Origin of the sequence: Pedobacter polysacchareus (genome assembly GCF_019802255.1) — a bacterium.
GTDB classification, from domain to species: Bacteria; Bacteroidota; Bacteroidia; order Sphingobacteriales; family Sphingobacteriaceae; genus Pedobacter; species Pedobacter polysacchareus.
In genome coordinates this window covers 230,686-288,356 of record NZ_JAHYSS010000006.1, presented here as the reverse complement: position 1 = coordinate 288,356, position 57,671 = coordinate 230,686, and the positions used below count along the sequence as shown (strand labels likewise).

General features: G+C 40.7%; 57 protein-coding genes (2 of these 57 only partly in view). 41 read left to right on the top strand and 16 right to left on the bottom strand.

The window, feature by feature from the left end:
* On the top strand, positions 1–77 hold the end of the coding sequence (locus tag K7X70_RS18765) for a FecR family protein (RefSeq protein WP_222538518.1). Its footprint begins 859 nt before the window's first position; only the last 77 of its 936 coding nucleotides appear in the window; the start codon falls outside the window, past its left edge; the stop codon is at positions 75–77.
* A gap of 50 nt (positions 78–127) precedes the next feature.
* Here the strand turns inward: K7X70_RS18765 and K7X70_RS18760 are convergent, their stop codons facing one another.
* A complete protein-coding gene (locus K7X70_RS18760) occupies positions 128–376 on the bottom strand; it encodes a FixH family protein (RefSeq protein WP_222538517.1) in 249 nt (82 codons plus the stop codon).
* Positions 377–777: 401 nt separating this feature from the next.
* On the opposite strand from K7X70_RS18760, the gene K7X70_RS18755 reads away from it, so the two are divergent.
* From K7X70_RS18755 to K7X70_RS18695, 13 genes are all read left to right on the top strand, one after another.
* Entirely contained in the window at positions 778–3,006 is a 2,229-nt protein-coding gene (locus tag K7X70_RS18755; RefSeq protein WP_222538516.1) for a heavy metal translocating P-type ATPase, read from the top strand.
* 79 nt (positions 3,007–3,085) lie between these two features.
* Positions 3,086–3,298, top strand: coding sequence for a heavy-metal-associated domain-containing protein (locus K7X70_RS18750; protein WP_222538515.1), 213 nt, complete (start codon positions 3,086–3,088; stop codon positions 3,296–3,298).
* Between the two features lie 76 nt (positions 3,299–3,374).
* Positions 3,375–3,773 (top strand): HYC_CC_PP family protein, encoded by a 399-nt coding sequence (locus K7X70_RS18745; protein ID WP_222538514.1) that lies wholly within the window; start codon positions 3,375–3,377, stop codon positions 3,771–3,773.
* Between the two features lie 91 nt (positions 3,774–3,864).
* The gene (locus K7X70_RS18740; protein ID WP_222538513.1) at positions 3,865–4,434 is read left to right on the top strand and encodes a helix-turn-helix domain-containing protein; all 570 of its coding nucleotides are present in this window, start codon (positions 3,865–3,867) and stop codon (positions 4,432–4,434) included.
* Positions 4,435–4,544: 110 nt separating this feature from the next.
* A complete protein-coding gene (locus K7X70_RS18735; protein ID WP_222538512.1) occupies positions 4,545–4,943 on the top strand; it encodes an HYC_CC_PP family protein in 399 nt (132 codons plus the stop codon).
* Positions 4,944–5,041: 98 nt separating this feature from the next.
* Positions 5,042–5,407: a heavy-metal-associated domain-containing protein gene (locus tag K7X70_RS18730; protein WP_222538511.1), complete on the top strand. Its 366-nt coding sequence runs from the start codon at positions 5,042–5,044 to the stop codon at positions 5,405–5,407.
* Positions 5,408–5,520: 113 nt separating this feature from the next.
* On the top strand, positions 5,521–6,819 hold the full coding sequence (locus tag K7X70_RS18725; RefSeq protein WP_222538510.1) for an efflux RND transporter permease subunit: 1,299 nt from the start codon (positions 5,521–5,523) through the stop codon (positions 6,817–6,819).
* Entirely contained in the window at positions 6,816–8,753 is a 1,938-nt protein-coding gene (locus K7X70_RS18720; RefSeq protein WP_222538509.1) for an efflux RND transporter permease subunit, read from the top strand. The genes K7X70_RS18725 and K7X70_RS18720 overlap by 4 nt, the downstream gene beginning before the upstream one ends.
* Positions 8,719–9,990, top strand: a complete 1,272-nt coding sequence (locus K7X70_RS18715; RefSeq protein WP_255607419.1) for a TolC family protein — start codon at positions 8,719–8,721, stop codon at positions 9,988–9,990. Before K7X70_RS18720 ends, K7X70_RS18715 begins: the two co-directional genes overlap by 35 nt.
* Complete coding sequence (locus tag K7X70_RS18710) at positions 9,968–11,209, top strand: efflux RND transporter periplasmic adaptor subunit (protein ID WP_222538508.1); 1,242 nt, start codon at positions 9,968–9,970, stop codon at positions 11,207–11,209. The genes K7X70_RS18715 and K7X70_RS18710 overlap by 23 nt, the downstream gene beginning before the upstream one ends.
* Before the next feature lie 3 nt (positions 11,210–11,212).
* A complete protein-coding gene (locus K7X70_RS18705; RefSeq protein WP_222538507.1) occupies positions 11,213–12,439 on the top strand; it encodes an efflux RND transporter periplasmic adaptor subunit in 1,227 nt (408 codons plus the stop codon).
* 7 nt (positions 12,440–12,446) lie between these two features.
* Positions 12,447–13,001: a DUF3347 domain-containing protein gene (locus K7X70_RS18700; RefSeq protein WP_222538506.1), complete on the top strand. Its 555-nt coding sequence runs from the start codon at positions 12,447–12,449 to the stop codon at positions 12,999–13,001.
* A gap of 88 nt (positions 13,002–13,089) precedes the next feature.
* Complete coding sequence (locus K7X70_RS18695) at positions 13,090–13,518, top strand: hypothetical protein (protein WP_222538505.1); 429 nt, start codon at positions 13,090–13,092, stop codon at positions 13,516–13,518.
* Between the two features lie 40 nt (positions 13,519–13,558).
* On the opposite strand, the gene K7X70_RS18690 is transcribed toward K7X70_RS18695, so the two are convergent.
* Positions 13,559–13,900, bottom strand: coding sequence for a winged helix-turn-helix transcriptional regulator (locus K7X70_RS18690; protein WP_222538504.1), 342 nt, complete (start codon positions 13,898–13,900; stop codon positions 13,559–13,561).
* Between the two features lie 72 nt (positions 13,901–13,972).
* Here K7X70_RS18690 and K7X70_RS18685 point away from each other — a divergent pair, with 72 nt between their 5' ends.
* The 4 genes from K7X70_RS18685 (at position 13,973) to K7X70_RS18670 (ending at position 19,234) form a co-directional block, all read left to right on the top strand.
* The gene (locus K7X70_RS18685) at positions 13,973–14,422 is read left to right on the top strand and encodes a VOC family protein (protein WP_222538503.1); all 450 of its coding nucleotides are present in this window, start codon (positions 13,973–13,975) and stop codon (positions 14,420–14,422) included.
* An 86-nt stretch (positions 14,423–14,508) separates the two neighbouring features.
* Positions 14,509–17,097, top strand: a complete 2,589-nt coding sequence (gene mprF, locus K7X70_RS18680; protein WP_222538502.1) for a bifunctional lysylphosphatidylglycerol flippase/synthetase MprF — start codon at positions 14,509–14,511, stop codon at positions 17,095–17,097.
* A 4-nt stretch (positions 17,098–17,101) separates the two neighbouring features.
* Positions 17,102–18,535 (top strand): AcvB/VirJ family lysyl-phosphatidylglycerol hydrolase, encoded by a 1,434-nt coding sequence (locus K7X70_RS18675; protein ID WP_222538501.1) that lies wholly within the window; start codon positions 17,102–17,104, stop codon positions 18,533–18,535.
* Between the two features lie 408 nt (positions 18,536–18,943).
* Positions 18,944–19,234 carry a hypothetical protein gene (locus K7X70_RS18670; protein WP_222538500.1) on the top strand — a complete coding sequence of 97 codons (291 nt, stop codon included), beginning with the start codon at positions 18,944–18,946 and terminating at the stop codon, positions 19,232–19,234.
* 68 nt (positions 19,235–19,302) lie between these two features.
* On the opposite strand, the gene K7X70_RS18665 is transcribed toward K7X70_RS18670, so the two are convergent.
* Positions 19,303–19,803 (bottom strand): DinB family protein, encoded by a 501-nt coding sequence (locus K7X70_RS18665; protein ID WP_222538499.1) that lies wholly within the window; start codon positions 19,801–19,803, stop codon positions 19,303–19,305.
* Between the two features lie 148 nt (positions 19,804–19,951).
* Complete coding sequence (locus K7X70_RS18660; RefSeq protein ID WP_222538498.1) at positions 19,952–20,578, bottom strand: YdcF family protein; 627 nt, start codon at positions 20,576–20,578, stop codon at positions 19,952–19,954.
* Between the two features lie 391 nt (positions 20,579–20,969).
* Here K7X70_RS18660 and K7X70_RS18655 point away from each other — a divergent pair, with 391 nt between their 5' ends.
* Positions 20,970–23,501 carry a BamA/TamA family outer membrane protein gene (locus K7X70_RS18655; RefSeq protein ID WP_222538497.1) on the top strand — a complete coding sequence of 844 codons (2,532 nt, stop codon included), beginning with the start codon at positions 20,970–20,972 and terminating at the stop codon, positions 23,499–23,501.
* Between the two features lie 79 nt (positions 23,502–23,580).
* Positions 23,581–23,772: a cold-shock protein gene (locus K7X70_RS18650; RefSeq protein WP_062549601.1), complete on the top strand. Its 192-nt coding sequence runs from the start codon at positions 23,581–23,583 to the stop codon at positions 23,770–23,772.
* A gap of 101 nt (positions 23,773–23,873) precedes the next feature.
* Here K7X70_RS18650 and K7X70_RS18645 read toward each other — a convergent pair whose 3' ends face one another.
* The gene (locus K7X70_RS18645) at positions 23,874–25,475 is read right to left on the bottom strand and encodes a L,D-transpeptidase family protein (protein ID WP_222538496.1); all 1,602 of its coding nucleotides are present in this window, start codon (positions 25,473–25,475) and stop codon (positions 23,874–23,876) included.
* A gap of 1 nt (position 25,476) precedes the next feature.
* Positions 25,477–25,860: a hypothetical protein gene (locus tag K7X70_RS18640; RefSeq protein ID WP_062549599.1), complete on the bottom strand. Its 384-nt coding sequence runs from the start codon at positions 25,858–25,860 to the stop codon at positions 25,477–25,479.
* Between the two features lie 173 nt (positions 25,861–26,033).
* Between K7X70_RS18640 and epsC the strand changes: the two genes are divergently transcribed.
* The 4 genes from epsC to K7X70_RS18620 all read left to right on the top strand — a co-directional run bounded on the left by epsC (position 26,034) and on the right by K7X70_RS18620 (position 30,953).
* Positions 26,034–26,846: a serine O-acetyltransferase EpsC gene (epsC, locus tag K7X70_RS18635; protein WP_222538495.1), complete on the top strand. Its 813-nt coding sequence runs from the start codon at positions 26,034–26,036 to the stop codon at positions 26,844–26,846.
* A 5-nt stretch (positions 26,847–26,851) separates the two neighbouring features.
* On the top strand, positions 26,852–27,724 hold the full coding sequence (cysM, locus tag K7X70_RS18630; RefSeq protein ID WP_222538494.1) for a cysteine synthase CysM: 873 nt from the start codon (positions 26,852–26,854) through the stop codon (positions 27,722–27,724).
* 51 nt (positions 27,725–27,775) lie between these two features.
* The gene (locus K7X70_RS18625; protein ID WP_222538493.1) at positions 27,776–28,630 is read left to right on the top strand and encodes an endonuclease/exonuclease/phosphatase family protein; all 855 of its coding nucleotides are present in this window, start codon (positions 27,776–27,778) and stop codon (positions 28,628–28,630) included.
* A gap of 100 nt (positions 28,631–28,730) precedes the next feature.
* Positions 28,731–30,953: a GH92 family glycosyl hydrolase gene (locus tag K7X70_RS18620; RefSeq protein ID WP_222538492.1), complete on the top strand. Its 2,223-nt coding sequence runs from the start codon at positions 28,731–28,733 to the stop codon at positions 30,951–30,953.
* A 77-nt stretch (positions 30,954–31,030) separates the two neighbouring features.
* Here K7X70_RS18620 and K7X70_RS18615 read toward each other — a convergent pair whose 3' ends face one another.
* Complete coding sequence (locus K7X70_RS18615; protein ID WP_222538491.1) at positions 31,031–34,120, bottom strand: AsmA family protein; 3,090 nt, start codon at positions 34,118–34,120, stop codon at positions 31,031–31,033.
* 202 nt (positions 34,121–34,322) lie between these two features.
* On the opposite strand from K7X70_RS18615, the gene K7X70_RS18610 reads away from it, so the two are divergent.
* The 5 genes from K7X70_RS18610 (at position 34,323) to K7X70_RS18590 (ending at position 37,474) form a co-directional block, all read left to right on the top strand.
* The gene (locus tag K7X70_RS18610) at positions 34,323–34,790 is read left to right on the top strand and encodes a tetratricopeptide repeat protein (protein WP_222538490.1); all 468 of its coding nucleotides are present in this window, start codon (positions 34,323–34,325) and stop codon (positions 34,788–34,790) included.
* Between the two features lie 274 nt (positions 34,791–35,064).
* On the top strand, positions 35,065–35,256 hold the full coding sequence (locus K7X70_RS18605; protein WP_222538489.1) for a hypothetical protein: 192 nt from the start codon (positions 35,065–35,067) through the stop codon (positions 35,254–35,256).
* A 149-nt stretch (positions 35,257–35,405) separates the two neighbouring features.
* A complete protein-coding gene (locus tag K7X70_RS18600; protein WP_222538488.1) occupies positions 35,406–35,996 on the top strand; it encodes a TetR/AcrR family transcriptional regulator in 591 nt (196 codons plus the stop codon).
* Between the two features lie 9 nt (positions 35,997–36,005).
* Positions 36,006–36,230: a hypothetical protein gene (locus tag K7X70_RS18595; protein WP_222538487.1), complete on the top strand. Its 225-nt coding sequence runs from the start codon at positions 36,006–36,008 to the stop codon at positions 36,228–36,230.
* Positions 36,230–37,474, top strand: a complete 1,245-nt coding sequence (locus tag K7X70_RS18590; protein WP_222538486.1) for an MFS transporter — start codon at positions 36,230–36,232, stop codon at positions 37,472–37,474. The genes K7X70_RS18595 and K7X70_RS18590 overlap by 1 nt, the downstream gene beginning before the upstream one ends.
* 15 nt (positions 37,475–37,489) lie before the next feature.
* Here the strand turns inward: K7X70_RS18590 and K7X70_RS18585 are convergent, their stop codons facing one another.
* Positions 37,490–39,406: an ATP-dependent DNA helicase gene (locus tag K7X70_RS18585; protein ID WP_222538485.1), complete on the bottom strand. Its 1,917-nt coding sequence runs from the start codon at positions 39,404–39,406 to the stop codon at positions 37,490–37,492.
* An 83-nt stretch (positions 39,407–39,489) separates the two neighbouring features.
* The gene (locus K7X70_RS18580) at positions 39,490–40,215 is read right to left on the bottom strand and encodes an AcvB/VirJ family lysyl-phosphatidylglycerol hydrolase (RefSeq protein WP_222538484.1); all 726 of its coding nucleotides are present in this window, start codon (positions 40,213–40,215) and stop codon (positions 39,490–39,492) included.
* 290 nt (positions 40,216–40,505) lie between these two features.
* Between K7X70_RS18580 and dnaA the strand changes: the two genes are divergently transcribed.
* Both dnaA and K7X70_RS18570 read left to right on the top strand, forming a co-directional pair.
* Positions 40,506–41,939 carry a chromosomal replication initiator protein DnaA gene (gene dnaA, locus K7X70_RS18575; RefSeq protein ID WP_062549583.1) on the top strand — a complete coding sequence of 478 codons (1,434 nt, stop codon included), beginning with the start codon at positions 40,506–40,508 and terminating at the stop codon, positions 41,937–41,939.
* 92 nt (positions 41,940–42,031) lie between these two features.
* Positions 42,032–42,724: an SMUG2 DNA glycosylase family protein gene (locus K7X70_RS18570; RefSeq protein WP_222538483.1), complete on the top strand. Its 693-nt coding sequence runs from the start codon at positions 42,032–42,034 to the stop codon at positions 42,722–42,724.
* Here K7X70_RS18570 and K7X70_RS18565 read toward each other — a convergent pair.
* Positions 42,711–43,433: a Crp/Fnr family transcriptional regulator gene (locus K7X70_RS18565; RefSeq protein ID WP_062549581.1), complete on the bottom strand. Its 723-nt coding sequence runs from the start codon at positions 43,431–43,433 to the stop codon at positions 42,711–42,713. The two genes, K7X70_RS18570 and K7X70_RS18565, sit on opposite strands and share 14 nt — an antisense overlap.
* Before the next feature lie 205 nt (positions 43,434–43,638).
* Here K7X70_RS18565 and K7X70_RS18560 point away from each other — a divergent pair, with 205 nt between their 5' ends.
* From K7X70_RS18560 to K7X70_RS18540, 5 genes are all read left to right on the top strand, one after another.
* Entirely contained in the window at positions 43,639–44,007 is a 369-nt protein-coding gene (locus K7X70_RS18560; RefSeq protein ID WP_222538482.1) for a DUF1508 domain-containing protein, read from the top strand.
* 108 nt (positions 44,008–44,115) lie between these two features.
* Positions 44,116–47,091, top strand: a complete 2,976-nt coding sequence (locus tag K7X70_RS18555) for a tetratricopeptide repeat protein (protein ID WP_222538481.1) — start codon at positions 44,116–44,118, stop codon at positions 47,089–47,091.
* 54 nt (positions 47,092–47,145) lie between these two features.
* On the top strand, positions 47,146–47,490 hold the full coding sequence (locus K7X70_RS18550; RefSeq protein WP_222538762.1) for an alpha/beta fold hydrolase: 345 nt from the start codon (positions 47,146–47,148) through the stop codon (positions 47,488–47,490).
* A gap of 39 nt (positions 47,491–47,529) precedes the next feature.
* Positions 47,530–47,868: a hypothetical protein gene (locus tag K7X70_RS18545; protein WP_222538480.1), complete on the top strand. Its 339-nt coding sequence runs from the start codon at positions 47,530–47,532 to the stop codon at positions 47,866–47,868.
* A 6-nt stretch (positions 47,869–47,874) separates the two neighbouring features.
* Positions 47,875–48,537, top strand: coding sequence for an ATP-binding cassette domain-containing protein (locus tag K7X70_RS18540; RefSeq protein ID WP_222538479.1), 663 nt, complete (start codon positions 47,875–47,877; stop codon positions 48,535–48,537).
* On the opposite strand, the gene K7X70_RS18535 is transcribed toward K7X70_RS18540, so the two are convergent.
* Positions 48,526–49,290, bottom strand: coding sequence for a DUF72 domain-containing protein (locus K7X70_RS18535; protein ID WP_222538478.1), 765 nt, complete (start codon positions 49,288–49,290; stop codon positions 48,526–48,528). The genes K7X70_RS18540 and K7X70_RS18535 overlap by 12 nt on opposite strands.
* Positions 49,291–49,391: 101 nt before the next feature.
* Between K7X70_RS18535 and K7X70_RS18530 the strand changes: the two genes are divergently transcribed.
* Entirely contained in the window at positions 49,392–50,309 is a 918-nt protein-coding gene (locus K7X70_RS18530; RefSeq protein ID WP_222538477.1) for a bestrophin family protein, read from the top strand.
* A gap of 76 nt (positions 50,310–50,385) precedes the next feature.
* Here K7X70_RS18530 and K7X70_RS18525 read toward each other — a convergent pair whose 3' ends face one another.
* Positions 50,386–51,285: a cation diffusion facilitator family transporter gene (locus K7X70_RS18525; protein ID WP_222538476.1), complete on the bottom strand. Its 900-nt coding sequence runs from the start codon at positions 51,283–51,285 to the stop codon at positions 50,386–50,388.
* Between the two features lie 138 nt (positions 51,286–51,423).
* Between K7X70_RS18525 and K7X70_RS18520 the strand changes: the two genes are divergently transcribed.
* Entirely contained in the window at positions 51,424–52,311 is an 888-nt protein-coding gene (locus K7X70_RS18520; protein WP_222538475.1) for a hypothetical protein, read from the top strand.
* Positions 52,312–52,394: 83 nt separating this feature from the next.
* Here the strand turns inward: K7X70_RS18520 and K7X70_RS18515 are convergent, their stop codons facing one another.
* Positions 52,395–53,063 carry a GIY-YIG nuclease family protein gene (locus K7X70_RS18515; protein ID WP_062549570.1) on the bottom strand — a complete coding sequence of 223 codons (669 nt, stop codon included), beginning with the start codon at positions 53,061–53,063 and terminating at the stop codon, positions 52,395–52,397.
* A 398-nt stretch (positions 53,064–53,461) separates the two neighbouring features.
* On the opposite strand from K7X70_RS18515, the gene K7X70_RS18510 reads away from it, so the two are divergent.
* Positions 53,462–54,010, top strand: coding sequence for a TerD family protein (locus K7X70_RS18510; protein ID WP_222538474.1), 549 nt, complete (start codon positions 53,462–53,464; stop codon positions 54,008–54,010).
* Positions 54,011–54,082: 72 nt separating this feature from the next.
* Here the strand turns inward: K7X70_RS18510 and K7X70_RS18505 are convergent, their stop codons facing one another.
* From K7X70_RS18505 to K7X70_RS18495, 3 genes are read right to left on the bottom strand one after another with little or no spacing between them, the layout of a single operon-like run.
* Complete coding sequence (locus tag K7X70_RS18505; RefSeq protein ID WP_222538473.1) at positions 54,083–54,472, bottom strand: DUF1634 domain-containing protein; 390 nt, start codon at positions 54,470–54,472, stop codon at positions 54,083–54,085.
* A gap of 4 nt (positions 54,473–54,476) precedes the next feature.
* Positions 54,477–55,310: a sulfite exporter TauE/SafE family protein gene (locus tag K7X70_RS18500; RefSeq protein ID WP_222538472.1), complete on the bottom strand. Its 834-nt coding sequence runs from the start codon at positions 55,308–55,310 to the stop codon at positions 54,477–54,479.
* A gap of 5 nt (positions 55,311–55,315) precedes the next feature.
* Positions 55,316–55,969: a FadR/GntR family transcriptional regulator gene (locus tag K7X70_RS18495; protein ID WP_222538471.1), complete on the bottom strand. Its 654-nt coding sequence runs from the start codon at positions 55,967–55,969 to the stop codon at positions 55,316–55,318.
* 293 nt (positions 55,970–56,262) lie between these two features.
* Between K7X70_RS18495 and K7X70_RS18490 the strand changes: the two genes are divergently transcribed.
* Together K7X70_RS18490 and K7X70_RS18485 are read left to right on the top strand one after the other, a co-directional pair.
* On the top strand, positions 56,263–57,036 hold the full coding sequence (locus K7X70_RS18490) for a class I SAM-dependent methyltransferase (RefSeq protein ID WP_222538470.1): 774 nt from the start codon (positions 56,263–56,265) through the stop codon (positions 57,034–57,036).
* Positions 57,037–57,247: 211 nt separating this feature from the next.
* Positions 57,248–57,671, top strand: the 5' end (the start) of a protein-coding gene (locus K7X70_RS18485; protein WP_222538469.1) for an aldehyde dehydrogenase family protein. The gene runs 995 nt beyond the window's last position; 424 of the gene's 1,419 nt are visible here — the first part of the coding sequence; its start codon is at positions 57,248–57,250; its stop codon lies beyond the right edge, outside the window.

Genomic DNA, 57,671 nt, shown 5'->3' with positions numbered 1-57,671 from the left:
TCCTCCAGATGTTCTGTTTTGCGGCCGACTGTAATTTCAAGATAGAAAAGGAGAAGGTCATTCTCCGATTCAATTGACCAAAGCTCAATCAGGTGGTAGTCCCCGGTATTTCCGATCGTAAAGCAGCTTAAGTACCTGCAGCTTCCAGGTAAGGAATTTCAATATCTTTAACCAGAGAGTATTCTTTGTCTTCATAATTCCACTCCAAAATGACTTTCCATCTTCCTTTTGTAATGTGATCCAGGGAAATCTCCAAAATTCCATCCGGATCACTGCGCAGGTATTTGATAATGGGGGTTTTTATGATTTTATCTTTATTAACAAAGAAGACTTTTACTGCAACCTGGTGATCAAAACACATATTAATCTTTGCCATAGTGCCTGGTATTTACTTAAATGAGTTTTAATAGTAAAGTTATTAGAAGAACGTTTGAAAGGAGGAAATGTTTTGCTGGTTTTTTATGTAAATGTAATTATGTGTCTGTAGATCAGTGTTTTTTGTGATTTGTGGTGGATGGACTTCTTAGGTGTTTGGAAGAGCGGAAGTGGTCTGGAGGAGACCTGCTTTCCTGAGGGGGCTGGAGGGGTTGTTCGATCTCTTCCCGAATACTACCAGACCTCTAACCGCTAAATTTTATCCTTGTATTTTATCCTGAAATGAATTGATCATCTTACAAAATCCCCTTTATAGGAGATTATATAAATCTTTCCCGAAATCCTATAAAACTCTTCCTGTTGTATTGAGGTACCTTTGTGAAAGAAATAAAGAGATACGTCATGAAACAAAATATAGAAACCCTTACGTTTCCCGTCTTAGGGATGACTTGTGCCTCCTGTGCCAGCAGTGTCGAATCCATGGTTGGCGCACAGGAAGGAGTAGCTCATGCGGAGGTGAATTATGCTACGCAGTCGGTAAAGGTGACTTATGATCAGCATAAAATTCAGCCTGCAGATTTGCAGAAAGTATTGCAATCTGTTGGTTACGACTTGATTCTGGAGGAAGAGGGTGCTAAAGAGAAACAGGAAGCAATACAGCAAAATAATTATGAGCAATTGAAAAAGAGGATGATTGCCTCTTCCATATTGGCTATACCTGTAGTGATTATTGGGATGTTCTTCATGGATATGCCCAATGGAAATTATTACATGATGGCTTTAACGGCGCCAATTCTATTCATTTTTGGAAAGAACTTTTTTGTGAATGCCTGGAAACAAGCACAGCATGGTGCTGCAAACATGGACACGTTGGTGGCTTTAAGTACGGGAATTGCCTTCATTTTTAGTGTTTTCAATACTTTTTATCCGGAATTCTGGTATTCCAGAGGATTACACCCCCACGTTTATTTTGAAGCAGCGGCAGTAGTCATTGTTTTCATCATGCTGGGGAAATTGCTGGAAGAAAAAGCAAAATCAAATACTTCCTCCGCCATTAAAAAACTAATGGGCTTACAGCCAAAAACAGTCATATTGGTAAATGAGCAAGGCGAAAAAGAAATTCCTATTGCTGATGTACGCATTGGCGATCAGTTAATGGTGCGTTCGGGAGAGAAAATTCCCGTGGATGGCGTCGTTTATCAGGGCAATTCCTATGTTGATGAAAGCATGATTACCGGAGAACCGGTGGCAGTAGCCAAAATGGAAGGTGATCAGGTATTTGCCGGAACGATCAACCAAAAAGGAACCTTCCGTTTTAAAGCAGAAAAAGTAGGTGGAGAAACCATGCTGGCACAGATCATTAAATTGGTTCAGGATGCACAGGGATCAAAGGCACCAGTACAAAAACTGGTGGATAAGATTGCTGGTATTTTCGTGCCGGTGGTGATGCTCATCGCGGTTATAACACTTGGCGCATGGCTGCTATTAGGTGGTGAACATGCTTTTACCCATGGTTTGCTGGCAATGGTCACGGTATTGGTGATCGCTTGTCCATGTGCTTTAGGATTAGCCACGCCAACCGCCATTATGGTGGGAATTGGTAAAGGAGCTGAGACTGGTGTCCTTATTAAAAATGCGGAAGCATTAGAGCTGGGTTATAAAGTAAATGCAGTCATCCTGGATAAAACAGGAACGATTACCGAGGGGAAACCTGAAGTCACGACTTTAGAATGGGCAACAAAGCTTCCTGAGGAAACAGAAAAGTTAGCTAAAGTCCTGATGGCTTTGGAATATGCTTCGGAACATCCATTGGCAGAAGCGATTGTACGTCATTTAAAAAATACAGGGACGGAAACGGTAGCATTGAGTCATTTTGAAAGTCTGACCGGCAAAGGGGTAGAAGGTGTAGTGGATGGCGTTAAATATTGGGCAGGAAGCCATAAGATCTTAAAGGATCAGGATATTCCGGTAACCACCGCAATGGCGGATAAAGTTTTAAGCCTACAGGAAAAGGCACAAACGGTCATTTACCTGGCGAATAAAACACAGGTATTGGCAATTGTAGCGATTGCGGATCAGGTAAAATCAGGATCGGCAAAAGCGGTTGCCGCATTGAAAGCACAAGGGATAGAAGTTTATATGCTGACTGGCGACAATGCGCATACTGCGGCATCAGTGGCAAAACAAGCTGGTATTGATCACTATACGGCAGATGTACTTCCTGCGGATAAAGCAGATTTTGTAAAAGAATTGCAGTCGCATGGAAAAGTAGTGGCGATGGTGGGTGATGGGATCAACGACAGTCAGGCATTGGCTCAGGCAGATGTTTCTATTGCCATGGGCAGAGGTTCTGATATTGCCATTGATGTGGCCAGTATCACCCTGGTTTCTTCCGATTTACAGCAAGTTCCAAAAGCATTGAAGCTCTCTAAACAAACAGTGCGTACGATTCGTCAGAATCTGTTTTGGGCCTTCATTTATAACCTGATCGGGATTCCGATTGCCGCAGGATTGCTGTATCCGATCAATGGGTTTTTATTGAATCCTATGATTGCCGGAGCCGCAATGGCCTTGAGTTCGGTCTCTGTTGTAAGTAACAGCTTACGATTGAAGCTCTCCAAATTAAGTTAATCAATAACAGGAGTTTATAATTAACAACCTGACTAAATATTAATCATTCAATATCAATTATTTTTAATCATAACATCAAATGGAAACTTTAAAATTTAAAACGAATATCAAATGCGGCGGATGTATTTCTACAGTTACTCCACACCTGAACGGAATGACAGCAGTGTCAAAATGGGACGTGGATACCAATAATCCAGACAAAATTCTAACTATTGAAAGTGATTTAGAGCTGGACGAGGAACTGATTAAAGAGACGCTGAAGAAAGCAGGATTTCAGGCAGAGCGAGTTTAATTTGCTTGCTTTCCTACCTTAAATCGTATATTTGCAGGCGGAAACCATGAAAAGGTTTCCGCTTTTGCTGTACCCAATGAAGAAAATCGGAGCCTTAAGTTTTGCTGCATTCTACCTGATGTTAACCACAGGGTTATTTGTATGCTTGCTCCATTGCGCGATGTCTTCCAGTTTTTCAGCCGAAAGTACAGCTGCTCATCAGGAACCAGAAGTGGTTTCCGGAACAGTAGTTTTAGACAAAGACTGTGATTGCTGTGAGCACCATGGGGAATATGCCGTAAAAGAAAACGCCAAAACTTCGGCCACAGCGGGGTTAAAAACCAGATCTGTATGGTCGGCGGTGAGCCAGCAGGTGTATGCTTACCTGATCAAAACAGAAAATGTTGCCAATACCTTAGGATGGACAGCTCATACCAGCAGTCCGGCTTTTCAGAAAACACCTATATACCTTTCCAACAGGGTCCTCATCATTTGATCAAGCGGAGGATCATTTCCTCCATTAACTTTAAATTTTATTGCGCAGTAGAAATCCACTGCAGTTTTAACTTAATTTAGCTTGAATACTCATGTTATTATATATAAAAAATATGGTTTGCGAACGCTGTATCACTGCTGTTCGCCATCAAATGGAAAACCTAAACTTTCTGGTCTCCGATATTACTTTAGGAACGGTGCAAATTCATCCTGATCCGGAAGACCGTCAATTACAAAATATTGCTTCCTCCCTGAAAATTCTGGGATTTGAGCTGATGGATAAAGAAAAAGACCAATTGGTAGAGCGGATCAAAACGGTAATCATTGAAATTGTTCATTATTCTGACCTGGCCAATTTAAACCAGAGTTTGATCAGTATTATCGCCATGCGCGTTAACCGTGATTATACTTTTTTAAGTCGCCTGTTTTCAGATTCAGAAGGGTTGACAATTGAAAAGTTTATCATTCACCAGAAAATTGAAAAGGTAAAAGAACTGATAGAATATGGGGAGTTGAACCTGAATGAGATTTCGATGAAAATGGGTTATAGCAGCAATGCACACCTTTCTTCCCAATTTAAGGCCATCACAGGTATTGCACCGAGCAAGTATAAAGCGGAGGGTAAATCCTTAAGAAACCCTTTGGACAAAATCAAAAATTAGTTAGCTTCAAGCTAACAGGAGAGGCTTTTGAGCCCTAACCGGTTTAATTGTATAAAATAATTTCAGAATTATATAAAATTAAGCCGGTTAAAATTATCAACTTTGAACTGATGAAGAAAACACTCCTTACCATCATTGCTTTGTTCTACCTGGGAATTTCCAGTGGGTCAACGCTACACTTCCATTATTGCATGGGAGAGTTGGTAAGCTGGGGTTTGGAGAAGCAAAGTGCAGCACTGTGTGAGCTTTGCGGTATGCCTAAGAGCCAATCGAAAGGCAAATCCTGCTGTCAGGATCAGCAGCAGGAAACAAAAGTAGACCAGAGCCAAACGGCCAGTCAACATGTTTTCCAGTTTAATCCACCAATTCAGGCCATTATTCCAGCGGTGTTTTTCCTGGATTATGCAGTAGAAGTTCCGGTAAAAATGACCAGAGAAGCATTAAGTAATGCACCTCCTGATGGGCTGAAAGTGCCTGTCTTCCTGAAAAACTGTACCTACAGAATATAATACCCTTCTTTTCTGATTAAGACACATCCGTGTCCTGGTTATGGCTTTGCTGTAGCCCATTTTTATTAAACCATTTTTTTACTATTTATATAATTATCATGAAATCATTAAGATTTGCTATGGTGGTCGGATTGACCTTCCTTGGTGGTGCTGTATTCGCACAATCAAAAACTGAAAGTATCAAAGTATTGGGTAACTGCTCGATGTGCAAAAAAACGATTGAAACCTCATTAAAGGTTCCAGGAGTGACTGCTGCAGATTGGAATACAGAAACAAAAATGCTGAAAGTAAGCTACGACAGTACGAAGATCAGCAATGATGAAGTACAGAAAAAAGTGGCGGCAGTAGGTTATGATACGCCTAAATACAAAGCTAAAAATGAGGTTTACGATGCATTGCATGGCTGTTGCCAGTACGATCGTGAAGCCGGCGACAAATTGCCAAAAGCACCTAAGAAACACTAATTATTAATCAGGAAAATCTGTAAATGCAATGTCTGAGGGGGCAGTTGTATTTACAGATGTTCTTCCTGACTGATCTGATTTTTTCATTGGTACATCATAATTTATAATATAAAATGGTACATAAAATTATAGAATGGTCCATGCGCAACCGGTTTATTGTGCTGGTATTGTCTTTGGGATTGTTCGTTTGGGGGATTTATGCCGTCAAGAAAAATCCAATTGATGCGATACCGGACCTGTCCGAAAACCAGGTGATCGTATTTACAGAGTGGATGGGCCGCTCACCACAGCTGATCGAAGATCAGGTTACCTATCCGCTGGTCACCAATTTGCAGGGAATCCCTAAGATTAAATACGTGCGTGGATCGTCCATGTTCGGAATGAGCTTTATCTATGTCATCTTTGAGGATGATGTGGATGTATATTGGGCAAGAGAACGTGTACTGGAACGAATCAGTACGATTTCGAAAACTTTGCCCGATGGGGTCGCGCCGCAGTTAGGTCCTGATGGAACAGGGGTAGGCCATGTGTTATGGTATACGCTGGATGCTCCGGATATGGATTTAGGTGAGCAGCGCGCCATTCAGGATTGGTATGTAAAGTTTGCCCTGCAAACTGTGCCAGGCGTGAGTGAGATTGCATCTTTTGGAGGCTTTCAGAAACAATATCAGATTTCGATAGATCCGAATAAACTGCTTTACTATAAACTAACTGCCCCGGAGGTGATTGCGGCGGTGCGTAGCAACAATAACGAATCCGGTGGCAGGAAGTTTGAAATGAGTGATATGGGGTATATCATTAAGACCTCAGGCTATTTGAAATCGATTAAAGAGATTGCAGATATTCCGGTGAAGAACCAAAATGGTACGCCAGTAAGGGTTTCTGATCTGGCAACAGTACAAATGACCGGAGAAACACGGCTGGGGATTTTTGACCAGAATGGTGAAGGAGAACGTGCCGGAGGAATTGTGGTGATGCGCTATGGGGAAAACGCTGCGGAAGTAATTGATAAGGTAAAAGCCAAGATGAAAGAAGTGTCTAAAGGTTTGCCTAAAGGTGTCAAATTCGACATTGTGTACGACCGTGGGGAGTTGATTAAAGAATCCGTGGATTCCATCACACATACCTTGATTGAGGAGATGATTGTCGTTTCAATTATTGTCATCATTTTCCTTTTCCATTGGCGCAGTGCGGTGAGTATCATCATTCAGATTCCAATCACCATTGCAGCCAGTTTTATTCTACTCAATGCTTTTGACATTTCTTCCAATATTATGTCGCTAACCGGGATTGCCCTGGCCATCGGCGTGATTGTCGACAATGGGATTATCATGAGTGAAAATGCTTATAAACACCTCTCAGAACGCTATCAGGTCTGGGAGCAGGAACAATCAAAAAACACACAATCATGATCAAATGGTTAAAAAATAGATTCCGTAAATCCCCGGATTGGATTACGGAAGAGGAGCGCCTGGCGATCATTACTAAATCCAGTAAGCAGGTGTCGAGGGGTGTATTCTTCGCTACAGTGATTATTATTACCTCTTTCCTGCCAGTATTTATGCTGACCGGCCAGGAAGGAAAACTGTTTCATCCACTGGCTTTCACCAAGACGTTCATTATGATCGTTGATGCCTTGCTGGTGATCACATTAGCACCGGTATTGATCTCTTTCTTTATGAAAGGAAAGTTCAGGCCAGACAGTGCCAATCCGGTAAACCGGGTCTTGGAACGTTTTTATGAGCCGGTGATCAGAACCGTATTGAACTGGAGAAAAACTACTTTAGCGATCAATATCATTGCTTTACTGATCACCATTCCATTGTTGAAAAACCTGGGAACGGAGTTCATTCCACCATTGGATGAGCAGAGTATTCTGTTTATGCCGGTGACCTTGCCAGATGTTTCCAATGCAGAGGCGAAGAGGATTTTACAGGTGCAGGACAAGATTATTAAATCGGTACCAGAAGTAGATAAGGTGCTGGGGAAAGCAGGCAGGGCCAATACGGCAACTGATAATTCACCGATCAGTATGATCGAAACGATCATTACGCTGAAACCGAAAAATGAATGGAGGAAAGGGATGACGAAGAAAGACATCATTACGGAACTGGATGCAAAACTGCAGATTCCAGGAGTGGTGAATGGCTGGACTCAACCCATCATTAACAGAATCAATATGCTGGCTACGGGGATCCGTACCGATGTGGGAATTAAGGTTTTCGGACAAAATCTGGATACGATTGCTTCCGTTTCAGAACGCGTAAAAGCAGCTTTGGAGGGGACAGCAGGGGTCAGCGATCTTTTTGTGGAACCGATTACAGGAGGTAAATACCTTTCTATCGATGTGAAACGTGAAGAATTGGCCCGTTATGGTTTGAATGTAGACGATGTAAACCAGATTGTAGAAACCGCATTGGGTGGTGCAACTATCGGAAATACCATTGAAGGGCGTCAGCGCTTTTCGATCAGTGTGCGTCTGGCTCAGGAATATAGAAATAGTGTAGCGCAGATCAAGCGGATTCCGGTTCAGTCGAAAGGATTTGGTGAGGTGCCTTTATCGGCTGTTGCCGACATTAAGTTTGAAGACGGTCCGCCGATGATCAGTTCTGATAATGCAATTCTTCGTGGAGCAGTCATGTTTAACGTAAGAGACCGCGATTTAGGAAGTACCGTTCAGGAAGCCATGGAGAAATTGAATAAAGAGAAAGGGATGCTTCCCGAAGGTTATTTCCTGGAATGGAGCGGTCAATATGAAAACCTGATCCGTGGTAAACAAACGCTGATGTGGATTGCACCAGTCGTATTGCTGATCATTTTCTTCTCTTTATACTTTGCTTTTAAATCGATCCGGGAGGCTTTCCTGAGTCTGATTACCGTGCCTTTCGCCTTAATAGGGGGGGCTTATATGATTTATTTCTGGGGAGTAAACCTTTCTGTAGGGGTAGCGGTGGGCTTTATTGCCTTATTCGGGATTGCGGTAGAAACGGGGATTGTGATGGTGATTTATCTGAATGATGCCATGGCACAGCTGATCAAATTAAAAGGGAATTCCAGTGAAACGATCACAAAAGAAGACCTGAGAGAATATGTGATTTTTGGTGCAGCCAGAAGATTAAGACCAAAACTGATGACGGTTTGTGTGTCGCTGTTTGGCCTGGTACCGGTATTATGGGCTACAGGAGTGGGAGTGGATGTAATGCAGCCGATTGTTTTGCCGATGATTGGTGGCGTATTGACTTCTTCTACGCACATTCTGCTGGTGACACCACTGATCTTTTTGATGTCAAAAGAATATGAATTGAGAAAATATGGAAAACTGGAGGTTCATGATGTACACCATTAAAATAATAGCAGCATGGGTATGTATGTTGCCTTTTGCTGCGTTAGCACAGGAGAAGCCGGTGCTTTCCCTGGACACAATTTTGAAAAGAATTGACAGAAACAACCTACTGCTGCAGTCTTATGGATTAAGGGCAGAAAGCTTTAAGCATACGGCCAATGCGGCCACAGCATGGATGGCACCTATGGTTGGTGTAGGAACGTTTATGACACCATATCCTGGTCAGATGATCATGGACGAGGGTGATAAAGGATCAATTATGGTACAGCTGGAGCAGGACATTCCTAATCCTGCAAAGCTAAAAGCCAACAGGAAATTCATTGAGTCCAAAGGAAAGGTTGAAAATGCGACCAGAGGGGTGACACTCAATGAATACAAAGCGCAGGCCAAACGCCTGTATTTTGGCTGGCTGATTTCTATGCAAAGAATTGCCGTATTGAAAGAAAATGAAAAGATCATGCAAACCATGAAAAAGGTGGAAGAGATCAGGTATCCTTTCAATCAGTCGAAATTGAGCAGCGTATATCGTGCTACCGCAAAAATAGAGGAGAATAGAAATATGATCCGGATGATGGAAGGGGATATGGCGAAATCTAAAGCCTGGTTAAATAGCCTGATGAACAACCCCGGTCATACGGATTTTGCAATTGATTCTACTTATCAGCCTACTTATGTGCCTGCTGCGGCAATTGATACGGGTACTCTGGCCATGGTGAGGAAAGATATTGAGAAAATGGATTTCAGCATTCAATCAATGAAACTGAATATTGAAGCGATGCAGAAACAGGCCAAGCCGGATTTCAAACTGCGTTTCGATCACATGTCGCCTTTAACGAAAATGATGCCTAAAGCCTATAGTATCATGGGAATGGTGAGTATTCCAATCGCCCCATGGTCTTCTAAAATGTATAAATCAGAAGCAAAAGGTATGGGATATGAAGTGCTGGCGATGGAAAAAGAAAAAGCGGCTATGCTTCAGGAAACACAGGGTATGCTGTATGGGATGCAGTATGAAATTCAGTCTATGGAAAAACGGATAGATGCGATGGAAAAGACCATTATTCCAACCTTAAAAAAGACCATGGATGTGAGTATGCTGAGCTACCGTGAAAACAAAATGGAATTGCCGGAAGTGATCGGTACCTGGGAGGCTTTAACCATGATGCAGGCCAATGTATTGGATGAGAAATTGAAACTTTATTTAATGATCGTAGATTATGAGAAAGAATTATATCGTTAAGCCCGGCATAAACACACGTGTTTTTATGGGATTGGCGGCGATCAGTATGCTTTGGTTGAGCGCTTGTAAAGAGAAAAAGAAATTAGATAGTCACCATGACCCTGCAACGGTAAATGTAGATAGCAATCTTTTTCATCTATTGAAGCCTTCTAATGAGCAGGTGGTGTCTTCACTTCCTGTGATTAAAGCGGAATATGGCAGCAGGATCTTTACGGAAGAGGTGCAGGGGATTGTCAATTATGACACTAGAAATCAACATAATATTTCGAGTAAAATCGGGGGAAGAATAGAACGGTTATGGATTAAATACAATTACCAGCCGGTGAAAAAAGGACAATTGATCATGGAGGTTTATTCGCCGGATCTGGCTGCTGCACAGCAGGAATTGCTGTTCATTTATCGCACTGGAAATGATCCGGTGATGCTGGAGAAAGGAAAACAGCGCCTGATGTTATTGGGCATGACTTCTTCCGGAATTACTGCTTTGTTAAAACGTGGTACACCGAGTTACCGTATTCCTGTGTACAGCAATGTTTCCGGATATATTCTGGAGAAATCTGCTGCTGCCGCGATTGCAAGTCCATCACCTTCCTCCTCTGCTCCTGCAGCTGGCGACGGTATGGGCAGTATGACTGGTGATGCGGCAGCTGCGGCGACGCCAACCAGCCCTGTAGCACCAGTTAATTCGCCGGTTTTATTAAGAGAAGGACAATATGTAAGTGCAGGTGCTTCTCTTTTTACCGTATACAGCTCGGATCAATTGGTGGCAGAGTTTTCATTGAAAGCTGCATTAGCCGCCCATTTGAAGGTCGGCAGTAAGTTTGTATTTTATAAAACTTCGGATAAATCAGGAAGTCAGACCGCCAGAATAGGTTTGATTCAGCCGACTTTCAAGAACGGGGAAAACTTCACGATTGCCAGGGCTTATTTGAACAATCCAAAGATTAAGGTCGGTCAGCTGGTGACGGCAAGGATTCCCGTACAAATAGCTGCGTCCTGGTGGCTGCCCGAAGAAGCGGTGGTTTCTGTAGGAAATAAGCGTATAGTCTTTAAAAAAGAAGGTAATGTGTTTATCCCAGAATTGGTAGATGCAGGGATCAGCATTGCTGGAAAAGTACAGGTTAAAGAAGACATCAGCAGCTGGAAGATCAGTAAAAATGCCGCTTATCTGGTGGATAGCGAGAGTTTTATTAAAATGACACAAAATAAGGAGCAGTAAAATATGGAACGGAAATTATTTATAAAACGGTTTGCCATGATTGCCCTGGTTCCATCAATATTCGTTGCCGCCTGCAAAAGTGAGGTAAAGGAAACGAAAGCTGGAGTTACCGCAAAAAAACAGACTTATACTTGTCCAATGCACCCTCAGGTGATCAAGGAAGAGATGGGGACTTGCCCGATCTGTGGGATGGACTTAGTGCCTTTTGAAAAGAACAGCAATGAGAAGGCTTTGAATGTGGATGAGAAAAGACAGCTGCTGGCCAATATTACCACGGTCATTATTGGTGCGAATAACATCGGGGGAACCAAGCAATTGAATGGTAGACTGACGATTGATCCGGAACAAAGCAGTTACATCTCTAGCCGCATTGCAGGAAGAATTGAACAATTATATGTCCGTGAAACCGGTGTTCGCGTGAAAAAAGGACAGCCTTTATACCAGTTGTACTCAGAGCAGTTAGCGGCTTTGCAGCAGGAATACCTGATGGCAGTAGCACAGCAAAAGCAATTTCCAGGGGATAAAATTGAACAGCAGCTGGTGGCTTCTGCCAGGCAGAAACTATTGCTGTATGGACAGTCGCCGGGACAGTTACAAGCCTTGCTGAGCAGTCAGAAGAAAAACCCTTATGTGACCTTCTATGCCCCACAGGGTGGATTAGTAGCAGAAGTCTCTGTAACACCAGGTCAATATGTATCGGAAGGCGGGCCAATTATGAGGCTGGAAGGTTACGGGGAATTATGGGTAGAAGCAGATGTTTATCCGAATGAAGCAGGGAGTATTAAACAAGGTCAGAAAGTGAAAGTGGTGATCCCGGGCTGGGAAGATCAGCCTCAGGAAATGACCATCGATTTTATCACACCTGCTTTACTTTCAGGAACCCAGCTGACACAGATCAGGGGAAGTATTCCGAACCCGAATCAGCAATGGCAGCCAGGTGCTCAGGCCAATGTTTTTGTGCCTACAGGAAATCAGAAGTCCAGCGCGCTGACTTTGCCGGTAGATGCCGTCATCAGAGATGGGAAAGGGATGCATGTTTGGCTGAAAAATGGAAAAGACAGCTTTGAGCCAAAACGTGTGACTACCGGTGAGGAGAACGAAAATCAGGTAGAGATTACTGCTGGTTTATCCGGAGGAGAACAGGTGGTGGTTACAGGTGCTTACCTGCTGTACAGTGAATATATTTTGAAAAAAGGAAAGAATCCAATAGAAGGTTTAAAATTAAATTAACAATAACATGAAAACAATCACAAGTTTAGCCATCACCATTGCTGCAGCCACTTTACTTTCGGCCTGTGGAAATACGCAGAAACCTGCAGAAGAATCTCATGAAGGTCATGACCATGCGGCAGAAGGTAAGACAGCGGTAGCTGCTACGACAAGCCAGGTGAGCTTAAAAGACGATAAACTGAATGCAGTGTATCCTCATTATATTCATTTGACTACCGCCTTGACGAATGGTGATGTGGCAGAAGCAAAAGTTGCTGCTCAGGCGATTGAGCTGGGAGCAAAAGAATTATCGAACCCGGCAGCGCTACTGGCATTGACCGCCAAAATCGGCGATGCGACTGATATTGAAGTGCAAAGAGTTGCTTATGCAGCTTTGAGTGATGATTTTATCCAAAGAGCAAAAGCTTCCGGAGTAACAGGGGGGGAGATTTATGTAGAATATTGCCCAATGGCGATGAATGATAAAGGGGCTTTCTGGCTGAGCAATCAGAAAGACATTAAGAATCCATATTATGGAGAATCTATGCTGACTTGCGGAGAAGTTAAAGAAACTATAAAATAACATCTGATTTTTTAGAAATAGCGCCAGATGTAATTAGTTGTAAATCAGTTTATAGTCGTATATTGTTTATTCAACAAACCTCATAAATATGATATCGTTAATTGCAATTGGATTGTCCATGGCGACAATCGCTGGTTCTGGTGCTTCCACCCTTAATTTATCTGGTGGTATGCTGAGTAATCCTCAGCATACCATTTCAACAACTACAACAGTCCTGAAAGTTCAAAGGGTGTTAAACAAGAAATCTAAACGGCTTTCTTATCTGGCACCAAACGGAGACAGGTTTCAGTTAAACTTTGATTTTTATTATGATGCAGTAACCAATCAATTGCTGGAAGCTTACTTTGTAGGTGGGAATGGTTTTGCAGCAAATGGTGCAGGATTCAATATTCCTCTTACTGAACAGGAAGGCGTAGTTACTGGGGATTGCGCACAATTCTCCATTTTCTTTGCTTACAATGTCAATAGTACGACAAAGAGCTTATTTTATGAACCTACGGTCTGTATGAGTTTTTAGACCAGATCGAAGTATAAGTGATTGGGCTTAAAAATGTTGGTCACTTATACTTTTCTCCCCATTTTGCCAGGCTATTGATCACTGGCTCCAGACTTTTTCCTTTTAAACTTAAACGGTAAATAGGTACCTTCTGGTCGGATGTATGCTGTATTTTGAGGATCAGCTGGTCTTTCTCCAGATTTTTCAATTGTAATGCCAATATCCTTTCGGTGATTTCAGGAATCATCAATTTTATTTCCCCAAACCTCAAATCCTGTTCCATTAACTTCACAAGAATCGTCAGTTTCCACCTGCCGCTCAATAACGAAAGGGTAAATGCAGCATCGCAAAAATCATGTAATACCTGCTCGTTTTCGTAATTGGTTGAACTGCTTTTCCTCATGGGCTTACAATTTTGTAAGTGTCGTTTTCTAGGTCTTTTCCGCTATAAATTTGGATAAAAATAATAGAAACTATGACAGAACGCAGTAAAATTAAAGGTTTACACCACCTAGCTATTCGTGCCCAGGATTTTGAGAAAACACTACAATTCTATATAAATGCATTAGATTTTTCTGTAGTTCATACCTGGACTTTGCCGGAGTTTAATATCAAGCAGGCAGCAATGATAAAATCCTGGGACGGTCAGACTTTTATTGAAATTTTTGATGGGGCTGCGGAAGTACCTATGGAAGGTGAGGCCGCAAAAGCTGGGGAAACGGTAAAAACAGGTGCTTTATTACACTTAGCGATGAGCGTAGTGGATGCGGAAGAGGCTTACGAACGCTGTTTGCTTGCAGGTGCAAATTCTTATATCGCTCCAATGAGCCTGTCACTAGGACATCCTCCGGTAAATGTCCGCAATGCTTTAGTCTATAGTCCGAATGGAGAGGTAATTGAATTTCTGGAAGGACAGCCTTTTTAATTTTTAGTATGAAGATTTCTTCATATTAATTTTCTGGATAAGCCGTATATTTAGGTAAGACCGATACGGATTATCCAATTAAAATAATGAAGCGATTCAAATTCTTTGTGCCCTTTTTACGGGAGAATGGTAAAATTATATCCAGTTATGTGTTTAGCCTGTTTTTTATCGGACTGGCTATCTGGTTTATAAACCAGGAACGTGGGGAAATCAGGCAGGTAGAGCATTTGCTCGGTACTGCCAAATGGGTATGGGTGACGATCGGTATTGCGCTCAGCATCGTGTATGTATTTATCCATGGGATGATGTACCGATCTTCTTTTGCGGCAGTGTCCAGTAAGATTTCTATTGGAGATGGCACTTTACTTTTTCTGAAACGTAACTTTATCAGTGTATTTTTGCCTGCCGGAGGCGTCTCCTCACTTGCCTTTTTTAGCAGTCCCATAGAACAGAAAGGTGTCAGTAAATCTCAGATCAATTTTGCTTCTTCAATTTATGGATTTGTAGGGATTTTATCGGTATTGGTGATTGCCATACCCGTATTTATTTACGCGATATTGGAAGGAAGTATAGGTTATGGTGAATGGTTTGGGCTAATCGCCGCCATATTATTGATGCTGGGTATTTATCTGCTATACCGTTCGGTAATTCAAAGAGGCCCGGTATATCGATTTATCATTAAGTATATACCAGTGATTGAGGTGTATGCCGCAGAATTCAGAAATAATAAGATTGAGCGCAAGCATTTTATTGCTACGTTTTTATACAGCAGCTTGATTGAGCTGGTAGGGATTGTCCACATTTACATCGCCATGCTGTCCCTAGACCTGCCTCCTTCCTGGATGAATGCGGTGATCAGTTATATTGTAGCCGTCGTTTTCCTGATCATCTCTCCATTTTTAAGGGGGCTGGGTGCGGTGGAAGCATCGATGACTTTCATCCTGATTCGCCTGGGATATGCTGCGCCGCAAGCAGTATCTATTACTTTTCTTTACCGCTTCATGGAATTCTGGATCCCCATGTTTATCGGAGCAATGAGTTTCCTTTTCCGGATCAACAAATTGCTGATGCGGGTTGTTCCGGCGCTATTTTTACTTTTGCTGGGGCTGATCAATGTGGTTTCCGTACTGACTCCCGCGATCCATTCGAGATTGCGTTTTGTCAAGGATTTTATCCCTATGGAAGCAATTACGGCCTCTAACTACTTTGTGCTGGTGGCTGGTTTGTTTCTATTGGTCACTGCGGCTTTTATGCTGAAAGGTTTGCGCATGGCCTGGTATTTCGCCATGGCACTTTGTTTACTCTCTTTAGTAGGGCACCTCAGCAAGGCCATCGACTATGAAGAAGCTGGTTTTTCTGTGCTGGTGATGATCATCCTGATGACTTCCAGAAAAGAATATTACATTCGAAACAATGCGAAGCTCAGGTCTTTTGGTATCCAGACCACCCTGCTCAGTATTCTGGGCATCATGATTTATGGTACTATTGGCTTTTACTTCCTGGATAAAAAGCATTTTAATATTGATTTCAGCTGGACGCAATCTATTCGTTACACCCTGGAAAATTTTATCCTGATCGGAAGTGATGACCTGCAGCCAATGGATCACTTTGCCCGTGGATTTCTGTATTCTATCAATATCTCTGGCTTTTTATCGATCGGATTCTTAATCTATACGCTCATCAGGCCATATATTTCCAGTGATGAAACAGAGGAAGCAGAATTTGAGCGTGCGAATCAGCTTTTGGAAAAGTATGGGAACTCCGGAATCGATTACTTTAAGACTTATCAGGATAAACTGATCTATTTTTCGGAGTCAATGGAAGGCTTTGTGGCCTATAGAATTGCGGGAAATTTTGCGGTAGTCCTGGAATGTCCGGTTACGGCAATTGAAAACAGAAGGACTTTTATCAAGGATTTTGATCGGTACTGCTTTGAAAACGGAATGAAAAGCCTGTATTACAGGGTGCCGGAAGAAAGCTTGGAAGATTTCCTTGACTTAGGAAAAAAACGCTTGTTTTTAGGACAGGAGGGACTGGTAGACCTGACCAGTTTTTCTCTGGAAGGAGGAAGTAAGAAATCCATTCGAAATGCCTTGAAAAAGGTAAGCGATCAGGGCTACCACACTAAAATCTACGAGCCACCAATAAAGGATGGTTTGCTGCAAAAAATAAAGTCCGTTTCAGATGGCTGGCTGGAAGATATGGACCGGGAGGAACTGGTCTTTTCACAAGGCATGTTCAACTGGGAAGAATTAAAGGAGCAAACCATTATTACCGTTGAAAATGCGGAAGAGAAGATTGTCGCTTTTATGAATGTGATTCCCGATTATGCACCGGGGGAAGGTACTTACGATCTGATCCGAAAAACCAGTGACGCGCCAAATGGCATAATTGACTTTATCATGGTCGCACTTTTTGAGCATTTGAAAGCAAAAGGCTGTACGAAAGTAAACCTTGGCTTTGCACCCATGTCGGGCTTGATTGACCCCCATAATTTCCCGGAACGTTCCATGAAGTTTGCTTATGAAAAGATCCGGTCATTTTCACATTATAAAGGCCTGCGAGCATCAAAGGAAAAGTTTGCCCCCGAATGGCAAAACAGGTACCTGATTTACGACCATGATTACGATTTATTGCAAGTGCCCACAGTGTTAACGAAAGTCATCAAACCCTAAGCTCATGAAACCGGTATTGGTCTTTATCTGGTTGTTGTTATTTAGTAGTAAACCGGTTTCTGCCCTGGAGATCGATCAGGTTTCTTATGGTAAATTTGGAGATATTACCATTTATCAGCCCAAGCATGTCCCTGTTGCCGTTGTTTTATTCGTTTCCGGGGATGGGGGCTGGAAAGATGTGGTGGTCAATATGGCTAAAAATATGGCCGATGATGGCGCATTGGTGCTTGGAATAGATGCGCGTCATTATGAGTATTATCTGTCTAAAATGGCTGCTGTCTGTTTATACCCGGCGGCAGATTTTGAAGAATTGAGCCTGTCTATTCAAAAGAAATATAAACTGCCAAATTACCTCAAGCCAGTATTAATGGGCTATTCTTATGGAGCGACATTGATTTATGGTATTCTGGCACAGGCACCAGCAAATACCTTTAAAGGAGGAATAGCGATTGGTTTTTCCCCTGATATCAATATCAAGAAACCTTTATGCCAGGGAAATGGATTAAATCAAAAACCTATAAAAAAAGGGGTTTCTTACTTGTTGGGACGTACAAACAGCCTGACTGCCCCGCTGCTGGTCATCAACGGCAAGAAAGATCTGGCATGTCCTTTTCCAGCAACGGAAACGTTTTTGAAAGGAATGCCGATGACCGAACTGATTGCTTTACCCAATGCCGGACATGGTTTTTTAAATACAGAAGATTGGAAAGTGGCTCTGAGTGATGGCTTTAAGAAGATCCTAAATTCACCTGGTTTTACAGAACGAAAAGCCGCAGAGCATACAATAGCAAGTAATCAACCGGCCATACAGCCTTATCGAGGGGATTTGCCCTTAATACTAATCCGAAGCCATCAGCAGAATAAATTACCGATGGTGTTTATGATTTCAGGTGATGGTGGCTGGACTAGTTTTGATCAGTCTCTGGCGGAAGAATTAGCTTCAAAAGGTCTTTCTGTACTTGGAATGGACGCACAAAAGTATTTTTGGAATGCGAAAACTCCTGATCAAACTACCAGAGAAGTGAGCCTGGCATTGGAGCATTACTGCTCAGAATTGGGTAAAGAAAGCTTCATTTTAGCTGGTTATTCTTTCGGGGCCTCGATTGTTCCCTTTATCGCAAATAGGTTGCCTGCTCATTTGAAAACTGAACTGAAAGGAGTGATTTCACTTTCTCCGGATGTGACTGCTGATTTTGAAATCCACCTGGTTGACCTGTTGAATTTTAGCAGCAGTAAAGAGGAGTATAAGGTGATCCCGGAAATGAAAAAATTAATGCCCCTGGTTCCTGTATCCATTTTTGGAATAGGGGAAGGCGCTAAAATTCGAAGTGTTTTTCAGAATAATGGATTGAAAGTGCTGACCATTCCAGGAGATCATCATTTTAATAAAGATTATGGGAAAATTGCTGAAACATTTTTAAAGCAGGTGATAGATTGATGATTCCTGTTGTTGGTCAGTTGTTTATGTAGTTTTGTGGGTTGTTTTATGAGTTCTAAGCTCTTTAGATAGATAAACGCAAAAAATGTAATTTTTTTACCTGGCCTCTTGTTTTTTTTAAGGTAACTGCTTAGTTTTGAGTAGCGAATAGTTTTTATTGCTATTGCACCGATCGCCAGTTCGGTTACCTAAATTGTATAGACTTCATTACTTTTTTGATTTTATTCCTACGGATGTTGGAGTAAAAAGAAGCTTACTGTCTTTTTTAAGGCATGATTAGTTTGCTTATTTAATTTAAAATAATAAAAAAAGAAATGATTAAAAAATGTTTTATTAGAGGGGTGGATCATCAAGGGAGTGCACCCACAAACTTGCTTAAAAATTATCTGTGTACTTTAAAAAGCTGTTATGGACAAGTATAAGATTAATGAATGCATGGAAAAGCTGACTTATAATCAGCACAAATTGGTGAAACGATTGATGCCCAAAATAATCAATGCGTCGATCAATACATTTCACAATTACAGGAAACTGCAATTGGGTGATGATAAGGACATTCCATGTGAGACCGTCCGTATTTTAGAGAAATTATTCGGATTGGAAGTTGGCGGTTTGGCCAATTACGAGGTGCGTGCCAAAAGCTGTAAAGAGTTGTTTGAAGAGCATCATATTGCCCTGCCGCAATTGGCGGAATATTAATAGGTTATTTTTTTGTTTGATAAGGAAGGATTTCTCAATGGATTCCTTCCTTGTTATTGATGGCCAAATTATTCCATTGGAGGCATTCCCATACTTTCCCATTCTTCTTTCGAAGGGCCGTATATTCCGGGTACGCTAAGTCCCAGCATTCTCATGATGACGGTCATCTGACTTCTGTGGTGGCTTTCATGTGCGATTAAAACAGAAAGAACTTTTCCTTTTTTCCATTGTTCTCCGTACATATTCACCAGATCGTCCAGATTTGAATCCGTCCATTTTAACCTCACTGTACGCATCAATAAGGTATTATAGTTGACATAAGTTTCGATCAGTTCTGCAAGTGTTGCTGGAATTGGAAGCTCATGTAAAAGGTCGGTTTCAAATAAACCTGCATTTTGGCCCATCTCTGTCAGTGTCTGGGTGATGTGCCATGCCAGGCGTTCCAGAGAACGTACATTTTCATGAATTTTTACTGATTTGCTTTCCTCTGTAAGGTTGGAAAATAGTTTGATGGTATTTGACTCTTCTTCTTTACGTTCAGTCAGGAAATCTTCAATACTACGATACATAATGCTCAGGTTTTTGTGTTACGAAGGTGCAAAGATTTCCTCAATTGCTCAAATAAGAATTGAATTCTTATCAGAATTTTGAAAATAATTATAGAGAATTGTGATGTTGCAGAAGCAGCAGGAGAGTTGTTTAAGATGGGGTTTTCGCTTATTTGTTTAACAGTAAGCGCTCTACCAGATCTATATAAGGCTGTATTTCGGTTAATGGAAAATCTCCCCGATTTCCATAAGTGATCAGTCGAAGGTATTCTCCAAGGATCAGACTTTGTCCATATTTGGTTTTTGACCAATGAGCTGCAGTGATTGGATATTCCAGTTGGTAGGATGGCAGTGCAACTGAGATACAATGAATGCTCGCATTTGGGAAAAAACTTTTTAAGGTCAGGGCTGCTCTCTTGCTGGCATAAGCATGGCCAATGAAGCTGATCGTTTTTATCTTTTCAGCAGCAAGCATTTTTTTGGCTTCGATAATGTTTTCGAGCATATTTCTGGATTGTGTTTCCAAAAGAATGGGCTGCTGTTTATGTCTTTCTGGGAGTACTGCAAAAATGGCTTCCGACTCCGGTCTGTTTTGTGGAAATGAATTTCCGAAATTGGCAATGCCGCCGGTAATTATGACCTGATCCACCTGGTGATTGTCCATGAGCTCAGCAATTATTCCAGCAATTTCTTTGTGTTTTATATTGGAACCGAAAACAAATAATAAGTCTGATATCAGCTGTTCTTCTTTCTGAAAACATAAATCTGTCAGCACTTCCACTAATTGGGGATCCATGGTTGGGCAGCTCGGATCTAGTAGTTCTGGGGGTAATTGCATCTGTTCCATGGGCATTTGCTGTTGGTATGGTAAAACGGATAGTTGTGAAATGCCTATGAATTCTAAGTTGTCAAGGTAATTTTCCCTGAAACAATTCCATTGATATTTGGTTTTCTATCTGATTCAATATCGGAAGATTAGCTGAACAGCTCTTTATTTTTTTTGTTCATTATTATTCATTTCTTAACACAGATCAAGAGTAGATAGGTGTTTTTAGGAATATCTTTATTTTTCTTAATAAAGCATATAAAAGGAGGAAAAAATGATGAGATGGATGATTGCGATTTGGATTTCAAGGCATTTCAAAAAGATGTAGTTTTGAATGAGCTATAGCTATAAAGCGGCAAATATGGTAAAACAGTTACTTTTTTCTACGTTGATATTTGTGGGTGTTTCCGCCCATGCACAGGATTCTTTAAAGGTCAGCATCTATCCAAAATACGATCGGGTAGGAAAGTTTCACCGCGTTCTTTTTGGAGAGAACTATCGGAAGGAATATGCCGACAGCACTAAGGTGCCTGTGATTCGCTTGTCGCAGATCAAAGGAGGATTAACACCCATTAAAAGAGGGGGAGGGAACCAAACACATTCCTTAAGAATGGAAGATAAACAAGGGAAGGAATGGGTATTGCGATCTGTAGAGAAATATCCTGAAGTATTACTCCCCTTAGAATTACAAGCCACTTTTGCGAAAGATATTGTGAAAGACAATATGTCTGCACAGCATCCTTTTTCTGCCTTGGTAGTCCCTGTTTTTGCGGATGCAATAGGGATTCCACATAGCAATCCTATGATCGGCTGGGTAGTTCCTGATACCGTACTTGGAGAGTTTGCCCCGGTTTTCGAAAATAGTCTTTGTTTGCTGGAAGAAAGAGAACCTGAAGGGGATACGGATAATACCGACAAAATGCTGAGAAAATTAAACGACAACCATAACAACTCAGTAGATGTGACATTAATGCTGAAAGCAAAAGCGCTGGATTATTTATTGGGAGATTGGGACAGGCATGAGGATCAATGGCGCTGGGTTCCAGAGAAAACTGCTGAAGGTATACGTTATGTAGTGGTTCCACGGGATCGCGATATGGTGTATTACCTTTCACAAGGCCTGATTCCAAGATTCGCACAGGTTTCCTGGCTGCTTCCTATGATTCAGGGGTATGAACGAAATGTTCAAAATATCAATTGGTTTTTTTGGGAAGGCAGGAGTATGTATGGACGTATTCTGGGAACGATAGGAGAAGAAGAATGGAATCGGATCATCGAGGAGTTTGCCGCAGCAATGACGGATGAATTATTCGAACATGCACTGAGGAAATTGCCGGAACCCAGTTATTCCCTTCGTCACGATCAATTATTGGCTCAGCTAAAAGAGAGAAGAAAAAGCTTAGCGGAAACGATGAAGACCTATTATCATTTTATGAATCGCATTGTTGACATTCAGGGCAGTAATAAGAATGAACTGGTTCAGATCAGCGATCATGGTGCCGCAGGCTTAACGGTGAATTTAAAAAAACTTGACAAGAATGGTAATGCCGGGGAAACCTTGTTTAACAGGAATTACGATCCTTCGGTGACTAAAGAAATCCGCTTATATGTGAGGGATGGAAAGGATAGTGTCCTGCTCCGCAATAAAAACTCCAATATCCGGATTCGAATGGTCAATGGGGAAGGTAAAAAGCATTATGATATTGTGGAAGCGAGGCGCAAAGTGCCTTTTTATGGAATGGAAGAGGGGATTACTTATTCAGGCGCCTCCTCCAGGTTAATTAAACACCTGGCTAATGACACCAATAATACGCACTATGTGCCTACAGATCTGTATTCGAGGAATATTACCTTGCTCAATGCCGGTTTTAATGCGGATGACGGCCTTTCTATGGGCTTATCTTATAAAATAATGAGTCCTGGTTTCCGGAAACTTCCCTTCGGAAATATACATTCCTTTTCTTTTTTACACTCTTTTAAAACCAAAGCTTTCAGTTTTAACTATTCCAGTGAATGGTTTCATGCCCTTGGAAAAGCTGATATTGTGCTGCAAGCGAGTGCTTTTGCGCCTGAAAATTCTCAGAATTTCTTCGGTCTGGGCAATGAAACGACTTATTCTAAAACTGGAGACTATGTCGTGTATTATAGGGCGAGGTTTAGTTTGTATGATTTTGATCCTGCTTTAAGGTGGCATGACCGCAAAAATACCTGGACTGCAGGGCCTACCTTTCAGTACTATCGCTTCAACAGGGAGGACAACAATGATCGCTTTATCGGTAATTCCGATCAGCTGCATTCGCCAGATAGCGCTACGATTAGCCAGGATAAATGGTATACGGGTTTGAAGGTTGGCTTTATCCGCAACACCAGGAATAATGAAGTATTGCCTTCTTCGGGCAACCTGATCGATGCAAAGCTGCGGTTTTATACTGGCTTAAATGCAGCGGCAACCTCTTCTGTACAATTGCTGGCCAGCTATACATTTTACCAGAAAATCGGAAATTCTAAGCGTTTTGTATTGGCAAATCGAACCGGAGGAGGGCTGACTTTTGGCAATCAGGCGTTTTATCAGTCGAATTATATCGGCGGACAAGGAAATTTATTAGGTTTCCGTTCCTTCCGTTTCGGCGGGCAGCATAGCTTATATAATAACCTGGAATTACGGACGAAACTCGCCAACGTTGGGGGATATATTTTACCCGGACAATTTGGAATAACAGCCTTCTTTGATACTGGGAGGGTGTGGGCGAAGCAAGATGACTCCGATGTATGGCATTATAGCTATGGCGGCGGCTTGTATTATGCACCTGCCATTTTAACCGTCGTACAGGCACAGTTAGCCCATTCTAAAGAGGGATATTACCCTTATATTACCATGAGATTCAGGTATTAGTAAAATTATATTTGATGAAATAACTGTATTGCAATTATTTATACTTACATTTGTCCTATTAATTATAATAAAAAATACAATGCAAGAAGGAGTAGTAAAATTTTTTAATGAAACTAAAGGTTTCGGATTCATCGTTCCAAACTCGGGCGAAAGTGAAATCTTTGTTCATTCAACTGGCTTATTAGCCGACATCCGTGAGAACGATAAAGTTTCTTATGATGTTGAAGAAGGTCGTAAAGGTCTTAATGCAGTAAATGTTAAGGTGATTTAAATTTCCTCAATATAAATTGTGAAAACTGCCCCTCAAGGGCAGTTTTTTTTTTGGCCCTGTTTTTTTTACAGGGCTAAATAAAAAGGGCAGGATTAAATAGGTTATTTAGCAGCAAAGAATAGCTGCTCTGCCATCTTTTGATCATGACCATAAATGTCATCTCTGAAATTCAATCGGCCGTCCTGATCTACCCAGGAAGTGAAATAGGTGATAAAGACAGGGACTGGTTTCTTTAAGGTTACCCAGATCTCTTTTGTACTTTTCATCGCTTTCGCTATCCTTTCCGGCGTCCAATTCGGCTGATCAGCCAATAGATAGTCTGCAAGCTTCACCGGTTGTGCCAGTCGGATGCAGCCATGACTAAAGGCTCTTTTTTCTTCCGCAAATAGTGATTTTGCCGGAGTATCATGGAAATAAATGTCGTAACTGTTAGGGAAAAGGAATTTTACGCGTCCCAGTGAATTGTTATCACCAGGCTTTTGACGAACTGTAGGCAGGCCATTGCTGGTTCCTGTTTGTTCCATATTTTTGCTCGCCAGATAATTGCGGTTGCGTTTCATTGCCGGAAGAATCTCTGCGCGAACAATGCTTGCAGGAATATTCCAATATGGGCTGAACACAATGTTTCTCAGTTTATTGCTGAAGATCACCGTTTTATTAGCTGCTTTACCAACCACAATCCCCATGTTCAAGACTTGTTTATGGTCTTCAAAAACATGGAGCTGGTATTCAGGAATGTTAACCAGAATCATTTTTCCAGATGGCATAACCGGCATCCAGCGCATGCGTTCCAGATTAATCAGTATTTGTTCAATGCGTTTTTCAAAGGGAACATTCAATTCTTTTAATAAAGCCGGATCAATGGTTCCTGTGCTTCGAAGTCCATATAATGGCTGTAGTTTTTTAACCGCTGTTTTTAACGCCTGGTCAAATACAGGTAAGCTGTCTTTCGTCAGCGTATCACCCATTGCAATCAAACGTTGTTTCACTAAGCTTATCGTCAGACCGGTATCACCCAGCAGGTATTTTTTTCTGCTGCCTATTGGAATTGTTTGCCAATTCCCTTCTTTTTGAAGGCCGTAATACCGTTGAAGTTCTTTTTTTAATGCTTTATATTGCTGATTTACGGGTTCCCAATCATCCGTTTTAAGATTTTTATTGCTCATTAAGGAATCCAGCAAAGCCACAGTGCTCAGTTTTTTCCTCGGAATATGCCATTGTATCACCTCTGGGTTAACTTTTCCCTCATAAGCTGTGGCCACGTAATTGAAGAAATGGCTGGTCAGCTGTAAGTCCAGATGGGCCAGGCTGCTATCGGCCTTTTTGAAGGTCGTATCTTCCTTCATCAACAGTTCCATTTTCTTGTCCAGATTCACATCCAGCAGGGAACTGTCGCGGAAATTATCTACATAATCTTTATTCAATTGATAAAATACACGGGCCTGTTCCGTCAATCCTTTTTCACCCAGCCAGGCAAACTGAAAGTTCCTGCTGTTGTAAAAGTTTCTCAGATACTGTGCCGCGCTATCGGTAAGCTTTTGCTCGGTAATATAATGCTCCATCTGCAGACTGTCTACTGCCAGTCTGGTCACGGAGTTCGTAGGGGTAATGCTAATGTCTCTTTCTATTTTAACTATTTTTTTTCTGTTGCAAGCTATAAATACAACAGGAAGAAGGAATAATATCAAGAGCCATTTTCTCATACTACAGTAGTTTTTCTAATTGTTTTTCTGTTTGTTTATCCAGTGTCAGCAAAAACTCTTCAATCCGGATTTTCAATAACCGGGTCATTGTCGCGTTTGGCATCCTCTTCAGGATCATTTTTGCTTTATCACTGCTGTTTAATAAAGTACCTTCCTCCTCATTGAAAGAAAAAGTTCCTTGTTTAAAAACGCGTTCCTGGGCTAAATGTTCATCCTTCATGGAAATAAATTGTAAAGGATAGATTCTGTGGGTCTTTTTTTCATAAAGAATCCAGAAAAACACCTTGGAAGGATCACTTTCTGAATCAAAATTGCGTCGTTTAATCTCGACTAAGGAATTGAAAGGGGTATTGAAGAAATATAGTATTTCAAATGCTTCGGACATATTTCAGGGAAATAGCTTTAATGTAAATAGATTCTACGCGAATATAGCTTTAAATATTGTTAACCCTAAAGTCATAAGGACAGGTTCTGTCTTAAAATCAGTTATCTCCTCTTTTTATTTGTAATAATTTTCATTCCTTTACAATTTCAAACAAAACAGTAATAAAATCTAAGATGAGCGAAGAATTTTATCTTCATATTTTTAATAAACAAAATCGCGTAGAAGTGGTGCCTTCGAATGAAGTCATTGCCGCATGGGCTACCAATCTGATGAATATGGTGTATCCGGAGCGTTCTACTGCGCCAAAATATACGCTGAAAGAGATTCAGCATCAATTTGCTGCTTTAGAGTTAGAGTTGACCGCACTATTAAACTCCACCAAAGCGTGTAAAGACTGCAATAATGAACTGATTTCTGAAAGCTTTTTTAAGGAACTCCCAGAATTATACAGAAAAATGAATACCGATATTTCGGCCATTTTAAGCGGGGATCCTGCGGCAAAAAGTGAGTTTGAGATCATTCGAAGCTATCCTGGCTTTCTGGCGATTTCCATGTACCGCATTGCACATGCCTTACAGGTGTCGGATGTGCCTTTAATTCCAAGGATACTGACCGAATATGCGCATTCTCAAACTGGAATTGACATTCATCCTGGGGCTAAAATTGGTGAATACCTATATATTGACCACGGAACTGGGATTGTAATCGGAGAAACCACCGTGATTGGCAACCACGTAAAGTTATATCAGGGAGTCACTTTAGGGGCATTGAGCGTTGAAAAATATATGGCGAATACCAAACGCCACCCTACTATTGAAGATCATGTGATCATTTATTCGGGGGCCACAATTTTAGGCGGGGAAACGATTATCGGCGATCATTCCATCATCGGTGGAAATGTATGGTTAACTAAAAGCGTGCCTTCGCACTCCACAGTTTACCACCAATCCTCCATCAAAGTAATTGAGACTAGACAAAAAGACTAAACATTATGGGAAACATTATAGAATTTGTAGGAAATACCCCACTAGTAGAGGTTCAGAAACTGCATTCCAATCCGAATGTGAAGATTTTTGCCAAATTAGAAGGAAATAATCCAGGAGGAAGCGTAAAAGACAGAGCCGCTTTGAACATGATCCGTTCTGCAATGGAACGTGGAGATATCAAAAAAGGAACTAAACTGATTGAAGCCACCAGTGGCAATACCGGAATCGCATTGGCGATGATTGCCAGTATTTTTGAGGTAGAAATTGAATTGGTGATGCCATCAAACTCTACCAGGGAACGTACGCTCACTATGGAAGCCTATGGCGCAAAAGTGACTTTATTAGAATCTATAGAGGTTTGCAGGGATTATGCGGAAGAAAAGGGTGCACAAGAAGGGTATTATTTGTTGAACCAGTTTGCTAATCCAGACAATTATCTGGCGCATTATAAAACTACAGGTCCTGAAATCTGGAGGGATACCAACCAGCAGATCACTCATTTTGTAAGTTCAATGGGAACTACAGGCAGTATTATGGGAAATTCAATGTTCTTAAAAGAGCAAAACCCGGAGATACAAATTGTGGGTTGTCAGCCAACAGAAGAATCTTCTATTCCTGGAATCCGCAGATGGCCTGCAGCTTATTTACCAGCTATATTTGATGCTTCCCGAGTAGACCGTGTCATGGATGTTTCTCAGGCAGAAGCCACAGAAATGACCAGGAAAATGGCGAAAGTAGAGGGGATATTTGCTGGAATGAGCAGCGGCGGTGCTTTGGCCTGTTCGCTAAGGTTAGCAGAAGAGCTGAGCTCAGGATTGATCGTTTTTATTGCCTGCGATAGAGGTGACCGTTACTTAAGCAGCGACCTGTTTGGGTAAAATTTTAATGGAAAAGGGTGATTCTCTATATATTCTCCTAATTTAGGCGATATGAAGCGAATCACCCTTTTCCTTTTTTTTATGCTGGCTACACAATTCCTGCAAGCTCAAACTGCACTAAAAATCATTTCTTATAACGTCTACAATTATTTTGAAACTGAGGCAGCCCGTAAAGCACGTTTTGTAGATTGGGCGAAAACGCAGCAGGCAGATGTGATTGCCTATCAGGAATTGGTCAATATCAGCGGAGAAGAATTAAAGGCACTGGGAAAATCAATTGACCATCCTTATACCGCATTGGCCAAAGAAAAAGGATATGCCGTAGGCATCTCTTCAAAATATCCAATTACCGATGTTAAACGAGTGATTGAAGGCATGCATCACGGTTTTATGGCGGTGAAAATTAAGGACCTTAATTTTGTAGTGGTTCATTTATCACCTTTCAGCCATGAGAAAAGGAGGGAAGAGGTAGCCATAATTACGGATAGTTTACAACGCTGGTCTATCTCTAAAAGAATCCTGATCCTAGGCGATCTGAATAGCCTTTCTGCAACAGATAGTATGGCTTATCATAGAAATGACCGTTTAACACCAATGCTGCGCAGTGATAGCAGCAGTAAGATCAGCAATGCAAATAATGGACTGCTTGATTATGGAATCCCAGCTTACCTGGCTCAGAAGGGCTTTTTAGATACCTGGACTATGAAAGTTAAAGGTTTTAATTTCAGTTATCCTACCTTGGTTTTTGGCGAGGTTCCAGATTCCTCGAAAGAAAGAATCGACTACATTTTTGTCTCTCCGGATCTGCAGAAAAATGCAACTAAACCCATCATTGTTAAAGATGGGATTACTGACCAGCTTTCTGACCATTATCCTTTAGAGATCCTCCTCATGCCCCCAGCTTAGTGAAGCGTGGCAATGAGGAAGCTAAATAGATATAGCTTTATAGTTTAGGTGGTTTTTTTTCATAACTTCGGCAGAAATACTAACTATATACTAAGAAATAATGAAGCGTAAATACCTTTTGTTTCTGGGCATCTTGCTTTCAGTGGGGCAGGTTCTTGCTCAAAATGGACTCACAAAATATGTAGATCCACATATTGGATCTGCGGCGCATGGTCATGTTTTTGTTGGCGCAAACGTGCCTTTCGGAGCCGTTCAGCTTGGTCCAACCAATGTTTTTGGAGGCTGGGATTGGTGCAGCGGTTACAATTATGCCAGCAATACCATTATCGGATTTTCACATACCCATTTGAGTGGAACAGGAATTGGCGATCTGAATGATATCCTTGTGATGCCGGCAACGGGTCCTTCCCAACAAAACTATGTATCTACTTTCGCTCACGATCGTGAGGTATCGAAAGCAGGATATTACAGCGTCATGCTGGATAAATACAAGATTAAAGCAGAATTAACGAGTTCTGAAAGGGTAGGTTTCCACAAATATACATTTGATGCTGCCCAGCATCAGCCACACCTCATGATAGACCTTAAAGCAGGTCTGGGATGGGACAGCCCGGTAGAAACTTATGTGAAGCAAATCGATGCGACTACACTGGTTGGATACCGTTTCTCTAAAGGATGGGCAAATGATCAGCGTTTATATTTTGCAGTAAAAATTTCTCAGCCAATCGGTCGCTTAGCTTTGTCGGACAGCAGCAGCATGCTTAAAAATGAGCATGAATTGAAAGGTAAAGGAGTAAAGGCAGTATTGCATTTCGATGCAATCACTCAAAATGTCTTAAAGCTTAAAGTGGGACTTTCCCCAGTAAGTTATGAAAATGCTTTGGCAAATATCACCGCTGAAATTCCAGGATGGGATTTTGAAAAGGTACATCAGCAAGCCAATCAAAAATGGGAAAAGGAGCTTTCTAAATTGAAGATTACCGCCGATGAAGAAACTAAAAAGACCTTTTACACGGCTTTGTATCATACTATGATTGCACCATCTATCTTTGATGATGTGAATGGTGATTATAGAGGAACTGATAAAAAGGTGTACCATAAACCTGGTTTTACAAATTATACTACCTTTTCTTTATGGGATACTTACCGTGCTTATCATCCATTATTCACGATTTTACACCAGGATAAAGTATCAGATATTGTGAACTCATTTCTGGCAATTTACCAGCAGCAGGGTAAATTACCTGTATGGCATTTGATGGGAAATGAAACCAATACGATGATCGGTTATCATGCGGTTCCAATCATTGTGGATGCCTATCTGAAAGGTTTTAGAGGATTTGATGTGAACCTTGCTTATGAAGCGATGAAACATTCAGCCATGCAAAAAGTAGAGGGGATTGATTACGCTGCAAAATTGGAATATATTCCTTCAGACCGTGTGATTGAATCCGTTGCTAAAGGATTGGAATATGCGATCGACGATTGGTGCATTGCGCAAATGGCCAAAGCAATGGGGAAAGATGGAGATTATAAGTACTTCTCTGAACGTGCGAAGTTGTACCGCAAGTATTTTGATACTAAGACTAATTTTATGCGTGGTAAACTGGAAAGCGGAGCATGGCGTACTCCATTTAATCCGGTTTCTTCGAAACACCGTGAAGATGATTATACGGAAGGAAATGCCTGGCAATATACCTGGTTGGTTCCTCAGGATCCTGAAGGACTCATTGCCTTATTTGGTGGCGACAAACCTTTCTCTAAGAAACTGGACACATTATTTAGCATGAGCTCAGAAATGGGAGAGGGAAGTTCACCTGACATTACTGGATTAATTGGCCAGTATGCACAAGGAAACGAGCCGAATCACCATATTCCTTATTTATATGCTTTTGTTGGTCAGCCATGGAAAACTGCCGACCGTGTTCGTCAGATCACTGATTCTTTGTATACCAATAAGCCTGATGGTCTATGTGGTAATGAAGATTTAGGTCAGATGTCTGCCTGGTATGTGTTTTCTGCAATGGGCTTCTATCCGGTGAATCCAGCCAATGGTGTTTATGTATTTGGTTCTCCATTGGTAAATGATGCGGTGATTGACTTGCCAGGAAATAAAAAGTTTCAATTGAAAGTGATCAACAACAGTAAAACGAATAAGTACATCCAGAGCGCGATGCTGAATGGTAAGCCGTATAAGAAATCTTACCTGCTGCATAAGGATCTGGTTGCAGGCGCTACGCTCACCTTGTATATGGGCAGTAAGCCTTCTTCTACCTGGGGTGTAAATCCGGCATACCGTCCAAAATCTGTGACTTTGAAATAAAGGAAAGCTGAACTGCTCTTAAAGCAAAATGCCCTGCTAATTTTAAAACTAGCAGGGCATTTTTTATGCTCCTTTTTTTATGCTCCTTCCTCTTCTGTTTCTTCGAGCTTTGCGTCTTTATTTCTTTTGAGTGCAACTTTAGGTTTATCCTGAGTTCCGGTAATGCTCAATGGAATGCCGATCAATCCGAAAGGAGGAAGCCCTAATCTACCGCTTAAATTTAGGCGGCCATCAAAGCTCACCTGACCTTCAAAACGTGGTCTGAAGCCCGCAACACGCATCTTAAACCTTTCAATGGTAATGATGTTGTTGTTAATGGTGCTTTTGATATTGATCTCAGAAAGATCAGGATTGCTCAAACTATCCCTTTTTGTTGCTTTTCCTATCGCATTCATCAGTTTAAATCCACTCATACTGATTTTTTTTACCGAAAGGACACCAGCGCCTTTTAAAGAAGGAAAGACAGGGAACATATCCTGATTCAGTTTACCGGAAAGCTGGTAATCCAGGCCAATCACTCCTTTCATTTTCCCCGCAGAAGTAGCCATTTCACGGAATAATTTGATCTCTTTATAAGCTTTCGCAATATCGAATTCTTTGGCGGTCAGGTGATAATCGAATGTTGCCGATTTTGGACTTAAGCTTTTATAAGTCGCATCCATCACCACTGGTGCATCAATCAGGTTGAAACTCGTCTGCTTTAATGACATCACACCGCGATTCAGCGCCAATGTGCCTTTTGCATCTTTAATCTTAAGGTCATTGTAATAAACTGTACCTGCATTGGCATGGAGCTCGACATCCAGATTGTCAGGAATGATGATCACGCCATTACTCGGCATGGCTTTGCCTGAGGCCTCCACCGGAACGCCATTATAGGCCATAAACTCGTCGGCATATAAAGCCTTAGTATCCAGGTCAAAGTTTCCGGTTAGTTTTGCTTTATCAGACAATACGTAATTGATGATATTGCCCAGATGGCCTTTCATGCTGATGTTGGATTGGCCATAACTGGCCTGGAAGTTTTCAAACTTCATCTTATCCTGCGCAAAAGAGAAGACACCATTCCTGATCAGGAATGTTTTTGGAAACAGATCCGATTCCAGGTTTAATGATTTGATCACCACAAGCCCATGGTTATTCAATTTGTGGTAACGTCCGTTCATGGCATCACTTTGTAATCCTTTAAAAGAAACATTGCTGAAAATAGAGCCTTTTACCTGGTATCCTTTTACAGCAAATAACTGGTACATTTTTCCGATGTCAATGGTTCCTTTTGAACTGATATTGTAAGCCACATTCTCAAAATTCTTCACATCCGCTTTCAACATGAAGGGCTGTCCAGCCATTTGAAATGAAATCGGTTTGATATTTAATTGAGTGCCTTTTAGTTTACCATCCTTATTGACCAATGCCGCATCGATTACGATTTTCTCTAAAGGCTGATCGAAATGCGCAGTTTTAATCCTTCCGTTGGCCAGTTGAATCGAAGCGGTAGTGACCGGGAATAGTTTTTTAAGCTGATTATAGCCTCCCTTACTTTGCAGATCTACATGGAGTTCTCCGTTCAATTCTAAGTCTTTTAAAGGGTAGAAATTCTTGATTTCTGCAAAATTGACCATAGATTGCAGTTGCACATCAACCGGCATGTTTTCTGCGGTTTGCAGTTTTGCCGATCCACGGATATAGCTGCTCAAAGCCTGAACGTCAATATTACTAATTTCCAGCTTCGTGTTTTTGTAGTTTCCGTCAGGATTCTGACCATTGATACTGAAATTAATCTTATCGATTGCTGCCGGTAAGGAAGCGAATTTAAAATAGCCATTGGTCACTTTAGAAACCAGGCGGAATTTAGGGATGCTGGCAATTACAGTATCTACTTTTCTAATACCACTTCTTACTACTTTCTTGCTGTATTTTCCATCCGCATGTAAATCGATATCATAATGACCTCTGATCAGATCTACACTGAAAATTTTGCCCCATTTTTCCAGATCAATTGATGCGCGGGTTTTAATATAGATTTCAGGGCTTACCAGGCCGTTTAACTTGACCACAGAGCTCAAATGGTCTTTACCCATATTAAAATATAGGCTGTCCATATTGATGCTGAGGCTGTCCATGTTTAAACTGGGTAACTTCGTCTGCAGATTCAGGTATAATTTACTGATGGATTCCGGAGCTTTAGGGTTAGAAATTTCACCGTCTCGGATTTTCATATTGAAAGTTGCCGTAGGCATCGTGTTGCTTTTAGCCAGGTACTTACCGATTAAAGAAGCTTCAATTTCTGCATAACCTTTGATATTTGTTTTTTCTACGCGGTTGGCTACCTCTGGAGGCAAAGCCGAAAAGATATTGTGAAGATCCGTTTCTTTTGCTTTCGTTTTGAAATTGATGTCGTATCCATCTTTAATAAAGGAGAAACGGCCAACAAAATGAATAGGTAAAGAGTTGATCTGAAGATCATTTTCATCAAACATCAGATCCAGGGAATTGGTATTGATCTTAGTCAGCAATTTGGCATTGATCTTTTTGCCCAATAAATAAGGAGATCCTGCATACACCACATCCAGACTGTCTATGTTGGCCTGACTTTTCAGGTCAAAGATCGCCTTGCTAAAATCGCCTTGTCCGGAATAGTTTAAACCTCTGGCGCTGATCAGCATGGGGACCGATTGATCATTATAGGTCAGGTTACTTTTTTTGATAAAGATCCCTTCGATTTTAATGGCAGTACTGCTATTTTCCGGTGCTTTTTGTGTGCTATCCGGCTTGCTTTCATACACATTGTAATTGGCATTTCCTTTTTCATCTACTTTCACAGAGATATCGGCTTCATTGATAAAAACCTGATCAATTTTGATCTGATCTGAAAAGATCGTACTCAAATCCACTCTGAAAGCAAGTTCTTTCGTATGCAATAACGTATCCTGCTGAAATGGTGCTGAGCCTTTTAAGCTGAAATTCTGCAGACTTAAAGTTAAGGAAGGGAAGTGCCTGAAGAAGGATAAACTGCTGTCTTCAAAATGGACTTCTCCTTTGATATTCCCGTTCACCCATTTTTCCACGGTTTTGGAAATGGTTTTGGGCATCAGATAGGGGACAATAAATAAGAACAATACGATAGCGGAGAGTGTGATCCCCGTAATTTTAAGAACTTTTTTCAAACTTGTGTGTATATTAAGGTATTAAGCGGCAAAGGTAATTCTTTATAGCTTAAAAACATATCTGGAAATCCGTTGTATTTAAGTATAGATAGGGGGAATTCTACAGAGAAAATCAGCTGGAGAATGGGATTCCCCGAAAAAAAGCCGAATATTGCATTTGTAACGGGCATGCTATGATGCCTGAAAATTTAAAGATAAGATTATGAGTGAAGCAGTAAAGGGTGCAGCCCCAGAGCTTTCTACCGAGGTAGCGGATGAGATCCTAAAGCTTTCAGAAAGTGGAAATGAATACATTGATGAGGATGATTTTGATAGTGCTATCGGCGCATGGGAAGAAGCATTAGCTTTAATTCCTGAGCCTCAAAATGAATATATCCAAAGTGTTTGGTTGAATGCTTCTATTGGAGATGCTTATTTTCTTCAGGACGATTTCAAAAAAGCATTGCGCTTTTTCGAAATTGCGAAAAGCAATACCAGAGAAGATGTACATGGCAACCCTTTTATCATGCTGCGTTTAGGAGAATGTTACCTGGAGCAAGGCGATAAAGAAAAAGCGAAAGACTATCTTTTGAAAGCATATTTATTAGAACCAGATGGTATCTTTTATGGTGAAGAAGAAAAGTATTTTGATTTCTTAAAAGCGAATGCAGATCTAAAAGCACAAGGCTAGAATTTTTCCGGCAAACTACAAATAGACGACTCAAAATCCCGCTGTATAAGTTTATACAAACTGGGATTTTGAGTCGTTTCTGTTAGGATTGGCATTGCGCAGGTTTTTCTGTTATCTTTCAACAATCATAAAAATTTCAGCAACAATAAAAAGTAATGAAGGTTTTTGAAAAACAGGAAAATGTTGAGTAACAATAATTTGATATAGAAAATACAGGAGATGGCCTGAATTTTGAGTCTCATTAATCAAATCTCACCTTAAAATAAAAACTGTTATGAATCAAAAAGAAATAACCGACGAGTATGTAAATGCAGTAAACAAAATTGAAACTATTTTAAAGTTCGACAAGACCGTTTATCCTAATGCAACTGCCTTTATCCATCAATTATTAAAGTTATCAAAAGACAATCATTTTCAAGTATTGACCAAAGATGGTTCCAGCCTGGCTGATGCCTTTGAGGGATAAAAAATAGAAAAAGATACACTTACTGTATCTAAAAAACATCAACCTGGTCTATATAGACCGGGTTTTTTTATGGACCTAAAAAAAATATTCTTAATTCTTTTCATAACTAAATGAATATTCATTTATATTTGTTGCCCGATAATAAAAGAATGAGAATCAGAGATGTAAATAAAATTGAATTGGTTAAAGAGAAGGCTGTAGCGCTGTTGGTGAAAGTCGGTTTTGAAGGTTTTACCATGGCTAAACTGGCAAAATCCTGCAGCATTTCTGTGGCCACTTTATACATCTATTATAAGGATAAGGATGATCTGATCCTCCAGATAGGTCTTGAAGAGACTAAAAAAATAAGCAGTATGATGCTGGAAGGCTTCGATCCTGAGTTTTCTTTTGCCGAGGGATTGAGACATCAATGGAAAAACCGCGCAAAGGCAATGTTGGAAAATCCCTTGACCTGTCAGATGATTGAGCAGCTCCGGACTTCTACTTATCAGGAAAAGATTTTCGAAGCAATGACAGAAACATTTAGGCAAACCCTGGGTGTATTTATGGAGCGGGCAGTGGCAAATGGAGAGATTGATGTCATGCCTATGGAAACCTACTGGTCGGTTGCTTTTGGCCCCCTATACGCCTTGGTTCGTTTTCATAACGAAGGGCGAAGTATTGGTGGGAGGCCGTTTATCCTGACTGATGAAATTCTTTGGTCTTCTTTTGAGTTAGTATTGAAAGCTTTTAAAAAATAAACTACCAACATGGAAATTAATGGACTAAACGTGTTGTTATTCAAAACGAATATCCGCACAGAAAGCGACAAACAATTTATAATACAGCTGATGCAGCAAAACGAAATTAACCAGTGTACCATAGATCAGGAAGACGTGGATTGCGTGCTGAGGATAGTTTCAAATGAGCTGCAGCTAAACGATGTGATTACATTGGTTAGCCGACATGGTTACCACTGCGAAGAATTAATTTAATGGAACAAATCATCCCCAGCCAGATTGCACCGCCGTTCTCTGGTTATCAAAAACTAGTCATTGTCTTACTGGCTTTGCTACAATTTACCATCGTACTGGATTTTATGGTGCTCGCCCCATTGGGTGATTTCCTGATGAAATCTTTGTCGATTACGCCAAAAGGTTTCGGTCTCGTGGTTTCTTCATACGCTTTTAGTGCGGGAGCTTCCGGGATTTTAGCTGCCGGTTTTGCCGACAAATTTGACCGTAAAAAGTTATTGCTATTTTTCTATACTGGATTTATCGTAGGTACTTTATGCTGCGCGATGTCTACCACTTACGAGATGTTATTAGGTGCCAGAATTGTAACCGGGCTCTTTGGCGGTGTAATTGGCGCGATTTCTATGACCATTGTTACCGATCTTTTTGCGGTTCATCAACGTGGCAGGGTGATGGGATTCGTACAAATGGCTTTTGCCGCCAGTCAGATTTTAGGGATTCCTATCGGCCTTTACCTGGCAAATCTCTGGGGTTGGCATGCTGCTTTTTACATGATCGTACTATTGGCTGTTGGAATCGCATTAACTGTGGTATTTAACGTGAAACCCATCGATAAGCACCTGGCCATTCAATCGGATAAAAATGCCTTTTTGCACCTTTGGCATGCCGTTTCCAATCCATCGTATCAAACCGGATTTCTTGCTACAGCTTTTTTAAGCGTCGGAGGATTCATGCTGATGCCATTTGGAAGTGCCTATTTAATCAATAATATCAATATCAGTCAGCTGGAATTGCCGATGGTATTCATGTTTACCGGTATTGGCTCCATCATCATGATGCCGCTGATTGGTAAACTGAGTGATAAGCTGGATAAGTTTATGATCTTTTGTGCAGGTTCTTTGCTTGCCGTAATCATGATCTTGATTTATACCAAGATGACACCAGTTCCCTTGTGGCAGGTGGTGCTCTTGAATACGGTTCTTTTTATGGGGATTATGAGCCGGATGATTCCTGCAACTACTTTAACGATGAGTATTCCAGATCAGCAGGATAGAGGAGCATTCATGAGTGTGAACGCCTCTTTACAGCAGGTAGCAGGCGGTATAGCTGCCCTTTGTGCCGGATTAATTGTAACGCAGGAAACAAAAAGCAGTCCACTGCAGCATTACGATACCTTAGGAATCGTAGTCTCTGTATTGATTATGATCTGCGGTTTCTTTGTATATCGGGTAAATGTACTGGTGAAAAAGAAAGGACAGGCTTAGAAAAAACGTAGCGTATTAGAACAATTGCATGGTGGTTGCATTTTGTGCCGCCCCAGGTGTGTTCATTTTCTTTTTCAATAAGTCCTGAATCTTTTTCATCAGTTCATGCTGATTTTCCCAATGCTCCGGCTTTGCCGCAATCTCCGTCGCTGCCCGTATCTTATAAATCTTATGGTCTGCTACTAAACGATGCTGTGTAAACAGCGACACCAGTTTTTGATCTGACTTGTTTTTCGGTTTGGTACGGATGTGTTTGTTCAAAAGATTGATCACCTGAAGGGTGAGTTCCTTTGCAAAATAATTGTAAGCCGCATCCATTCTGGTATGAATAGCGGATGGATCTTTCAAACCACTCTCTTTTTGAAGCTGTCTGAGTTGAGATTGAAAACGAATGGAGACCTGCTGTAAGGCTTCAATAGACCTGCTCAGGTTGCCAATCATCGATCTGAATTCAGGATCTGTAGACTTCATCACCTCATGGTCTGCACTTAACTTCTCAAATGAATATGTGAGTTCATTAAAAGAGAAAGCACTGCTGAACAAATGAATAATATATCTTTCCTGAGCTGCGGCCAGGAAATCCGTTAAGGAGTCTACATTACCCAGTTTCATGTAGTTGAGTACTTCGATATTGGAACGCAGGCTTTCTTTGTTGATTTTTGAGCGAAGAATCAAACCATTTAAGGTCCTCACTCTACTCAAAGCCACATATACCTGCCCAGACACAAAGGAGTTCCCCGCATCAATGATGGCACTATCGAAAGTTAAGCCCTGACTCTTATGTATGGTTACTGCCCATGCCAGTTTGATCGGGAATTGAAAAAATTCACCTACCTGCTGCTGGACAATGGCATTGTTTTCATTCGCTTTGTATTCAAATGATTGCCATGATGATCGTTCCAATAATAATGGTTCTTCCTCATCTGGAAAAGAGATGTAGATTTCTTCTCCATGGATTGATTTTACTTTTCCAATTTTACCATTGTAGAATTTCCGGTCGTCACCAGTATCATTTTTGATAAACATCACCTGAGCGCCAATTTTGAGGCGTAAAGATTGTTCTACTGGCAATACCTGGTTGCTAAAAGTACCTTCCACCTGACCTTCGAAAACAAAATCTTCGCCTTCCAGCTCATCTGCTTTTTCGTTGTTGATGGTATTGGCTTCTGCATTATGAGAAGTAATGATAATATGGTTAGAGCCTGCTGCCTGTTTAAAAGAAGGATCAAAACGCTGGTTTAAGATCGCCAGCCTTTCATCTCCGATCTGGTTGTTCCTGATGTCGTTCAGGATATCCACGAATTCAGGTTCAGTTTGGCGGAATACCTTTTTCAGCTCCACTTGTAATAATGGGTTTTGCTTCACTACCGTCGCTTCAAAGAAATAAGGGGAAGGATAGATTCTGCTCAGCAATTCCCAGTCTTCTCTTTTAGTGACCGGGGGCAATTGGAAAAGATCTCCGATCAATAAGAGCTGTACGCCGCCAAAGGGCGCATCATTTTTTCTGACCATCCTAAGTATCGCATCCACCGCATCAATCACATCACAGCGCACCATAGATACCTCATCAATGATCATGAGCTCCAGCTCCATCAATAATGTTTTTCTTTCTTTCGAATAGTTGAGTTCTGTAAGGAGGCTTTTGATGGATACGACCCCGGCTCTTAAGCTGGCCAGGTTCACATCTCCAGGAAAGAAAGATCCCGGAGGCAATTGAAACAGGGAATTGATGGTGACGCCTTTGGCATTCATGGCTGCTACACCAGTGGGCGCAACAATCACCGTCTTTTTCGCTGTCGTCTCTTTTATTTTCCTCAATAAAGTCGTTTTCCCGGTTCCGGCTTTTCCAGTCAGGAAAATGCTTTGGTTGGTATATTCGATAAAGGAGATGACATTGTCAAAAATTTCATTGGCGGAATCCACAGTACTCATGTCTGCAAATTTAGCCTATTTTTCGTAAACCATATGGATTAAAGGCAATGATTCCATGTTTTAGAGCTCATTATATCTAGATATCAATGCATCTTTTTCAATAGCCCGGATACAATCTTTTGAGTAGCAGGGAATTCGTAGCTATGGCTGCCAGGCAAAATCATCAGTTTGAAATTTTTAAGGGAAATGTCTTTTAATGCTTTCGGTTCTTCCCCCTCCCCATAATAGCAGAGGATGGGAATGCTGATCTTTTCAACCTCTGGAATTACTTTATAGGGTTTGTCGTCACCACCAAGGTTGAGTAAATCAACAGTACGGACTTTAAAGTCGCTGGTGGCAAAAGGGGAGCAAAGCTGGATAGCGGCGATTCTTCTTTTTGCAGGGGCAGGTAGTCGGTTGTAAGCAAAGGGAATAATGTCTGCGCCGAAGGAATAGCCGCAGAGGTAGATTTCAGTCGCATGGTACTTCCTGCGGTAGGTTCTCAACAGCAATAACAAGTGTTTAGAAAGTTCTTCTGGAGTTCTCTTTTCCCAGAAGTAGTTCCGGGTATTGAAACCAATGGTGTGGAAGCCGTTTTTGGAAAACTCCTGGGCAAGTTCATCTTCAAAGTCCAGCCAGCCACCATCACCTGAAAGGACGAAGATCAGCTTGTCAGACTCCGGTACACTGCTTGGATAAAGTACCACTGGTAAGTCATAATCGTACCTCTCAAGGCCTGCATGCGTGGTTTTCCTATTGCGTAAAAACAATCCACAGCCAGAAAGTAAGACGATCATGCCAATTAGGAGCGCAGTCTTGAAATGGGCCATTGTTCTTTTTATTCTTTATAATTTGGATGGAACGTATCTCATTTTAATAATGTAATTTAGAGAAAAATTAAGCCTGACGCTCAAATGTGGAAATCTTTATTTGTGGATATCTCGTAGTTATCCACAGCCAGACAAAGTTATCCCCTCTGTATAAAATTACTAATGAGCGAGTTACGAAAAAGGTGAAATTTTCCGCTTCAATGTTAGTAAAATTTATGATCTTCGCACTCCCAAAACAACGGATCCATTCGCTGTTTTAAAGTTTAAAACCGTAAAATTAAAGAGAACCTATGCAAAACACTTGTACCCAAGTATGGAATAACTGTCTCCAAATCATAAAGGATAATATCCCGGCCCAGAGCTTCAAGACCTGGTTCGAACCGATATCAGCCCTTAAGCTGGAAGGCAGCGTTTTAACTGTACAAGTACCTAGTTTGTTCTTCTACGAGTGGCTGGAAGAGCATTACGTGGCATTATTACGTAAAACGGTTAAACAACAACTTGGCGCAGAAGGACGTTTAGAGTATAATATAGTGGTAGATAAATCTACAAATGGAGCACTGCCTTATACGACTAATATGCCATCAAACGGAAGCATGTCTTCTACCAACAGGAAACAATCTATGCCGGTTCCTGTAAATGTGAACAGAGACATTAAGAATCCATTTGTGATTCCTGGATTGAAAAAGATGAATGTAGATCCACAGCTGAATTCAAACTATACGTTTGATACTTTTGTGGAAGGGGATTGTAACCGCCTTGCCCGTTCGGCAGGACATGCGGTAGCGGCAAAACCTGGTGCAACTTCATTTAACCCATTAATGATCTATGGTGCTTCAGGTTTGGGAAAAACCCACTTGGCACAGGCGATTGGAAATGAAATCAGACAAAACCTTCCTGATAAGTTAGTGATCTACTTATCATGTGAAAAATTCTGTCAGCAGTTCGTAGAATCATTGAAAAACAATACCATTAATGATTTCGTGAATTTCTATCAGGCAATGGATGTGATCATCATGGATGATATTCACAACTTCGCTGGAAAAGAAAAAACTCAGGATATCTTCTTCCACATCTTCAACCATTTACACCAATCCGGCAAGCAGATCATCATCACTTCTGATAAGTCTCCAAAAGACCTTACCGGTTTAGAGGAACGCTTATTGAGTCGTTTCAAATGGGGCCTATCAGCAGATCTTCAGATCCCTGAACTGGAAACCAGAATTGCGATCTTAAGAAAGAAAATGTACGCAGATGGAATTGATCTTCCTGATGAAGTGGTAGAATACGTGGCACATAACATTGACAACAACGTTCGTGAGCTGGAAGGCGCAATGGTTTCGCTATTGGCACAATCCACCATGAATAAAAAAGAAATTGATTTGCAGCTGGCTAAATCAATGTTGAAGAACTTTATCAAAAATACCACAAAAGAAGTTTCAATGGATTATATCCAGAAGCTGGTTTGTGACTACTTTGAAGTTCCGGTACATTTATTAAAAGCGCCGACCCGTAAAAGGGAAATCGTTCAGGCCCGTCAGATTTCTATGTATTTATCAAAAGGGATGACTAAGTCTTCTTTGAAAACTATCGGCGCCTTCTTTGGTGGCAGGGATCACTCTACAGTGATTTACGCTTGTCAGACGGTAGAAGATCTGATTCAAACGGATAAGACTTTCAGAGCTTATGTGAATGACATTGAGAAAAAACTGAAAATGAGCTAAGGCATTTAAGCATATATTAAAAAGCCGGGAATAGAAATCTTTATAGATTTTCGTTCCCGGCTTTTTTGTGGGTAGAATATTTATCTTTAGGAATGAGCACTTTTGCAGCACGAATTATTGCCTTTAATAAGCGCCTGACGTATAAAGGGATTTTGCCGGAAGGCATCAGGATTATGAATCCTTTTCAGGAAAGCCCGCTGGCCCTGGCCGCTTCCTCCGAATTTTATCAGAAATATTATAATGATAGCCAGCCACGTCATCTGATTCTGGGCATCAATCCCGGACGTTTCGGTTCCGGACAAACGGGAATCTCTTTCACAGATCCGAAGCGATTAGTGGCCAATTGCCATATTGATTACCCCGGGCCAATGACGCACGAGCCTTCTTCTGCCTATATTTATGAGATGATAGCCGCTTTTGGGGGGGAGGAACAGTTCTATCAGCAGTTCTATATCCATTCCATTTGTCCATTGGGCTTTACGAAAATAGGGGAGAACGGCAAAGAAACCAATTACAATTATTACGATAATCCGGCTTTATTGAAATCGGTTTATCCATTTATTGTAGAGAACATCCGAAAACAAATTGAGATGGGCTTTGAAACTGAGGTTTGTTTTTGCTTTGGAACAGGTAAAAATGAGGCTTTCTTTAGAAAACTGAACGAAGCACATCAGTTTTTCAAAAAGATTGTTGCACTGGAACATCCCAGGTATATCATGCAGTATAAGTCTAAGGAAAAGTCAGTCTATATCGATAAATATCTGCGTGCTTTTAGCGAAGTTTAAGGGTTTTATTGCTGTAACTAGAGATTTCTACCAGCATTTTGATATTAGTAATCGTGATTTTACGGCCTTCTGAAACCAGGAGACCCAGGTTTTTGAACTCTTTCAGGATTCTCACCAGGTTTTCTTTAGCAATGCCTGCCATGTTCGACAAGTCGCTGCGGGAAATGTTGATGGCCTCCTCATTTGATTCCTCATTCTTGTATTTTTCTCTCAGCACAATCAGCGTGATCGCCACTCTTTCCCTTGCCGTACGCTGTGTAAATACAGAGATATTATTGGTCAGCACCGCATACTCATGGCTCATATTTTTCAGCAAACGCTGAGATAAAATTGCAGAGTTGTGGAGTACTTCCAGGAAATCTTCTTTAGGAATAAAGGCAATTACACAGTCTTCAATAGCGGATGCCGAATCAGGATACCGCTGCTCAGAAAGGATGGCATGATAACCAATCAGCTCATCAGTGCCTGCTACATACATGATCTGCTCCCGGCCATCCCGATCTACTTTATACTTTTTCACGATTCCTTTCTGGATGAAAAATATCCCGGAAGGAACTGCGCCTTCTTTGAAAATCACATCCCCTTTGTTATAGCTCTCGATCGTCATATTCGCATAAAGACGATTCTGGTCTTCTTCGGGAATGCTTTTCAGGATAGATTGGGATTTGAAATTCCATTGATCAATTGGGAAAATACCGGCTAGGCTCATAATGCTCTTTCTCTATTCTTTGAATTGAATCCTTTTTGATGCGACAAAGTTACTGCTAATTTTTCTGCATTCGGGCCATAATAAAGGTCATGTTGCGGTAATAACTTTAATTTAAATTGATAATTATCAGTTTTTCGATTGACAAGGATGTGTGTTTTTTCTAATTCATGAGCTTAAATTTGTAGTCGTAAACTTAACAAGAGTGATGGCGAAATTTCAGATTATAAAAGACCTTGACAACAAGTTCCATTTTAACCTAAAGCTAAAATCAGGCGGTATCGTATTGCATAGTGCAGATAAAACTGCCGCCAAGATTTCCTGCGAAAAGCAAGTAGAATTGGTAAGAGCCAATTCAAAATTTGCACAGCGTTTCAGTAGACAAACGGACGAGCAGGGTTCTTTCTTTATATTAAAGGACGCAGACAATCAGGTGCTTGCCCGTAGTGGTTACTATGAGTACTGGTTGGATATGGAACGGAGTATTGCAGCAGTACGCAGCCATACGCATGATGCAGAAGTGGATGATCTGACGACTGCAGCTAAAGCAGCAGCTTTAGATTTAGTAGCTGAATAGTCGGTTCTAAACAGCGTAAAATTTCTTGATTAAGCAACACTTCGGCAGAGCGCAGGAGGGTTGCTTTTTTTTTATAATCTTTTTTATGGTATTATTGATATTATGAAAATGCTGAACCTTTATCTTTCTGCTTTGATCTGCTTTCAGGTCTCCTTGCTTTCTGCACAAACTTTTGCTCCGGATAGTACGGGCTTGGCATTGCGACAATTATCAAAAGAAAAGCAGGAAGTGCTGAAGAACTTTTCAAATGCTAAAAACAAAACAGAAAGCATAGAAAAAATGCTGCGCCTGGGCCTATGGAAGGAAGCCAAACAGGCAATTTCAGCCAATAAGAAACCTGCTGCGGCATATAAATTACTGACAGCAGATTACCTCATTCTAAACAATGAGTTCAAGCAGGCTGAAGTCCTGGTAGATGAATTGAGAAAGACACAGCCGGAAAATGAAAAAGCAATTCTGTTAAAAGCTTTCTTAGAAATTCAGGCTTGGAGATTAACAGAAGCTGCATTGCTTTGCGAGCTAGCACTAAAAAATAAGTCTGCTAAGAACGAACAGCATTCGAAAAAAGACAAGGCCTCGGATGATCAGCAGTCTTCAGAAAAACTTTGGCTGATGCTGGGCAGGACACGATTGCTTCAAAAAAACTATACTGAGGCGCTTAAAATTGCCAAAAAAGTCATTCAGCAGCATCCCAATAGTGCCGCTGCTTACCTGCTGGAAGCAGATGTTTACTTCTGGAACCAGCAGCCAGAGCTGGCAGAGGCCCCCTTAAAGCAGTCATTAACCTTAGATCCATATAATGCCGATGCGCGGTTTAGTTATGGTTATGCGATCTGGCGACGAGTTGATGCCACACAGCTAAATGCGATGGCGGCACAATGGGAATTGGCACTGGCCATCAATCCGCTTCATTTTCAAACGAACTGGCATTGGGGAAATGGACATACCAACCTCACGTATGCCGATTATGTGGAGAAAGATGATGAGGTCATCAGAAAAGCTTTGGAAAAGGCAGATGTGCAGCTGAGTAAAGGGGAGGTCGCCAATGCGATTGAAACCACCAGAACAGTAGAAAAACAATATCCGGCATCCGTACTTCCTGGCATGCACCGCGCTTCGATCTATTATATTGCCTTCGACATGGATCGTAAAACCAGACTGGATTCAGCAGAAAACATCTTTAGCAATATACTGCTTAGGAAAAAGCATTACGGACCTGCACACAATGGCTTATCTGCTGTGATTAAGTCTAAAAGAATCCCTTATCTGGCGGTGTACGACTCGATCTCAAATACCTTGAATACCAGGAATATCAATGATATGGCCAATTTTCAAAAGGTATTTCCTGATGTGAACTATTATCCTGGTGAAACAGTGAAAGCAATGGCCTGGAACCAATTATTTACTGCGGTGGTGTATTTTCCTTTTCTTTCTAAACAGGGAGAATCTTTCCGGATTCCACCATTACACAAAGATCTTGCGGTAACGATGAATGCCCCATATTTTCGCTATATGACTACTTTCGACAATAGGCAATGGATGGATATCCGTGGGGTGGGAAGTGGTGCTGCAGCTATAGAATATGTAGAACGCGGCGCTTTTCTGGAAAGAAATGTGATCCTTCATGAATATGTCCACCTTTTTCATGGTCGGGTGCTTACCGATGCGGAATGCCGTAAAATCAGGGCCTTGTATTATCAGGCCATGAAAGAGAAAAGAACACTGGATTACTATTCTCAAAACAATGAAAGCGAGTATTTCGCACAAACTTATCCTGCCTATTTTGAACCGGTGAAGGTGCATCCATTGGATTTTAAATCCATGAATACGACCTCTGATTTGAAAACTAAAGACCCGGATATGTATGCGTTTCTGGATCAGCTGGTCAAAAAAGAGCGTGCTTACCTGGCCGGAGATCAAAAAGCAATGGCCAGCAACTGGGCGGAAGTGTACCTGAATAAAAGTAAGGATAGGAGCAGGACTAATTTGAGGCTGGCTACAAATTATCTGGATACCGCATTGGTGTACGATCCTTTGTATTTGCCGGCCTATCTTTATTATGCCCAATTGAAAACAGAAAGAAAAGACTTTAAAGCTGCAGAAGCCTGGATTAAAAAGGCAGAAGGGCTGGATCCAAAATATGCACCGATTTATACTGCTTATGCAGATTTATATGCAGCCAGGTTTGCTGCAGTTGAAATTGACCAGCAAACCGGTGTTTTAAAACAAGCATTTTACCTGGATAAGGCCTTCCGTCTGGAAGATGATTACCAGGAGCTTGCGGGCATCAGTTTGTCATTGGCAGAGATGTATAAGAAAAATGGAATGATCGCGGAATCCATGGCTACTGCCAGTGAATATGGTAAAACTGGCGCAACAGTTTCTACCTATCTCAGAGATCGCAGGGATGATGCAGTAGCTTATGCTGCAGTATTGAAATCTACTCTAGGCTATGCCGAAGAACCAGTAGCTGTTCTGAAAGGATTGGTGGAGCAGAAACCGCAGAATTTTGAGTATAGAAACAAATATGCGGATGCATTGGCTATGAATCGGCAATATGATGCCGCTATTTTTACCCTAAAAGAAGCACAGCGCATTCTGGCAGCTTCGGGCAATGCTCGTACGGATTATAACCTTAGGATTGCAGATTTCTATGCCTCAAAAGGAGACATGGATCAGGCGGGGGAGTATCTTCAGCCCTTTATAAAGGGGGATCAAGCAGTAAGGGCGGCAGACCAGTTGAGGTATAACCTTTTATTGACCAAAACAGGTCATATTGACCAGGCTGAAAGCTTGTTTAATACCATTATTGCTAAGGGGGATCCTTTTTATATGGCAGATTATTACTATACGCAAGGAAAACTTCAGGCTGCTAAGGATAGGAATAAAGGGACTGTTGCTGCATTATATGAAAAAGCGATTGCTGCAAATCCATACCTGTTTCCTGCTTATTCAGAATTGATCATCCATTATCAGGCTACCGGAGAAAAGGAAAAGGTTGCGGCAGTCAGAACAAAGCTTGCGAAATTGAAAATTACACCAGGACCTGGCTTTAAACAATTGCTCACTGATGGTGCACCATAGTGTTAGAAAGCATAACCTTAACAATTTTATGAAGCGTAGTATTGCTCTTTTTTTATTATTATTCGCATTTGTTTTTTTCTAAAAGCTCAAGGCCACAAGAACCTGATAGCCATCGATTATTATGGTCATGGGCAGACTGATATTCCTACACATCCAGTATCCTTATACCATGTGGGTGATGATATTAAACAACTGATGGATCAATTGGAAATTAAAAAAGCGGTCATTGGTGGTTGGTCCAGAGGTGGTGGAGTCAGTACTGCTTTTTATGATGCCTATCCGGAATTTATTACGCACATTATTTTTGAAAATACGGGTCATAACATCCATTATGAACAGCCAAAGCGATTCGTTCAGGATTTAAGTAATTTTCTGAAAAGAGTGAAATCTTCTCCTTAAATAATCGTAATTTGTGAAACATCCTTTTTCATAACCTGAATGAAGTTCAAGTTCTTCCGTCTCTTATTGACTTTTTACTCGAGCTTCTTTCCGGCCACATTTGTGACCTCTATTGCCTGTGCCTCATTATTTGCTTACCTGGGGATACCTGCACTGACCATTTTGATCTGGTTTAAAATTGCTACACTTGGAATTGTCGCTTATTACATCAGTAAATACAAGTATAAAGAGTTTTTATATTATCAGAACCTGGGTATTTCCAAAACATTTTTATGGTTTGGAACCATGATGATGGAATTTTTGATCTTTTTATTTCTTTTCCTATTGTCAGGGAAATTCCCTGGTGTAAGTATAGATTTCTTTAACCTTTTTGTATAAGATCATATGGCTCATCAATTAGAAGTAGATAGTATAAGCTTGCAATTTGGGAACCGTGAGATCCTTTCTGATGTATATCTAAAATGTGAAACCGGTAAAATTACAGGTTTGCTGGGTAGGAATGGTACTGGAAAATCGAGCTTGATGAACCTCATTTTTGGTAATCTGGTGCCCGGCAATAAGTCGGTTCGTTTTGACGGACAATCTATACCCAAAGCCTATCAGCACCATGAACTTTTGTCGTACCTTCCTCAATATAATTTCATTCCTGCTCATTTAACTTTAAAGAGGGTGTTTTCAGACTTTAGTCTGGATTATGCACCATTTGAAAAAGTTTTCCCAGAATTTATTCTTCAGCAGGGCAGTAAAATGAAACAGCTTTCTGGTGGACAAAGGCGTTTGGTGGAAACTTATATATTGATCAAAGCAAAATCTGAGTTTGTAATGCTGGATGAGCCATTTTCTCATTTGAGCCCCTTGATGATTGGAAGTATAAAAAAGCTGATCAGACAAGAACAACCAAAGAAAGGCTTTCTTATCACGGATCACATGTACCATGATGTATTGGAATTAGCAGATGATTTATATGTTTTATCAGACGAAAAGGTACACTTAATCAAGGATATCAATGATTTGGAGCGTTTAGGTTATGTCAGATCAAGGGATTAAAGCCAATTGATCCAATTCAGCATTTAAAGTCTGCAGGTTGCGAATGGCATCTCCAGCAGTGTTGTTAAAATAGACATAAACTGTTTTTCCTTCTTTTCTCCATTCATCGATATAATTACTGTATTCAGCTAAGAAACTATCCTCATAACTTCCTTTATAATCGCCACTTGGGCCGTGAAAACGCAGGTAGATGAAGTCAGTTTTCATTTCCTTCATCGGACTTGCGGAACCCGGCTTATCGTGAAAGACCAGAGAAGCATTGAATTCATTTAGTAAATTGTAAGTGGTTTCCTTATACCAGGAATCATGGCGAAATTCTACTGCAAGATCCCAGTTTTCTTCCAGATCGGCTTCCCGGATGGTATGCAATAAACGCATGACATGTGGAATATAGATTTTCTGAACAATACTAGGTGGAAATTGGACCAGTAAACTGCCTTTCTTTTCTCCTACCTGATTGATAGTTGCTATAAAACGATTCACATCTTCTTTGTTAAAAGAAAGTCCGGGTGCATGTGTGATGCCACGCCAAAGTTTAAACGTAAATTTAAAGTCTTCAGGAACACTATCTGCCCATTTTTTTACCGTAACGGGCATTGGGACCTTATAGAAAGAGCTGTTGATTTCGATGCTGTTAAATAAGGTCGCATAATAGGTGAGCCTGCTTTTATCGCGAAACTCGATAGGGAAATATTGTTTGTTTGGAACGGGAAGTATCAAACCACTGGTTCCAGCATAAATGACTTTTTCCATATAGCTATAACAAGTTAGTATTATCCTGGTTTTTATTCCATTGGCTTATTTTACAAGCCGAAAAATGCTGTGAATTATAAATAAAATCGGATTTTTGAATTATGATCATAAGAAAGAATGAACATTGGTTTAAAATGCTTTTTATATGGAAAGGATCTGTTTTACCGCTATTGCTTCCCAGATTATTGCTTTTGTTTCTATTCTCTGTTTGTGTGGTCTATTTAAAGGGGAAATTGTTCGATTTTAAGATTCCTTTAAACCCAGCGCCATTTACTTTATTTGGTATTGCACTGGCCTTATTTTTGGGTTTTCGTAATAATGCCAGCTATGATCGCTTTTGGGAAGCGAGGAAAGTTTGGGGCGCTTTATTAAATGATACCCGATCCTTAGCCAGACAAGCACTCACCATGAGTAGCTATCCTCCGGAAAGTAAAGAAGTCGATACTTTTATTCATTACCTGATTGCTTTTACTTATGCCTTAAAACACCAGTTGAGGCACACAGACGCCAATGCCGACTTAGCGAAAAGATTGAGTCCGGAATTGAGTGAAAAGCTGAAACCAGGGATTTATAAACCAATTCTGCTGATGAAAGAAATGGGATTATGGGTACAGAAAGCGAAAGAAGAAGGGAAAATAGATACCATTATACAAACCTCATTTGATCAGAATCTGGATAAGTTATCGGATATTGTAGGGGCATGCGAAAGAATTGCTTCAACGCCAATTCCTTATACCTACCGTATTTTACTACACCGCACCGTCTATATTTATTGCTTTTTACTCCCTTTTGGTTTTGTAGACAGCCTGAGCTGGTTGACCCCTTTTATCGTTAGCTTTATCGCCTATACTTTTGTCGCCCTGGAAGCGATTGCAGATGAAATCGAGGAGCCTTTTGGAACTCAACCCAACGACCTGGCCTTAAACTTGATGACCAGTATGATTGAAACAACCCTATTGGAAATGGGAGGGAAGCCGTTTCCTGCGGCCAGTCAAAATGCTGAAGGGATCCTGAATTAAATAGGGATATTCAATTAAATAGGGATCTTCATTTGATCTGATAGACTCAAGATATGAATTTCTATTACAGGAACCTTTAATCTTCTGATGGTTGAATGATGATGAATTTGATAAATTTAAATTCTTTTTTGATAGCTTCGCGGATCCGGCTGATGGCATCCGTAATGTCTTCTGTATCAATATCCGGTTGAAAAACGACAATGATCACCAGCAAAACCTCCTCAGGAGATTGGTAAGTGGAGATGATGTTAGAAATTTTAATCACCGATGGATCTTTTTCTACCAGTGATTTGATCTTTTCCTTGGTTTCTGGAGCAATACCTTCTCCCATGAGCAAACTTCTGCTTTCTCTGGCTAGTATAGCGGACACGAATACCAGTAATAAACCGACCAATACGGAGGCTAAACCATCCATATAATCCATGTCGAAATTATGTCCGATCAGCATGAAAATGAAAACAATTAATAAACCAAGGACTGCCGCTCCATCTTCAAAGAGCACCAGAAAGCTGGAGGGGTCTTTACTTTTGACAATGGCTTTCCACCAGCTCAGGCCATTTCTTTGCTGGTCAAATTCCCTGATCGCGATGCGTAAGGACCAACCTTCAAAAAGTAAACATAAAATTAGCACTCCATAATTGATCAGTGGGTTACTCACGGGCTCTGGTTTGATGATATGTTGTATACCCTGGTAAATGGAAATACCTCCACCCAGGCCGAAGATTAAAATGGCGACAATAAAAGACCAGAAATACAGCTCTTTACCATAGCCAAAAGGTCTCGATTGATCAGGTACTTTCTTGCTTTTTTTTAGGCCATATAACAGTAAAACCTGATTGATCGTGTCTACCATAGAGTGGATTCCTTCAGAGATCATCGAAGAACTATTCGTAAAACCACCGGCAATAAATTTGGTGATGGCGATGAGGAGATTGGCGGCTAGAGCACTGTAAATGGATTTATTGTCTTTAATCATATCAGCGGTTGTCTGTGATTAACAAAAAAACTTTTTAATAGTTTACCTTTAAAGTGTTTTAATCTTGCTTCAGCTTGTGGTATTTCTTAGAATATCGCGTTAATAAGGTTAGAACGTTATAGAATTGAATCATTGATTATGAAATGGAATAGTTACCTATTGTTGATTTTGATCATTTTCCCTGTTCTGGTTTTTAGTCAGGATCGTTTCAAAGGAGGATCAAAAGAGAAGTTTAAAGCATCGAAAGATAAGATCGCAGCGCGTCTTGATACCGCCGAAAAAGAAAAACTGGAGCTTGCTTTAAGGGTGCTTGCATTTTCTGCCATTTATGATAGAGACCATCAGCCTGCGTTGAAGAAAGAAAACTTTGATGAGCTGGTGTGGAAGCGACTGAATGGTAAGAACCTGGACGAAGCGTATGCAATGGCCAATCAATATATAAAAGAGGATCACCAGCGGAAGATGGATAAATTGGAAAAGGAAATGGGGGTATTGGATGCTAAAAAGAAAAAATCTGATGCATTAAAGCTGAAATTGGGTGTTTTAAAGGCGAAACCTTTAAGTGTTGATGTCCTATCTGGACAGTTGGTGATCTTATGTGCTTTTACCAATGAAAGTGATCAGGTATTGACTACTTATGAAACCGTCATTGGTTATGGTTCCACAACAGACATCAATGATGGCTGGAGTTGTGTGAAAGGACCGGCTGAAGGGGTATCCTTCGCTCCAAAAGAAACCAAAGTTTTGAGCTGCAGTTTTTCTTTTGAAACGGTAAAGCAAAATTCTAATGTGATCAAATGGAAAGAAATGACTTTTCCTCTGACAGATTTCAGTACCTATCACCTGGCGATGGATTGTTATACCAATATGCTGGTTTTAAATGGCCAAAAGTATGAATTGAAAAATGAAGAACGCCTGACGGAGCAAGAGGAGGCTGAATTGTTGAAATATAGAACAGAATTAGCGCAGTTAAAAGCGAATGTTCCTGTGCTGGAAGACCTGATCGTAAAAAAATATAAGCAATAGAAAAGACCAGTATCAAATGATCCTAAATGAATCAAAGAGACTGGTCTTTCAAGACCCGAAGGTCAAATATCATGGATAAAGAGTTATGCTTCGATAACTGCTTTTCTAGCTGTCATTTTTAAATTCTTGAATTGGTATTCAGAAGTGATGTGTTTCTTTTCGCTAACCTGAGTGAAATCGAATTGATTTTCTTCAGTAACGGCAAGGTAAGCTTCTTTAGCTTTCAGGAACGAACATCTGTATAATTCGCCGCCGTTTTGTAGTTTACCACTTTTTTCACTTTGATAAGCTGCTTTGTATTCCGCAAGTTTATCAGTGATTAAGCGTTCTACTCTTCCTAGTGTTGGTGTTTTTGCACTGAAAAGAAGTTCCCAGTCGTCATAACCGCCATCTCTGGCAGTAGCTAAATTTAAGGTAAGTGTCTTACTCTTTCCTTCGTTTGTTGAACCGATTTTAATTAATCCTCCTCTTTTGGACCCTGAGAAGTAAATGTAACCTGGTTTAAGTTCCCTTAAAGCAGCAGCAATTTTAGTCGTATCGCATTGTGGACAAAAACCTCCAATCGTTCTTAACGTATGGGTGTCATTCTCCGTGCATGGCGCGGTGTTGCAAGCAATCACCTTGTCAGCTTCAGTCATACTTTTCTGCAAATTTTCTGATATGTCCTCTCCTTGGGCATCGAACAATAGTTCGGATGAGATTTTGTGCTTTTTTAAAAAAGTTTCCTGTTCCTTTGTTATTAGGTGCTTCATTGTCATTTCCAAAATTAGTCATATTAATTGGCTTTAAAATGATTTAGCGTCATACACGCAAATTTGTCCAATTAATATTTAATTAATATTTTGATTCTCGTTCCATAATACCTCAAGTAATTAGAGGTTAACGCTATTAATAGTAACGTAATGCAAACCTGAAGAAAAATTGACAATAGGGGAAGAATCGTCAACTCTGACCTGCTTTTTTAACATAGATTATGGTCAAGAATAGCAATATCCGTTCCACATTTCATTTTTTTGTGCTAATGTTTTAGAAATGTGACATCTTCAGGGGTTGTTTGTATTTTTTACATAACGTAAAGCAGGGAATCTTATGGAATACCGTAAATTGCGATAAACGTTTAGAATAATTTGTAAAAATAACCAGAAAGATTATGGCTATTAACCTAAGAAAAGGACAGCGGGAGAACATCAATGCTCCAAAATTTACAGTAGGATTAGGATGGGATACGAACAGTTCCACCGGACATGATTTTGATTTAGACGCTTCGGTGTTTATGCTTGGAGAAAATAAGAAACTGGTATCAGACGATTACTTTGTTTTTTATAACAACCTGAATTCGCCAGATGGCGCAATCGAACATACTGGTGATAACTTAACCGGAGAAGGTGATGGAGATGATGAAAGCATTAAAGTAGACCTTTCAAAAGTTGATCCTAGAGTTTCGGAGCTTTGCATCGTAGTGACCATTCATGAGGCTGGAGCGCGTAAGCAGAATTTTGGTCAGGTGAGAAACTCTTTTGTTCGGATCGTAGATCAGAATGGAGTGGAGCTGATGAAATATGAGTTAGAAGAAGACTTCTCTATTGAAACTGCAGTTGAATTTGGCAGGATTTACCGCAGAAATGGAGAGTGGAAATTTGAAGCCGTAGGCGCAGGAATGAATGGCGGTTTACAGGATTACCTGAATAAATACGAATAATATAAATATTGGTTGTCTGTTCCAGTTGCTAGGGCAGACAACCAATAATATATATGCAGGTGTTAAGAGAGGCTAGACTTTGAGTCCGCCGAACATACTGAATATAATAATCAGCAGTACGATTAAGGTGATCACTATATAAAGCCTGTCTTTTTCCAATATAAAAGAGAATAAAGAAAAAACTATGCGCAGGATTGGGGTGGCAATCAGAATGACCACACCCAACTGTATAATTTCCTTTGCGCTGCCAGCTGCTAATCCTTTAATGATCCCTGTTAAGCTGGTGTATCCGGCAGGTTCTCCGCTAAATGAAGTGTAATTTGGAATTCCAGAGCCACTTTGAATCAGGTACCAGATGCCACCTATAATGGCAATAATCCCAGACGTTAATACGCCATACCTTAAAACCTGACCAATCAGTTGTTCCATATCATAGTCGGTCACTTTTTTATTCTTTTCCATCTGATTAGAATTTATGGTTGATACCGTTGTAAATCATATTGATTGCAATGAGCGTAATGGCAATAGAGAAAATCACTTTCAGCGATTTTACATTGATGCGCATGAGGAGTTTGGAACCGGTAAAGGCTCCGGCAAGTACCCCAATGATCACTGGAAAAGCAATCCCAGGATCAATGTATCCTCTTTGTAAATAAACTACGGCACTCGCCGCTGCGGTTACACCCACCATAAAATTACTGGTCGTGGTGCTCACTCTAAAAGGTACACGCATGGCTGTATCCATTGCCAGTACTTTTAAAGCACCAGATCCTATGCCCAATAAACCAGAAAGTACGCCTGCAATGGTCATGATCGAAAAGCCTCCGCCAATATTCTTTAGTTTATAAGAAACTTCTCCCTCTTTAGTGGGGTAGCTGCCGTTTAATTTCAATTTGTAGGAAAGGCTACTGCCTTTCTGCAAAGCATCTTCATGTTTTTTCCTTAAGGTCATTGCTGCTGAAAAAATTAGCATCACACCAAATAGAATGGCGACCAGGTTAACTGGTGTATAAATGGCGAGGATGGCACCCATTACTGCACCTGCAGTGGTGGCAATTTCCAGAAACATCCCGAGTCGGACGTTGGTGATTCCTTCTTTTACATAAGCACTGGCTGAGCCGGAAGAGGTGGCAATAGAAGCCACTAATGCAGCGCCAATGGCATAACGGATGTCGACGTGAAAACCTAAGGTAAGGAGCGGAATGATTACTACACCACCACCAAGTCCGGTTAAGGAGCCAGCAAGTCCGGCCAGGTAAGCCCCCAATAATAGAACGAGGGTGAAAAGTAAAATATTCATAAAGCTTAATAGTTGTGATTTAGAATGTCGATAGTAAGTTGTTCGGCCAGATTTGAATCTTGTTTTTTGATGGCTTCAAATAAAGCTTCATGGGAATGCTGACTGCTGCTAAAGTGTTTGATATCTGCGGCATCTCTGAGCTCAAAAAAATTACGCATGACCACCGTGAAATTTTCATAAAGATCAGAAAGTACCTGGTTGCCGGAAGCTTTAGCAATGCTGATGTGGAAAGCAATATCTGCTTCTGCACATTTCTTTTGCTGCTGCTCTTCAATGGCCTTTTTCCGTAGCTGGAGGAGGTTTTCCATCATCGTCAAATCTGCATCGCTTCGATGCTGACTGGCCAGTTTTACAATTTCCTTTTCTAATAGTGCGCGTACGCTGTTAATTTCTTCAAAGTCCGCTCTTTTTAAGCGCTGGGAGAGGGTTTCATCTTTTATTTTAGACACGACAAAAGTGCCTGAGCCTTGCTGTACTTTAAGGATACCTGAAATGGATAATGTTTTTATCGCTTCGCGGATGGTAGAACGCCCCACTCCGTAATGTTCCATCAATTCCGGTTCTGCGGGGATCTTTTCTCCTTTTTTGAGTTTGCCAGAGGCAATGTCTTTCTTGATCTCTATGATGACCTTGTCGGACAGTTTTATCTTTTTATTCATGTTTAAACGTCTGATGTTTCAAAGGTATGTCAGGTGCTTAAACATCAGATGTTTTAATTGGTAATTTGACAGAACCCAGACTTAATAGCTGCATTGAGATAGTTCTGGTTGGAAGCTTTGAAAGCGAGCAAATGCTAATTTTTAGCCATAAACAATATATTTTTGAGTTATTTTGAAATTCAGAAAAAATGATGTCAAAATATTCTTGTTTGTTAAGTTAATTTGAAAAATAATGTACATAATTGTTTTTTTTATAAATTCGCCGGACAAATAAACCTATAAAACATCAATACATGAACACTTCGCCTATCTCGGATAAAATTTTCTGGCATAAATACATCAACTTCTATGAAGAATTACTGCCAAAAGAAGCAAAAAACGTCTTAGAGATTGGAGTTTTTAAAGGAGATTCCATCAGATACTGGAGAGAGCGCTATCCTAGTGCGAATATTTTCGGTCTTGACATTGTGGAGGAGATTCCTTCCTGGCCAAAAGACAACCATATTAAATATTTCCAGGCTGATCAAAGTGATGCTGCTGGTTATCATTCTATTTTGAAGTCAATAGGCAGCCAGATTGATATTTTAATTGAAGACGGAAGTCACGATCCTTTACATCAAAAAATATCTTTAATTGAGAGTTTGCCCTATTTAACAGCGGGTGCTATCTATATTCTGGAAGACATTCATACTGCACATCCACATCATTCGTATTATAAAACCAGAGTAAAACAGTTCCAGGGATCATCTTTTTCTTTTGGCAAAAAACCAGAGAATGTATTCATGCCTTTGCAGTGTTTATTATTAATTGAACACCTTAAAACCAATGGCAGAACACCTTCGGAAGTAAAAAATACGATTGATTTTAAAAACAGTCTTTTTACTTATGAGGAAGTTGAACTGCTGTTCAGCAAAATCAAAACCTTGAAATTCTACAGAAGAAACGTGCTGCCTGATTTCTGTTTTTCTTGTAATACCAATAATTTTGATTTTACAAATCTTCGTTGCAGCTGTGGAGAAGATTTATACCTGCAGCCAGACTCTATGTCGGTTGTTTTAATGTTTTAGATTTGAATCTTCCGATATCCTAAGTAAAGCCATGTGCCTTGCTTTAGCATAAATTTTATGGACAGTGTTGTTTTTACGAAAGCAACACTGTTTTTCTTTTAAGGGACTGGCACTTTATATGCGTATGGATGAGCCACAGAACAAAGTGTTTTTGAACTGTACAACAAAGTAAGTCTTTGTTTTTTCCATGAAATTTGTTAAAAAAAAGAACATGGAACAATTAAATAAAGCTTATATCAATGGGGAGTTTGCAGCCTTACAAGGCGCTGAAATTTTCGAATTGATCAATCCGAGCAATCATCAAAAAATAGGGGAGTTAACTTTAGGTGATGTCAAAGACGCTCAACTTGCTATAAGCGCGGCCAAACATGCTTTTAAGATGGCTTCGCTCAGCAGTATAGCGGAAAGAATAGCGATCCTGGAAAGATTAAAAGATGCGGTGAGCAAGAGAAAACAAGAACTCATAGAAGTGATGATTCTTGAATACGGAGGGACAAGGCAATTTTGCAGCATGAGTGTACAAAATGCGATTTCTGCATTCGACGATATGATCGCTACCCTGAAAGATTTTAAATTTCAACGGAAAGTAGGTAATGATACTTTGGTAGAGATGACAGCAGTTGGTGTGGTAGGAA

Bases quoted from the DNA above. Each gene is read 5' to 3' on its own strand.
- K7X70_RS18760 (WP_222538517.1), bottom strand. From the start codon at position 376: ATGGCAAAGATTAATATGTGTTTTGATCACCAGGTTGCAGTAAAAGTC.
- K7X70_RS18755 (WP_222538516.1), top strand. From the start codon at position 778: ATGAAACAAAATATAGAAACCCTTACGTTTCCCGTCTTAGGGATGACT.
- K7X70_RS18750 (WP_222538515.1), top strand. From the start codon at position 3,086: ATGGAAACTTTAAAATTTAAAACGAATATCAAATGCGGCGGATGTATT.
- K7X70_RS18745 (WP_222538514.1), top strand. From the start codon at position 3,375: ATGAAGAAAATCGGAGCCTTAAGTTTTGCTGCATTCTACCTGATGTTA.
- K7X70_RS18740 (WP_222538513.1), top strand. From the start codon at position 3,865: ATGTTATTATATATAAAAAATATGGTTTGCGAACGCTGTATCACTGCT.
- K7X70_RS18735 (WP_222538512.1), top strand. From the start codon at position 4,545: ATGAAGAAAACACTCCTTACCATCATTGCTTTGTTCTACCTGGGAATT.
- K7X70_RS18730 (WP_222538511.1), top strand. From the start codon at position 5,042: ATGAAATCATTAAGATTTGCTATGGTGGTCGGATTGACCTTCCTTGGT.
- K7X70_RS18725 (WP_222538510.1), top strand. From the start codon at position 5,521: ATGGTACATAAAATTATAGAATGGTCCATGCGCAACCGGTTTATTGTG.
- K7X70_RS18720 (WP_222538509.1), top strand. From the start codon at position 6,816: ATGATCAAATGGTTAAAAAATAGATTCCGTAAATCCCCGGATTGGATT.
- K7X70_RS18715 (WP_255607419.1), top strand. From the start codon at position 8,719: ATGGAAAACTGGAGGTTCATGATGTACACCATTAAAATAATAGCAGCA.
- K7X70_RS18710 (WP_222538508.1), top strand. From the start codon at position 9,968: ATGAGAAAGAATTATATCGTTAAGCCCGGCATAAACACACGTGTTTTT.
- K7X70_RS18705 (WP_222538507.1), top strand. From the start codon at position 11,213: ATGGAACGGAAATTATTTATAAAACGGTTTGCCATGATTGCCCTGGTT.
- K7X70_RS18700 (WP_222538506.1), top strand. From the start codon at position 12,447: ATGAAAACAATCACAAGTTTAGCCATCACCATTGCTGCAGCCACTTTA.
- K7X70_RS18695 (WP_222538505.1), top strand. From the start codon at position 13,090: ATGATATCGTTAATTGCAATTGGATTGTCCATGGCGACAATCGCTGGT.
- K7X70_RS18690 (WP_222538504.1), bottom strand. From the start codon at position 13,900: ATGAGGAAAAGCAGTTCAACCAATTACGAAAACGAGCAGGTATTACAT.
- K7X70_RS18685 (WP_222538503.1), top strand. From the start codon at position 13,973: ATGACAGAACGCAGTAAAATTAAAGGTTTACACCACCTAGCTATTCGT.
- mprF (WP_222538502.1), top strand. From the start codon at position 14,509: ATGAAGCGATTCAAATTCTTTGTGCCCTTTTTACGGGAGAATGGTAAA.
- K7X70_RS18675 (WP_222538501.1), top strand. From the start codon at position 17,102: ATGAAACCGGTATTGGTCTTTATCTGGTTGTTGTTATTTAGTAGTAAA.
- K7X70_RS18670 (WP_222538500.1), top strand. From the start codon at position 18,944: ATGGACAAGTATAAGATTAATGAATGCATGGAAAAGCTGACTTATAAT.
- K7X70_RS18665 (WP_222538499.1), bottom strand. From the start codon at position 19,803: ATGTATCGTAGTATTGAAGATTTCCTGACTGAACGTAAAGAAGAAGAG.
- K7X70_RS18660 (WP_222538498.1), bottom strand. From the start codon at position 20,578: ATGGATCCCCAATTAGTGGAAGTGCTGACAGATTTATGTTTTCAGAAA.
- K7X70_RS18655 (WP_222538497.1), top strand. From the start codon at position 20,970: ATGGTAAAACAGTTACTTTTTTCTACGTTGATATTTGTGGGTGTTTCC.
- K7X70_RS18650 (WP_062549601.1), top strand. From the start codon at position 23,581: ATGCAAGAAGGAGTAGTAAAATTTTTTAATGAAACTAAAGGTTTCGGA.
- K7X70_RS18645 (WP_222538496.1), bottom strand. From the start codon at position 25,475: ATGAGAAAATGGCTCTTGATATTATTCCTTCTTCCTGTTGTATTTATA.
- K7X70_RS18640 (WP_062549599.1), bottom strand. From the start codon at position 25,860: ATGTCCGAAGCATTTGAAATACTATATTTCTTCAATACCCCTTTCAAT.
- epsC (WP_222538495.1), top strand. From the start codon at position 26,034: ATGAGCGAAGAATTTTATCTTCATATTTTTAATAAACAAAATCGCGTA.
- cysM (WP_222538494.1), top strand. From the start codon at position 26,852: ATGGGAAACATTATAGAATTTGTAGGAAATACCCCACTAGTAGAGGTT.
- K7X70_RS18625 (WP_222538493.1), top strand. From the start codon at position 27,776: ATGAAGCGAATCACCCTTTTCCTTTTTTTTATGCTGGCTACACAATTC.
- K7X70_RS18620 (WP_222538492.1), top strand. From the start codon at position 28,731: ATGAAGCGTAAATACCTTTTGTTTCTGGGCATCTTGCTTTCAGTGGGG.
- K7X70_RS18610 (WP_222538490.1), top strand. From the start codon at position 34,323: ATGAGTGAAGCAGTAAAGGGTGCAGCCCCAGAGCTTTCTACCGAGGTA.
- K7X70_RS18605 (WP_222538489.1), top strand. From the start codon at position 35,065: ATGAATCAAAAAGAAATAACCGACGAGTATGTAAATGCAGTAAACAAA.
- K7X70_RS18600 (WP_222538488.1), top strand. From the start codon at position 35,406: ATGAGAATCAGAGATGTAAATAAAATTGAATTGGTTAAAGAGAAGGCT.
- K7X70_RS18595 (WP_222538487.1), top strand. From the start codon at position 36,006: ATGGAAATTAATGGACTAAACGTGTTGTTATTCAAAACGAATATCCGC.
- K7X70_RS18590 (WP_222538486.1), top strand. From the start codon at position 36,230: ATGGAACAAATCATCCCCAGCCAGATTGCACCGCCGTTCTCTGGTTAT.
- K7X70_RS18585 (WP_222538485.1), bottom strand. From the start codon at position 39,406: ATGAGTACTGTGGATTCCGCCAATGAAATTTTTGACAATGTCATCTCC.
- K7X70_RS18580 (WP_222538484.1), bottom strand. From the start codon at position 40,215: ATGGCCCATTTCAAGACTGCGCTCCTAATTGGCATGATCGTCTTACTT.
- dnaA (WP_062549583.1), top strand. From the start codon at position 40,506: ATGCAAAACACTTGTACCCAAGTATGGAATAACTGTCTCCAAATCATA.
- K7X70_RS18570 (WP_222538483.1), top strand. From the start codon at position 42,032: ATGAGCACTTTTGCAGCACGAATTATTGCCTTTAATAAGCGCCTGACG.
- K7X70_RS18565 (WP_062549581.1), bottom strand. From the start codon at position 43,433: ATGAGCCTAGCCGGTATTTTCCCAATTGATCAATGGAATTTCAAATCC.
- K7X70_RS18560 (WP_222538482.1), top strand. From the start codon at position 43,639: ATGGCGAAATTTCAGATTATAAAAGACCTTGACAACAAGTTCCATTTT.
- K7X70_RS18555 (WP_222538481.1), top strand. From the start codon at position 44,116: ATGCTGAACCTTTATCTTTCTGCTTTGATCTGCTTTCAGGTCTCCTTG.
- K7X70_RS18545 (WP_222538480.1), top strand. From the start codon at position 47,530: ATGAAGTTCAAGTTCTTCCGTCTCTTATTGACTTTTTACTCGAGCTTC.
- K7X70_RS18540 (WP_222538479.1), top strand. From the start codon at position 47,875: ATGGCTCATCAATTAGAAGTAGATAGTATAAGCTTGCAATTTGGGAAC.
- K7X70_RS18535 (WP_222538478.1), bottom strand. From the start codon at position 49,290: ATGGAAAAAGTCATTTATGCTGGAACCAGTGGTTTGATACTTCCCGTT.
- K7X70_RS18530 (WP_222538477.1), top strand. From the start codon at position 49,392: ATGATCATAAGAAAGAATGAACATTGGTTTAAAATGCTTTTTATATGG.
- K7X70_RS18525 (WP_222538476.1), bottom strand. From the start codon at position 51,285: ATGATTAAAGACAATAAATCCATTTACAGTGCTCTAGCCGCCAATCTC.
- K7X70_RS18520 (WP_222538475.1), top strand. From the start codon at position 51,424: ATGAAATGGAATAGTTACCTATTGTTGATTTTGATCATTTTCCCTGTT.
- K7X70_RS18515 (WP_062549570.1), bottom strand. From the start codon at position 53,063: ATGAAGCACCTAATAACAAAGGAACAGGAAACTTTTTTAAAAAAGCAC.
- K7X70_RS18510 (WP_222538474.1), top strand. From the start codon at position 53,462: ATGGCTATTAACCTAAGAAAAGGACAGCGGGAGAACATCAATGCTCCA.
- K7X70_RS18505 (WP_222538473.1), bottom strand. From the start codon at position 54,472: ATGGAAAAGAATAAAAAAGTGACCGACTATGATATGGAACAACTGATT.
- K7X70_RS18500 (WP_222538472.1), bottom strand. From the start codon at position 55,310: ATGAATATTTTACTTTTCACCCTCGTTCTATTATTGGGGGCTTACCTG.
- K7X70_RS18495 (WP_222538471.1), bottom strand. From the start codon at position 55,969: ATGAATAAAAAGATAAAACTGTCCGACAAGGTCATCATAGAGATCAAG.
- K7X70_RS18490 (WP_222538470.1), top strand. From the start codon at position 56,263: ATGAACACTTCGCCTATCTCGGATAAAATTTTCTGGCATAAATACATC.